Below are 56,106 nucleotides of genomic sequence, written 5' to 3' on the forward strand. Positions count from 1 at the left end.
CGATCTTCCTGGTCTGACAGAATCAGCACATGCTCATCGTCGGTCTCGTCCTCGCCGCAGCCGCCGCTGCGTTCCACGTCTTCATCTTCGCGCTCGAGTCGCTGCGGTGGACCGAGCCGGAGACGAGGAAGATCTTCGGCGTCGCCAGCGAGGCGGATGCCGTCACGATGAAGCAGCTGGCCTTCAACCAGGGCTTCTACAACCTCTTCCTCGCACTCACGACCCTGCTCGGTATCGGCCTCGTGATCGTCGGTTCGGCCACCGTCGGACTGACCCTGGTGTTCGCCGGCACCGCGATGATGCTCGCCGCCGCATTGGTGCTCATCCTCTCGGACCGCGCGAAGGCGCGTGCCGCACTGATGCAGGGGACGCTCCCCCTGCTCGCCGTGGTCGTCACCGCGATCGGCGTCGCGATCGGCTGATCGCCGACCGACCGGGAGCCCGGAGCGGGGTGACACGCGCGCTTCCAGCCGCCACACTCGTTGCATGGCCGACTGGGTGCTGCACGTGGACATGGATCAGTTCATCGCCGCGGTCGAGGTGCTGCGCAGACCGGAGCTCGCCGGGCTCCCGGTGATCGTGGGCGGACGCGGTGACCCCACGGAGCGCGCCGTCGTATCGACCGCATCCTACGAAGCGCGCGCGTACGGCATCGGTTCGGGGATGCCGCTCAAGATCGCGGCACGCAAAGCCCCGGAGAACGCCGTCTTCCTGCCCGTGGACCAGGAAACGTACGCGGTCGCCTCCGGCGAGGTGATGGCCGCGCTCCGGTCGTTGCCCGACGTGGTGCTCGAGGTCATCGGGTGGGATGAGTGCTTCCTCGGTGTGACGACGGAGGACCCGGAGCGGATCGCCACCGCTGCACAGGCGGCCGTGCTGGCCGCGACTGAGCTGCACTGCTCCGTCGGCATCGGGGACAACAAGGTGCGTGCCAAGATCGCGACCGAGTTCGGAAAGCCGCGCGGGATCTTCCGGCTGACGGCGGAGAACTGGTTCGAGGTGATGGGCGACAAGCCCACCCGTGACCTGTGGGGCGTCGGCTCCAAGGTGCAGAAGCGACTGGCCGCGCACGGGATCACGACGGTCCGAGAACTCGCGGACGCCGACGAGCAGGCGCTCGTCGCGGAGTTCGGTCCGCGGATGGGGGTCTGGTATCACGGGCTCGGCTCGGGGCTCGGGCCGAGCGTCGTCGACGACACGCCGTGGGTGGCACGCAGCCACAGTCGTGAGACGACCTACCAGCAGAACCTCACGACGACCGCGCAGGTCACCGCCGCCGTCCGGGAACTCGCCGTTCAGGCCTTCGACGACTGCGCCGCTGAAGGAAGACCCGTCGTCCGCGCGCATCTCAAAGTGCGGTACGCGCCGTTCGAGACGAAGACGCTCGGGCGCAAGCTCTCTGCACCGACGACCGATCCGGAGGAATTCGTGGCGGCCGCCCTCGCGCTTGCCAAGACCCTCGACACTGAGCGGGAGGTGCGTCTCCTGGGCGTGCGCGCGGAGATGACGATGCCCGACGAGGGCGACACCGCGGAGCGGACGCCGGTCCGAGGGAGGATCTGAGCCCGCAGTCGGGACGTGGCGCCCCCGGCCGCGGGGGGATCAGGCTCGGATGACGGCAGCCACCGCGCTCACTTCGATGAGCGCACCGGGAACCCCCAGGCCGGCGACGAGAGCCGCCGTGACCAGAGGCGGTGCGCCTTCTCGCGCGAGCCGGGAGGCGACCGCGCCGTACGCCGCGCGCAGGTCGGCGTCTTGATGGATCAGGACTGTCCAGCTGATCACGTCGTCGAGTCCGGCGCCGGCGGACTCCAGCGCGATGCGGGCGTTCTCGACGGCGCGCAGCGATTGGTCGGCGGCATCGGACGAGACGATCGCTCCGGTGGCATCGATGCCGTTCTGGCCGCCGACGTAGATCGTGGTCGCGCCCGGCGGCACGACGGCGACGTGGCTGAATGCGGGACTGACGACGAGCCCCTCGGGGCTGGCGAGTGTGATCTCCATGCCCACACTCTGCACCGGGGCTCCGACGTGCGGAACCCCGATGTCGAGGCGTGGATCAGAAGCGCAGCAGCACCTTTCCGATGCGTCCGGCGGTGTTGCTCGCCTGCACGGCCGCGCCGATGTCGGCGGCGTCGAAGATGCCGGCGACCGGAAGGGTCAGGGTGCCGTCGGTGACGCGCTGGACCAGTTCGCCGAACAGCTCGCCGCGTGTGCCGGGGTCGAGGCTGGGCATGACCTTGCTGCCCCAGAAGCCCTTCACCGTCGCCTGCTTGAAGATGACGTCGGACGAGGCGATCTCCATCGTGGGGGAGTCCATGGCTCCGAAAGCCACGAGCGTGCCGCCCTCGGCAAGGAGCGACAGCACGTCGCCCGCCGAAGACCCGCCGACGGAGTCGACGCCCGCGACGATCGGTGCGCCGCCGGTGATGTGCGCGACCTGATCCCGCCAGTCGTCCTGGTCCGTGGCGATGACACCTTCGATGCCCTGGGTCCGGAGCTCCTCGATGCCGGCGGTGCGACGGACGAGTCCGAGGACGTTGACGCCGCGGGCGGCGCCGAGCTGGGCGAGCATGCGGCCCACCGCGCCGTTGGCCGCATTCTGCACGATCCACTCGCCCGGCTGCACGTCGAGGAATCGCAGCAGGGTGATCGTGCTGAACGGCATGGAGATCAGCTGCGCTGCGTCCTCGTCCGAGAGGGCGTCGGGCACGGGGATCAGACCTGCGGCGTTCGCGAGGAAGTACTCCGACCATGCGCCGAACGTGCCGCCCGTCGCGACGCGCTGGCCGACGGCGAGGTGATCGACGCCCGCACCGAGAGCGTCGACGATGCCGACCGCCTCGGTGCCCGAAGCCGCGGGGAGGTCGGGCTTGAAGCCGTACGTGCCGCGGACGGTCCGCAGATCGTGGTTGTGGATGGGGGAGAGGACCGTCCGAAGACGAACCTGGCCGGCGCCGGGCTCGGGCAGGGGGCGGTCTTCGATTCGGAGGACCTGCTCGGGATCGCCGAACGTCGGGTGGATGAGTGCGCGCATGGGACTTCCTTTTCGGGTGGAGGGGTTCAGTGGGTGGCGTCCGCCGGGGCGGGCGCGGAGAGACTCGCGGTGAGGAGCTGGAGCCGCTCGGTGATGTCGTGCAGTTCGGCGATGAGCTCGCGCCGACGGTCGTCGTCGCTCAGCCCGGCAGCTTCGGCGACCGCACCGTGGATCGGGGCGACCTCGGTGCGAAGTGCCTGGCCGCGTTCGGTGAGCTGTACGGTCACGACCCGTTCGTCGGCCTCGCCTCGGACTCGGGTGACGAGTCCCGCCTGTTCCAGACGACGCACGAGGGGCGAGAGCGTGCCGGAGTCGAGTCGCATCACCGCCCCGAGCGAGCTGATGGTCTGCTCTCCTTCGAGCCACAGTGCGGCCAGCACGAGATACTGCGGATAGGTCAGCCCCCAGGGGGCGAGGAGTGTGCGGTACGCCTGCGTGGTCGCGCGTGATGCGGAGTACAGCGAGAAGCACACCATCTCGTCGGTCATGGCCATGCGATGAGTATTGCACGCAAGTAAGTTGTGCACAACTTAAAGCGGGTGGCCCGCCTTGGCGAAGGGCCACCCCTGCAGGGTGAGATGCGGTTCATGGTGAGTCCCGACCGCAGTACGCTCGGCCGGACGACCACACGGAGGCAGGAGGATGCAGTGACCAGACCGTCCTGGCTGTTCAGCACGCTGGCGGGTTACCAGACCAGATGGGTCGTCCGAGACGTGGTCGCCGGACTCTCGGCCGGTGCCGTGGTGATCCCGCAGGCGATGGCGTACGCGACGATCGCGAACCTTCCCGTCCAGGTGGGGCTGTACACGTGCATCGTGCCGATGGTGGTCTACGCCGCCCTCGGAGGCAGCCGGGCGATGAGCGTCTCGACGACCTCGACGATCGCGACGCTCACGGCGACGACCCTCGTCTCCGCCGGGGTCGCAGCCGGCGCGGAGGACGCGATCGGCTCCCTGATGATGCTCACGCTGCTGGTCGGAATCATCCTGCTTCTCGCCCGGGTCGGCCGACTCGGCTCCCTCGTCGAGAACATCAGCGGGGCCACCGTGCTCGGACTCAAGATCGGCGTCGGCGCCACGGTGGCCGTCGGTCAGCTGCCGAAGCTGCTGGGGGAGACCTACAACTTCTCGGGGCACGGGTTCTTCCGATCGTTGGCCGCCGTCGGAGAGGCGTTCGGCAGCGTCAACTGGCCGACGGTCGCGCTGTCGGCAGGCTCGGTGGTGCTGCTGGTGGTGCTGAAGCGCTGGGTGCCGAAGGTCCCGGGGACACTCGTCGTCGTGGTCGGCGGGATCCTCCTGGTCTGGCTCGGCGGGATCGACCGACTCGGAGTGAGTCTCATCGCCGCCGTGCCGAGCGGACTGCCCGTTCCCGGATTGCCCGACCTGGCGCAGGTCACCGCGCTCGTTCCCGGTGCCCTCGCGATCGCCGTCATGGCTTTTCTCGAGTCCGCAGCCGTCGCCCGAAGCCTGCGCACCGCGGACGAACCACAGATCGACAGCAACCAGGAACTCTTCGCCACCGGTGCGGCGAACACCGTCGGCTCGTTCTTCGGCACCATGCCCGCGGCGGGTGGTTTCTCGCAGAGCGCAGTGAACCAGAGCGCCGGGGCGCGATCCCAGCTGGCGACGGTCGTCACGGTCGTGCTCGCCGTCCTGGTCGCCCTGTTCCTCGGGCCTGTCCTCAGCCTCATGCCCGAGGCCACCCTGGCCGCCATGGTCTTCGTCGCGGTCGCGGGGCTCATCAACGTCCCGGAGCTGCTGCGATGGGCTCGGATCAGCCGCGTCGACTTCTGGATCGCGCTGTCGGTCGCGATCATCGGGCTCACCGCGGGATTGTTGTCGGCCGTCGCCGTCGGTGTCGTGGTGACGCTGATCCTCGTGCTGCGCGAAGTGAACGTCCCGAGGATCCGCGTGGTGGGAAGGATCGCCGGCGTGCTCGGCATCCACCTGGAGCGCGGGCTGTACACCGCGAATGCGCTGGTCAACGAGCGCAGGCTTCTCGAGATCGTCGACGGCGAGGAAGAGGAGGTCGCGGCTCTCGTGCTCGGGATGAGGCAGCAGGAGGTCATGACCATCACCGTGCTCGATGCGCTCGAGAACCTCGACCGGGAGCTCGCGCAGCGCGACACGGAGCTTCACCTGGCCGCGCTCCCTGAACCGGCCGCCGCTGTCGCCGGACGCACGCCGTGGTTCACGGCGCTGCGCGCGGCCGGTCGCGTGCACGACACCGTGCGGGAGGGGATGGAGGCGGCCGCCACCGCCCATCGCCCAGCGGCGGCGGGAGGCGGCGTTCACCCTGGTGAACTCGATGATGCACGCTGACGGCTGATCGAGCGGTGCCTAGGCTGAGCCGTGAGGGCGAATGGCGGGAGACCGCCGTCGGCGAACAAGGGGGACGGGCATGCGGAGAGGCATTCGGATCGCGTCGGCGAGGCGGTCGGGGTGGATGACCAGGCCGGCCTGACCTGGCAGTGGGCGAGGTTCGGTCTCGGTATCGCTTTCGCCCTGCCCGCGATGGTCGTCGCTCCCTTCAGCCCGACGCTCGGTCTCGCTCTCGCCGTCGGTGTTCTTCCCGCGGCGGCGTTCCGGCTTCCGCCTCGGCGACGCGGTCGCGCGGTCATCCTCCTCGTCGGAGGTCTCAGTGCGATCGGGCTGCTCGTGGGTTCGCTGCTCGCCACCGTGCCCGCCGTCGCCGTCGTCGCGGTTTTCGGCGCGGCCGTGCTCGCGTGCATCAATGCGGTGCATGGGCGCCTGGCGCAGCTCGTGCTGATCCTCGTCCTGCCGATGATCGGCATCGGTCTGAGCTTCCCCTGGTCATCGGCAGCCGTCGGGCTCGCGGGAAGTATGGTGGCGGGATCGCTGTACGCGTGGCTCGTCTCCCTGCTCTGGCCGGAGCGAGATGGCCCGCCGCCGCCCGCAGCTCCTGTGCCGCGAGGTCGGGCGATGCTGGTCTACGGGCTCCTTCTCGGTGCCGCGGCTGCGATCGCCGCCGCTGTGGGCTTCCTCCTCGATCTGCAGCACGTCGGCTGGGCGACGGCAGCGGTGCTGCTGGTGATGCGTCCTGTGCGCGGGCAGCTCATATCGCGCAGCATCGGCCGGGCGATCTCGGTGCTCGTCGGCGCTTTCGCCGCCGCCGCTTTCGCAGTCTTCGCGCCGGGAGATCTCGTCATCGGCCTCGTCGCCGGCGTCGTCGTCGGTGCCCTGTGTGCGACCCAGGGGAGCCGCTGGTATGTGGCCCCGGGCTTCACGACGTTCATCGCCCTGACCTTCATCCTGGTGAACTCCACGGAGCAGCCCGGAGCACGCTTCCTCGAGCGGGCACTGGAGACACTTCTCGGCGTCGGGCTGGCGCTCTTCTTCGGGGCAGCCGTGCCGTCTCTCCTCTCGTTGCTCGCTCTTCGACGGAGGTCGCCCTCGGTCTAGACCTTCGTCCTCTCGGAAGCGCTTGAGCCCTTATCTGCGCGGTGTCATACTGCGGATATCTACTGGCCTGGCGTCGAACGATGGACCGGGGGGTTCCCATGACGGAGAGCATCGGCGACGACGATGCACCGAGGACGTTCGTCCCCGAGGCGGGCGAGGATGACGTCGCGCGTCCACGACTGCTCGACCGGCTCACGGCCGCGATGGACGAGCCCTGGACCTTGACGCTCGTCACCGCCCCGGCCGGAGCCGGCAAGACCAGGCTCCTCGCCCGCTGGGCCCGGATGATCGACGCGGAACCGGACACCGCGGTGGTGTGGGTCTCGTTCCAGCGCGGTGACGTCGATCTCTCGCTTCTCCGATCGGCGCTCGAACGGATCGACGATGCGCGGTTCCAGGAGAGCCTGGCGAAGGTTCCCCGAGCGGTATCGAGCGACACGGGTCGGTCCCTCGCGCGCGTGCTGCGGGCGACCCCCCGCCGCATCGTGCTCGTCTTCGACGACGTCCACCTGATCGGCACACCGGACCTGGCCGACATGCTGTCGGCGTTCGTCCAGGCTGTCCCCGGCAACGCACACGTCGTCCTCTCCGGGCGCGGCACGCGGCTGATCCGCGTGGCGCGGCGTCGTATCGCCGGAATCGCTCTCGAGCTCGACAACGCCGATTTGGCGTTCACCCCCGCCGAGGTGCGGTCCTTCTTCCGCGCCAACGGGATCGCGGTTTCGCAGGGGGAGATCACGAAGATTCTGCAGCGGACCGAGGGCTGGGCCGCGGGACTTCGCCTCATGGCGCTCGCTGGAGCGGCGCACGCCGACATCACCGACAGCGCGCTCCGCGGGGATGCGCCGGCGCTGGTCGATTACTTCCTCGAGGAGGTCTTCGCCGACCTGGACGAGGAGCTGCGGGAGTTCCTCCTCATCACCTCCGTCCCGGAGGCGTTCTCGCTCGACCTCGCGTACCGACTCGCCCCCGGTGCTCCCGCCGCCGCGCTCGTCGAGAGACTCGTGCAGCTCAGCGTGCTGATGGGGAGGCGCGGCAGCGACCCCGTCTGGTACCACTATCACCCGCTGCTGCGGGAGTTCCTCGCTGCCCGCCTGCGGGACCGGGGGCGGGCGGTCGTCGATCGCCTCGAGAAGGAAACCGCCGAGTGGTTCGCCGAGCAGCAGGAGCATCTTCCTGCGCTGCGACACGCCACGCAGAGCTCGGATCCGGCGTGCATCTCCGTGGTTCTGCGTCGGTGCGGGATGCAACTGATCCTGACGGGGCACGCCTGCGCCGTGATCGAGGCGATCGGGACGATGCCCGCTCCGCTCCGGTCGGACCCCGCCGTGCAGATGCTGGTCGCTGCCGCGGAGCTCGCCCGCGGCGATGCCTCTGCGGCGGCAGCCGTCCTCGCGACGGTGCGCGACCAGGACGGGTCGGCGGCGACCCGTCAGTGGCTGACGGGTCTCGATCTGCACACCGCCGTGCGACGTGGGGGGATCGAGGAAGCCCTGGACCGGCTCGGACGCGCGTTCGACACGGTCACGGGAGAGAGCCAGCTCGACACCTACGCGTTCCTGCAGGCGGCGATGGGCGAGTTGTATGTCGGTCACCTGGACCGCGCCGAGCGCTATGCGCGCTCCGCTGCCGATCAGGCTCGAGCCGTCGGTGCGATCACGGCGGAGCTCCAGGCCTCCGCCGTCCTGAACACCAGTGCCCTCTTCCGGGGCAGAATGCGCGATGTCCTCGCCTCCGGGGCCCGACTGGATGCCAGATGGCGCGACCTCGGCATGCCAGACGACTCCTTCTACGAAGTGACCCGAGTGTGGCGGTACTGGGTTCCGTACGAGCGCCTGCAGGCGGTCGACGCGGAACAGACCTTCCGTGAAGCGGCCGCGATCATCGACTCGGGTTCGGAGCCGGCGATATCGAGGGGTCTGCAGGGGCTGATGGCGCTGCTGAACGCCGAAGGCGCTCCCGACCCGCGTGCGGCGGCGACCACGCTGCTCGAGACGCTGGTCCCTCGCGACGACATGCCGCTTCCTCCGCACTGGTACGCGATGCTGGGAGCCTTCGCCATGCACGCGTTCGACCGCCTGGGAGAGCCGAACCTGCGGGACCAGTTCGTCGCCGAGACCGAGCGCGCGCTCGGCACGAGTGGTGAGGTCGTGGTCCTCCGCGCGATCGCGGCTCTGCACGACCATCGGCACGCGATCGCGCGCGAGACGCTCGCCCCCGTTCTCGACGGCTCGATGACGTGTGCGCTGCCGGCCTCGATGGTGGACGCCTGGCTGGTCGCCGCTGCGCTCGATGTGCATGCCGGTGACTCCGAGCGGGCACAGGCCTCGCTCTCCCTGGCGCTCTCGCTGGCGGAGTCGGAGGAGCACGTCCGCCGTTTCGCCGCAGCCGATCCTGCCGTGATCCGTCTGCTGGGCGCGCGTGCGACCGCCGGAACCCGGACCCGCTTCGCCGACACCGTCCGTGATCGTCTCATCTCCGCGGGGTTGCTCGTGGACACGGAACTCACGCATCGCGAACGCATCGTGTTGCTGGCGTTGAGCCGCAACGCGACGCTGCGTCAGATCGCGCAGGAGGAGTTCATCTCCCCGAACACCGTCAAGACGCACGTGCGCAACATCTACCGCAAGCTCGGCGTCTCGGACCGGGACAGTGTGACGGCGGCCGCGCACGCCCTCGGGATCGAGTAGCGCACAGAGGAAGCCGGTCACTCAGAGCAACGCCGCGAGCGCCTTCTGCAGCTGGAGGGCGCCGATCACGAGGAGCAGAGCCGCGTTGAGCACGTGTGTGTTGCCGGCGATCCACGTGCGGACGCGGTCGAGCAGTGGCTGCGCGTCCCGTCCCCGCACGACGACGTACACGACGGGGAGAGCAATCGGGAGGGTGCCCACCACGACGAAGGCGGCTGCGACCCAGAGTCCCGCAGCCGGATCCACGTCGGACAGGGTGATGTCGAGCGCGGCGAGGATGGCGCAGGACGCGTCGACCGGGTTCAGGACGAAGAGCCCGATGCCGAGGAGGAGCGTGCGCCCGGGGCGGAAAGACTCCACCGAATGCAGCCAGCCAGGAAGCTGGGGCGACGCGGCCACGACGTCGCGCGGAGTCGAAGCCGCGGCCATCTGCAGGACGTGCACCCGGCCCTTCCGATAGACCCAGACGGCGGAGGCGACGAGGAAGAGACCGACGAGAAGGCGGACGAGTGGCACCCACAGGGGCGGTTCGCCGCGTTGATGCACCTGCAGCACCGGGAACAGCCACAGGAAGAGTGCCATGAGTCCGGCGAGGCCGAGGAACCATCCGAGAAGATACGCGATCCCATTGGCCCTCGCGTTCCGCGACAGCAGCACCGCGACGAGAGCCATGATCGCAAGCGGGCTCAACACCACGCCCAGAGCGACCGGGATGAGATCCAGGATCAGTTCGCCCATCTCCGTGCTCCTCTTCTCCGAGTTCGCCCGCGCCGGTCGGTGACGGGTCTAGAAGCTTCCGATGCCCTTGCCGATCATGGACACCCCGATCACGAGCAGCAGGACGGCCATGATGACGGCGTTCTCGGTGGCGAGCCAGCCGCGCAGGGCGTCGAGCGGGCCGCGGAGGCGATCGGCGGCGATGAGATAGCCGACCACCGGGACCAGGACGGTCGATGCGGCGATGAGGGTGTAGATGACGATCACCAGCACGATGGATCCGCTCGGAAGCGCCGCCGCGCCGATGTCGGTGCCGGCGCCCGCCGCCATGATCAGGTTCTTCGGGTTCACCGCCGACAGCAGGAAGCCGAGCCCGAGGGCGACCGGGAAGGTGATCGTGTCGATGGCCTTCATCCACTTCGGGAGGGCGGCCTCTTCACCGGCCTTCGGCCGCTTGCGCCACTGCCCGAAGGCCAGGACGAACAGGAGCAGACCGAGCACGAGCTGCACCGCACCGCGGATCGGATGGGAGACGTCGGGGTCGTCTGCGGGGAGTATCGAGGACAGCAGGGTGAACACCGTGACCGCGGCCACGATGCCGACGACCCAGCCGAGCAGGAACCCGACGCTGGTCACTCGCGCCTTCGGAGAGAGCAGCATCAGGATCGCGGCGATGATCGGTATGGGACTGATCGCGACGCCGAGTGCGAGCGGAAGCATGTCTCCGATGACGGTACCCATCACTGGTCTTCTTTCGGTAGGGATTCGCGTTCGGCCGATGACGGCACCAGACGCGTGATGGCTGAGCGGTTGGTCGAATAGACGTCCTCCGACGTCAGCAACCCGAGGCTGGTCAGTCGGTGCAGCGTGTTCGGGCGGACCCTGCTGAACGAGAGCGACACCGACCGAGCCGCGAGCCAGTCCTTGAGCGATGCGAACGATTCGGCGCCCGTGACATCGACATCGGTCACGGCCTCCATGTCGACGACGAGGTGCTGGACGGCCCCGTCGCCCGCCGAACGGATGGCGTCCTTCACCGCGGTGGAGAAGACTGCTCCGTTCGCGAAGAAGAGCGGGGCGGCCAGGCGGATGACGATCACCCCCGGAGCGGTCACGGTTCCGGCAGGAGCGTCCTCGAGCAGGGACTCGCCCGGATCACCGCTGGATTCCAGGACGTCGATCGCGGGATTCGAAGCGCGTCGCGCGATGTTGATGAGCGCGAGCACGAACGCGACGAGGATGCCCGGGATCGAGCCGATGAACAGGGTGACGAGGAAGCAGGTCGCGCCGATCAGGAACTCGAACCGGTCCTTGCGCCACAGATCGATGAAGTCGCGGATCCCGAGGAGCGGGATGATCGCGACCCCGACGATGGCACCGATGGCGGGCGAGGGGATGTCCGCCAACAGAGCGGTGCCGAAGAGGAGGAGCAGGAGCGTTCCGACGGCGAGGATCAGTGCGGGGAACTGTGTGCGCGATCCCGCCTGGTCCATGGCTGCCGTGCGCGAAGTCGACGATCCGACGGCGAAGCTGCCCTGAGCTCCCGCAGCGACGTTGGCGATGCCGAACGCGAACAGGTCCCGGTTCGCATGGAACGGATAGCCGTGCTTCTCGGAGTAGGAGCGCGAGACCAGGAGCCCCTCAGCGGTGGTGACCAGCGTCAGCGCGATCGCGGACGGAATCAGCGCGAGCCAGAGTGACCAATCGATCATCGGCCAGGTCAGCTCGGGCGGACCCGCGGGGACTTCACCCAGAACGGCGACACCGCGTTGATCGAGACCCGTGAGGACGACCACGAGCGTCGTCGCCACGAGGACGATCAGCGCCCAGGGGATGGCGCGCAGGTACCGGCGTCCCAGCAGCAGGACCGCCACCGAGCACACCGAGATCAGCACGGCCCAGAGATTGATGGTGGCGAGACCTCCGATGAGGTCGGCGACCTTACCCGTGAACTCCTTGCCGGAGTCGATCTTGACGCCAAGCATCTTCGCGACCTGACTGACCATGATGTCCAGTGCGAGGCCGCCGACGAATCCGACCAGGATCGGCTTCGAGAGGAAGTTCGCCAGGAATCCGAGCTTGAACACGGCGAGGAGCACGAACATGCCGCCGCAGATGATCGCCTGTGCGAGGGCGAGCGTCGCGTAATCGGCGCTGCCCGCCGCGGCAAGGCCACCGATCGACGAGGCGACGAGTGCGGCAGCTGCCGCATCAGGGGAGGCGACCAGCTGACGGGAGGAGACGACGAGGGCGTATACGATCGTCGGCACGATCAACGCGTACAGTCCCGCGGTCGGGGGGAGCCCGGCGATCTGCGCATATCCGATGTTCAAGGGGATGGCGATGGCGAGCAGCGTGACGCCGGCTGTCAGCTCCGTGAGGAAGTTGCGCCTCGTCAGCCCCGCGAGTGGACGTTGCACGTCGACTCCCTTCGGGAGCGCTCCGGACGAGCGCGTTCGCGTTCACGATCCCATCGTGGGGGTCGCGGCGACCATGCCCGGGTCGCAACCTCCTCCGGGTGATTTACCGAGACCATGGGTGCCCTTTCATCCGTTGCCACGCGCCCGGCGACGCCGATTCCGACCGCGCGCGACGGGACGCTGTTCCGGTTCGGGCTCCGGCGGCAGGGCCGTGTGGTCGCCGGAGAGCCAGCGCACCCACGTCGACTCAGGATCGCCTTCGAGGACCAGTGTGCGCACGAGCAGGGTGAGGGGGATGGAGAGGATCGCGCCGAGCGGTCCGATGATGAAGGTCCAGAAGATCACGGAGAAGAAGCTCAGCGTGAGGCTGAGGTCGACCGCATCGCTGACGAACTTCGGCTGCACGAGCACTTGGAGGACCACGTTGACGATGCTGTAGACCGCGATGACGCCGAGAAGCAGCGGCCAGCCCCCGACCACGAAGGCGAGGATCGCCGGGGGGATGAGCCCGACCACGAAGCCGACGTTGGGGATGAAGTTCGTGACGAACGCGAGGATCGCCCACACCACTGGCGCCGGGATGCCCATCCACCACAGGGCCAGCCCGTCGATGACAGCCACGATCGCGCCGAAGGTGGCATTGACGATGTAGTAGCGCCGGACGCCGGAGTTCAGGCGGGAGATCCGCGCGAGGGCGGCACCCTTCGTCGCGCCGAACAGAGCGGGCGCTCGACCGTAACGGGCTGCATCGATCGCCATGAAGATGATGTAGGCGCAGACGAAGAACAGCGCCGTCGCGACGCTGAGGACGGTGCCGCCGATGCTTCGTGCGACGCCGAGCAGCGTCTCGGGATCGAGGACCGAGGCTGCCGCGTCCGAGGCCTCCTCGTCGAGGCCGAGTGACTGCAGCCACCCCACCACCTCTGCGGCGGTGTTCTCGAGACCGCCCTGCGACACCAGGTCGCCGATGAGTCGCGCGAACTGCGTGCCGGCGAGCCAGAGCAGAGCGCCCATCGACAGCAGTATCAGGTAGGCGACGACGATGACCGCGGTCGTGCTCGCCCACTGCGGCCAACCGCGCCGATCGAGCGGGCGGCGAAGCGGCTCGCAGATGACGACGATCACGATGGCGAGTGCGATCGGCCCGAACAGATCACGCGCGAAGTACACGCCGGCCAGCGTCACCGCGCTCGCCGCGAGCAGAAGAAGCACGCGCAGACTGGGGGAGAGCATGCGATCGGTGGCGCGCTCGGGCGCAGGCGAGGGGTTCACGCGGCCAGCGTAGCCCGCGGTCGGACGGGAGCCCGGTCGCCTCGCGGACGGCGGACCGGCGGCCCGGGAGATCAGAACGGCTCCGGGGGCACGAGGGGCGGGGGCCCCTGCTGCGGCGTGACCACGGCTTGCAGCCCCGACGCCTCGAGAGCCTCCGCGACGCCGCGCACGGTGTCGGAGATCACGGCACTGCCGTGCAGTGGGTGGTGCCAGATCTGGAGGGTGAGCGTCCAGCGAGTGGGCGAGATCGCGGCGACGCGCACGGTCGGGTGCTCGCGGGCGTGCACGCCGTCGACACCGCTCGCCGCATCCGTGATGGTCGTGACCGCGTCGTCCAGGTCGAGCCCCGTTGACCGCGCGATGCGGATGTCGACGTCGCTTCGGCGAGCGCCGTGACGCGAGTCGTTCACCAGGACCCCGGTGAGCAGCGCGGCGTTCGGCACGTGCACCGTGCGGCCGTCGACCGTCGTGAGGATGACCGAGCGACCGTTGAGCTCCTGCACGGTGCCCCGGATCACCCCGTCGGGGCCGTCGATGCCGATCTCCTCGCCGATCTTCACCGACTGACGGGACTGGATCAGGACCCCGGCAGCGAAGTTGTCCGCGACACCGCGCAGCACCAGGACCAGGACGATCGCGGCGATGACCGTCATCGCGAGCAGAGGCTGCACGTTCGCCCCGAGGAACGCCAGCCCGACCCCGATCCCGACCAGGAGCAGCGCGTACTGCGTGAAGCGCGCAGCCAGCTGCGAGACGGAGTCGGAGATTCCCGGGGTCCGCGCCGCCAACTTCAGCACGCCCTTGCGAGCGAGCCGCGAGAGCAGCCAGCCGATCAGCACCGACAGCAGCGCGAGCACGATCTGCCACCCCGACAGGCCCTCCGGGAACAGGTCGCCCAGCGTCACGATCGCCGTCCGCTCGACGTCTGCCCCACGCTCCTCGACCTCATCCGACAAGCATGCGCGACGCGTCTCCCCGGTGCCCACGACACTCATCCTCAACGGGTGAGCACGGCGCGACACACGTGCGGCGGGGCCGGACGGCCTGCTCGGGGAGTCCATCGGCCGCGCTTCACGGCGCCGCATCGCCCCGAAGGGATGAGCCGCTCTCGCCGGTGGTGCAGCGGAGAAGGAGACTGAGCTCATGTCGTCGACGCCAGCAGGGCACGATCTCCTCACGGAAGCCCGCTCCCGCGGGGCCACACGAGAGCGCGCTCGGGAAGCCATCGGGCTCCAGATCTCGATCTTCGCGTTCGTCCTCGCCGCCCTCGTCGCACTGCCCGTGTTCCGGCTGCAGTCCGCGCCGATCGCGGGTCCCGACTCGCTCGGACAGTTCGCGGCGCTGATGTCGGCGGTGACGGCGATCGTCGTCTTCGTGCTCGGGCGTGTCATCGCGGCCGACCCGGCGCGGCGCGACCGACTCGGGGTGCTCGACATCGTCGACATCGCCGCGTTCGCCTTCGCGCACGCCATGATCGCGCTACTCGGGTGGACCCTGGCGGCGACGATCGTCGAGGCGGGACTCATCGGCGCTGTGGTGTTCCCGGTACCTGTGCTGATGCTGGCCGGTGCCGCGGCCGCATTGACCGCATACGTGACCTACTACTCCGCCACGCACCTCGACCTGCAGCTGCTGGCCACGGTTCTCGCCGTGTTCCTCGTGCTGGGAGTGCTCGCGAGCATGCTCACGGCGAGCGACCCGCAGTGGTGGAAGGAGAACCTGAGCGCTCTCGGCATGACGGACGACCTCTCCGCCCGGGCCTTCAACCTCACCCTGATCGTCGCCGGGATCCTGGTGACGACGCTGGCCCGCTACGCGACGAAGGGGATTCCGACGCCTCATCCGCGCGGGGCCGCCTCGGTGCGCACGTGCCTCGTGATCGTCGGCATCTTCCTCGGTCTGGTGGGGGTGTTCCCCGTGGATGAGCACTTCGCCCTGCACACCGGGGTGGCTTCGGGGATGGTGGTCGCCTACGCGGTGCTGATCATCGCCGTCCGGTGGTGGGTGCCGGGCGTCTCGCGCACGTTCCTGCTCGTCGGCTACGTCTTCACCCTTCTGATCCTGCTGCTCGCGGTGTTCTTCGCCGTCGGCTACTACACCCTGACCGCGGTCGAGCTGGTGGCGGGGACGGTCGTCTTCACGTGGATCATCCTGTTCATCCGCACCGCCGACGCACTCAAACGCGACGCCGGGAGAGGTCTCGCGGACTGAAAGATCACCCGGAGGATGCCCTTGAGGGCGGAGCGTCGACGCCACTAGCTTTGGTGCCATGTCGCCCCCCGTACGATCGACGATGCCGGGCCCCATGGTGCGCTTCCGCCCACCCGGACCCCAACCGGGTGCCATCCGCCGGGAAAGGGTGAGCACCGCGATCGCCGATGCAGCGGCGATCGACCCGCTGACGGTCGTCAGCGCGCCGAGTGGCTTCGGCAAGACGACCGCGGTCGCAGACTGGGCTTCCGGGCTCGAGCAGGTCGCCTGGCTCAGCCTCAGTTCCTTCGACTCCGACCCTTCGCGTCTGACGTACGGCGTCGTGCATGCTCTGCTCGTCGGCGCCGAGCGTGCGGGGCGTCCACTCGCACTCGCGCGGGACCTCGACGATCCCGAGCATGCCTATCAGGAGATCTGCGGCGCCCTCGAGGCGCTCGACACCCCCATGCACCTGATCGTCGACGACGCGCACCGCGCCGGTGAGAGCTGGCGCACCGGGCTCCTCGGCATGCTCGCGGAGCAGGCACCCGAGAATCTCCGGGTCGTGCTGGTCGGGACGACGCTGCTCGAGGTCACCCTCTCGCGGCATCGACTCACGCATCCTGCTTCCTTCGTCGGTGTGGACACGCTCAGCTTCACGGCCCCGGAGGTCAAGCTCCTGCGCACCGCAGACGGAGCCGGGCTCGCTGCCGAGACGATCTTCGCGGAGTCCAGAGGGTGGCCGATCGCCGTGCGGCTCATGATGATCGGCGGTGCCCGACCCGACGCCCGCGCACAGAGCGCGTCGAGCTTCCTCGGGACCTACGTCCGCGAACACGTGCTCGGGGCGCTGCCGGCCGAGATCGCCGACTTCGTGCTCGACGGCAGCGTCTGCGGCGAGCTGACTCCCGAGCTCGCCGCCGCCGTGACCGAACGTCCGGATGCGGCAGAGCTGCTGGAGACGTGCGTGCGGCTCGGTCTTTTCCTCGATCGTTTCGAGGGTCCGCACGGCGTCGTCTACCGGTGGCACACCTCGTTCGCCAAGCAGTGCGCCGACATCGTCGCGCTCGACACCGCTCGGGCTGCGGCCTGCCATCGCCGCGCCGCCATCGCGCTCGAGGCGACGGACCCCACCGCCTCGATCGCGCACTCGCTTCGTGCGGGAGATGCGGAGATCGCGAGGGAGACGCTGCTGCACCACTGGCTCGGCCTCGTGGTCGGTGCCCGCGCGGCGGAGATCGAGCAGACGGCGATCGACATGTTGCGCCGTACGCCCGACGACGCGCAGGTGCTCCTGGTGCGTGCGTGCGCAAGCGATGTGCTCGGCGACCATCGCGTCGCGCGCGAGCTCTTCCGGCGCGCAGAGGCGATGATCGCGCGCACCGGCGACGGGACGGAGCCCGCGGTCCTGCCGATCGCGCGTCTGTTCATCACCGACGAGCGGTCAGAGGTCGCTGAAGCGAGTGCGAAGGTGCGGCAGATGCTCCTCGACGCGGATTCGACCGAGCTCGGAGACCGCGCGGCACTCAACTATCTCCTCGGGTGGACCGAGATCCGGCACCGCGGTAACCCGATGATCCCGCTCGAGTACTTCTCGGCCGCGGCGAGGGAGGCGCAGAGCTCCGGCGATCGCGAACTCGCGAAGCGGTCCCTGGGGCATCTCGCCTTCGGCCAGACCTGGGCGGGTCGCCTCGTCGATGCGAGGTCATCGCTGGCCGCGGCACATCATGAGGATGACGTGAGTCTTCCCTGGAGCACCTACGCCGGAGGAAGCGCCGCCGCAGCCGCCGGGTACGTCGCGTACTGGTCGGGGGAGTTCGATGAAGCGATGCGGGCTTTCGGGACGGTGATCGCCAACGGGAGTTCCGACCGTTCCTTCACCGGCGTGGCGCGGATGATGATCGCGTACACGGCGGCCGAGACCGGTGATGTCCCGACATGCCGTCGCGCGGCGATCGGCGTGCAGGACATCCCGCTCGAGGTCGTCCACGGTATCTCCTGGCCGGCATTTCGGGAATCGTCCGTCGCGGTTCTCGAGGAGGCGGTCGGTCGACAGGACCGCGCGTTGCGGATCGCCAGGAAGTACCTCCACTGCCCGGACCTGCCGGTCGTGAACGTCACGCTCGCCGGTGTGCTGCGCCGTGCCGGTGACTACCCCGCAGCTCTGGAGATGCTGCGATCGCTGCGGGCGTTCAGCGAGGTGTCGTACGTGAAGACAGCGACCCTGATCACCGCCGCCGTGCTGCGCCGTCACACCGGGCACCACGACGAGGCGCACGAGTTGTGCGAAGCCGCGGTCGCGGTCGCCTCCGGGGAGAACATCCGGCTGCCGTTCGGACCCCGTGAGGCGGCGGTGCGCAAGCTGCTGGGCGAGCACGTGCATTTCGGCACGCAGTTCGAGGACTTCATCGGTCGATGCCTCGCCAACGATGCCGCCGGCTCGCTGGTGGAGACGCTCTCGGAGCGGGAGCGCGATGTGTTCCAGCAGTTGCAGACGGCGCGCACACTGCACGAGATCGCTCGGGAGCTGGCCGTGTCGATCAACACGGTGAAGACCCACCAGCGCGCCATCTACCGGAAGCTCGGGGTGTCCTCCCGCCGAGAGGCCGTGCGGACGACCGTCTGACCCCGCGCCGCGTTCCGCGCCCGCCGACGCGTCAGGGCTGGCGCAGCGCCGATGCGAGAACCGTGTTCGCGATCGAGGCGGGGATGGGTTGGGTCGCGAGGATCCGATCACCCCGACGGTCGACATCGTGGGAGAAGCGTTCACTCCAGGTCGGCTCGACGAGGATGAGTGCTGCGAGGGAGCCGATGGGGAGCCCGGATGCGAAGTGCCGGGCGTCGTCTTCGCAGACGAGACCAGGGGTGTCCAGACCGAGACCGGCGAGGGTGAACTCATCGGCGTCGATCTCGATGAGGTGCCAGTCCTCCGCGCCGAGCCGGCGGATGAGAAGGAAGTCCAGAAGGCGGATGGCGCCGCTCTCCACCTGTCGGAGCAGGGCTTCGAGGATGTCGGGGCTGAGGCGGTCGTCCTCCAGGCGCACGACGACGAATTCGACGTCGCCGAGCGCCTGCAGGGACATATCGACCACCTCAGCCACGATGTCAGCTCAGTGCGCGCGTCTTGATGGCGGCGAACTCGTCGGGAGTGATCGTTCCCGCCGCGAGGAGCTTCGACGCCTTGTCGATCTCATCGCTGGGACTGGATCCGGCGACGCTGCGGATGTAGGAGTCGGCAGCGTGCTGCTGCTCCCGGTACGCCGAGACGCTGCGTTCGCCCATTCCCTTGCCGCGTGCGATGAGGTAGACGAGCGCCGTGAGGAAGGGCACGAAGATGAGGAAGATGATCCACACGGCCTTCCACCACCCGTTGAGGGCGTGATCCCGGAACAGGTCGGCCACGATGTTGAAGAGCACCATCAGGTAGGAGATGAACACGAAGACCCAGAAGAACCACCAGATGATGTCCCAGAAGCTTTCCCAAATGGACACTTCGGACCCCTTTCGTTGAGTTACTGCGTACGGCGATAGTGACAGCGCCTCCACGGGCGCGGGAAAGCTGCTCACCCCTAGCGGGCGACCCCCGTGCCCGGCAGGTCGAGCCGCCGGACGGCGAAGTTCTCATCCGATCGGGGTGAGGGCGGCGATCACCCCGATCGCGGCAGTGCGAACATGGCCGCAGAGTCCCGGTACGTCGTCGCCGGGAGAAGGGATACTCCATGAATGACTTCCGATTCGGCCCCGCCGAGTTCTACCTCGTCGGGTTCGAGGGCGATCGTCCAGACCCGGCGACGTTCCGCGCGCTGACCGACCTCGTCGACAGCGGGGTCGTGCGATTGCTCGACTTCGTCCTGCTGTCGAAGTCGGCGGCAGGGGAAGTGGAGATCGTCGAGCTCGACACGGATGACGACTCCCTCGGACTCGACGACTTCGAGCCGATCGCCGCCGGGCTGGCCGGCGAAGAGGACGTGGAGGCCCTCGCGAGCGCTCTCGCCCCCGGTCAGTCCGCTGCCGTCGTCGTCCTGGAACTCGCTTTCGCCCGCACCCTCGCGCAGAACCTCGCCGCCGCCGGCGGTCAGGTGCTCCGTAGCGAGCGCGTGCCGGCACCCGTCGTGAACGCCATGATGGACATCCTCGATCAGGAAGGTGAATGACATGCCCTTGAGAAGATTCGGTCGCCCGGGACTGATCGGACTGGCCGCCAGGACCGCGGTGGTAGCGGGAACGGCGTCGGCGGTCGGCGGTGCGATGTCGCGGCATCAGCAGGAGCGTGCGCAGGGGCAGTACGAGCAGCAGCAGTACGAAGCCGCTCAGCAGCAGGCGCAGGTCGACGCCGCCGCGCAGAACGCGGCAGCCCAGTATGCGGCTCCGCCGGTACAGGCGGGTGCGCCGGCCGGGACGGATGATCTGATCGCGAAGCTGCAGCAGCTGGCGTCGCTGAAGGACGCCGGCGTGCTGTCCGAGACGGAGTTCGCTGCGGCAAAGCAGAAGCTCCTGAGTTGAGAGGTCTGGCCGTCGTCGGCACACGCGAGCGACGCGACCGCACGAGGAGGAGAGCGAATGAGTGAACTGGATGATCTGCGAGCCCGGGTGCTCCTCCTCGAACAGGAGAACCAGACACTCAAGAGCGAGACTCGAGAGAAGCCTCGTCGCCGACCGGTGGGCAGGAGCATCGTCGCCGGAATCGTGCTCGCCGTGGCGGTGCTGCTCGCGCCGATCGCGGCGATGGGAACGTGGGCGCGCCTGCAGCTGGTCGACGCCGATCGGTTCGTGGCGACGTTCGCGCCCCTGGCCGAGGATCCGGACGTGCAGGACTTCGTCGCCGCTCAGGCCAGCGCCGCCATCCAGGAGCAGGTCGACCTCACGGCTGTGGTCGGCGAGGTGTTCGACGGACTACGCGAGCTCGATCTGCCGCCGCGCGCGGCATCGGCGCTGACCCTCCTGGAGGCGCCGGCGGCGAGCGGACTGACATCCCTCGTCGACGGGGTGATCCACGACGTCGTCGCCTCGGACCAGTTCGCCGATATCTGGGCGCAGTCGCTGCGCTTCACCCACGAGCGCGCTGTCGCGATCATGCAGAACAGCCCGGACACCGCGCTGCAGCTGGCGGACGACGGGGTGCTCTCGATCGACCTCGGCCTCGTCGTCGAGCGGGTCAAGTCGGTGCTGGCCGAGCGCGGTGTCGGCTTCGCCGATCTGATCCCGGAGATCGACCGATCGATCCCGATCGCCCAGGCGGACGCTCTGGTGCTCGTGCGGACCGTCTACCAGATCGCCGTCGCCGCAGGGTTCTGGCTGCCCTGGGTCGTGCTCGGCCTCGTGGTCGCCGGCATCCTGATCGCCCGGAACCGCCCGCGCGCGCTCTTCTGGACCAGTGCCGCGTTCGCGGTCGCCTTCCTCCTGCTCTCCGCAGGCATGGGCATCGGGCGGACGTTCTTCATCGGGGCCGTGAGCCCGTCGATCATGACGTCGGCCGCCGCACAAGCCCTGTTCGACGAGGTCACCTCGCTGCTCAGCTCGACGATCGTCGCGCTGGCGATGGTCGGCGTGCTCATCGCGGTGTGGGCGTGGCTCGCCGGTTCGAGCCGCAGCGCCGGGGCCACTCGTGGTGTCCTCGAGAGCGGCTTCTCCGCGGTGCGCGGGACCTGGGAGCGACGGGGACTGTCCACCGGACGATTCGGTCTCGCGGTGGATAGGTTCCACGGACCCATCGTCATCGTCGGCATGGCTCTCGCACTGCTCATCCTGATCGTGACGCGACCCGTCTCGTTCGGGACGGTGGTCGGCGTGACGATCGGACTGATCGTCTTCATGATCCTGATCGAGCTGCTGCGGCGCCCGACCGCGGAGGCGGATCCCCTGGATGCCCCGGGGACGCCCGAGACGGATGGCATGGGGATCGAGACCGCCGACCCGGAATCTCCGGTGGTCACCGCCGCTTCGTGAGCCGCCACGCAGGAGGATGCCCGGAGAGCCGCGCTCCCCGGGCATCCTCTTGCGTCGTTCAGGCGCCGTCGACCTCGGAAGCGGCCTGGGGGAACACGGTCGCCCAGTCGTCCTTGACGCTCACGACGGTGTACCCGGCGTCATCGGCGGCAGCGAGCGCCTTCTCCGCGCCCGCGTCGTAGGGTGCGTCGCCGCGGTCGGGGTCGTCGTGGTGGATCAGGATCGCGAATCCGGGGCGGGGTCCCTTGCGGGCGAAGTCGAGCATGGCCGTGTCGCCGTTCGAGTTGCCGCCGGCGAACAGCGGCCGTCGGCCGATGCGGCTCCAGATGCGCACCGGCTTCTCGGGTCCGTCGTCGAAGAATGCGAGGGATGACGAGTACTTCACGGTCGCGTCGGCGTCGTCCCAGGTGAGACCGAAGGCCGAGCCCACGACGCGCTCCGGCGGGATGCCGTAGTTGGCCTGCGTCATCGGTCGCATGAAGTCGCGCTCGCCGCCCGACACGATGTAGCAGGTGAAGCCGTGGCTCTCCAGGTACCGAAGCAACTCGACCATCGGCTGGTAGACGGCGTCGGCGTACGGCCGCTTCAGGGCCGGATGCTGCGCCGTGCGATAGAACTCCCCGACAGAGAGCGCGTAGTCCTCCACGCTCATTCCATCGGTGAGGCCGACGAGCGCCTGGATGATGGTCTTCAGGTCGGAGTCGTCACCGCTGTAGTGCTTGTCGATCGCCGTGCTCAGCCAGCCGAAGTCGCCGCTCACCGCGGCGAGGTACGGTTGCCGCTCCGCGAGCTCCGGCGCACGTTCCGCAGCCGCGCGCCATTGCTCGACCACGTAGTGCAGTTGCGTGGGCATCGGCTTCTCGGACCACAGTGTGCCGTCGTTGTCGAACACGGCGATGCGCTCCTCGACCGGCACCGCATCCGGGCCCTCCGCGACGGAGGCGACGAAGGCCTCGATGTCTCTGCGCGTGCGGGTGTCGCGCCAAGAGGGGAGAGAGCTGTGATCGGTCATGTCGGGTCCTCGCGTCTCGATGAGTGGGCGGCAATCGCCTCCAGGGTCGCACCCGCGGTGTCGTCGCACAGTCATCGGTCACCCGGTGGGGGCGATGCCGTCGACCGTAGGGCCGCGATGTGTACGTCCAGCCGGGTCACCGTCGGTCGAGGATCCGTACTGAATCACCGCGAGGCCGAAATCGCAAGGGGGTCATGTGCGGGGATGGCTCCACCTAGTGTGAAAGCGCCGCCACGGACCCGGCGGCGAAGCATCCGGACGAGTCGAGGGAGTGACCATGAAGACACTCATCACCCAGGTCGGAAGCTATCTGACCGGCGACGCGACGGCCGATGCGGTGGTGCAGTACTGGCTGGCGTTGACGGAGGAGCGACGTACCGACGTCGTCGACATCCCCATCGTCGGGTCGGGCGGCGAGCGTTCGTACGTCCGTCTTGCGCTCGGAACGACGCTTCCCATCGCCGTGGTCGACGCCGGCCTGGCACCGGAGCTCGATGACGACGAAGGCGCAGCGAAACGACTGCTCGCGCGCGCACACGCGCTCACGCCGAAGGCCGGACCGGCGTTCGAGCCGGGCGACGAGCCGGAGTCGCCGGACGGGTACGACTCCGCCCTGATGTGACGAGGTGGGTGACGCGCGGGCGGTTCGGAAGATAGCCGCTTCGTCCGGTGCGCTCAACCCCCTGCTCCTCATCGTCCGGTCGGGTGAGACTGATCGTGGTCGCCGATTCGGCGACGAAGACGCCGAGACGAAGGAGGAGAGATGGAATCGACACCGGATGGCGTTTCGGAAGTCGGAGCGGATGCCGTGCAGCCGCTGCGCGATGCGGATGCCACAGCCGTCGGGGACGGCCGTGACCCGGCTCAGGCCGAGTGGGAGCAGACGACGGCGCTCGATGGAGGGGCGACCGACGATGTGCTCGACCCGGCGACCGCCACGGGCGCCGACCCGGATGAGCTCGCTGCTCCAGACGACGAGGTACCCGCGGATGACCTTCCCCGATCCGCGTTGCAGCCGGAGAGCCAGGGGGACGACCCCCTCCTTGCCGAAATCGGTGAGGACGGCGAGGGCGACCTCGGGACCGGAGACATCTGATGAACGCGCTGCGGATAGTCACGAGGTCGAAGAACGGCCAGTGGGTGAATGAGGTCGAGAGCGCTCCGGAACTCTCGCGCAGCTACAGCAGCCGCGACGAGGCGATCGAGGAGGGTGAGGCGCTCGCCGCGGAGCGCGGCGCGAAGCACGTGGTCGAAGACAGCGAGCCGACGGGAACGATCACCGACGGCGGTGCGCCGGAGGATGATGTGGCTGTCGTGGGGGAGAAGCCTTCCACCGGGGCGGGGACGGACACGACGGACGAGAACGGGTTCCCGCTGGAGAACCCGTCCGGCTGATCCGCGTGAGGGAGTGCGTCAGCCGTCGGCGTCGCCACGTGCACAACGACGAAACCCCGCCTGGATCAGGCGGGGTTTCGTCGTTGTGCAGTTGGTCTGTGTGCCCCCGACAGGAGTCGAACCTGCGACCTACGGTACCGGAAACCGGCGCTCTATCCACTGAGCTACGGAGGCGTACCGATCGACAATATCACTCGTCGGGGGTCGTCTCCGACCCACCCGCTTCGGTGACCGGCGCGGCGCGCAGCTCTTCGAGTGCTGCGGCGAGCTTCTCTGCCAGATACCGGTGGCCGTCGGTGGACGGATGCTTGCGCCCCACCTCGACGTCGATCACATCGAGGTAGTTCTGCTCGGTGATCCAGTTCCGGGCGATGGGGGAGAGGTACCACCAGCCGCGGGCCCCGGCGAGTTCGCCGAGATCCGTGTCGATGCGCGCGGTCGCAGCCCCGACCGGCAGCTCGTGCGGTGCCGGTCCCAGCACGACGATGACCGCGTCCGGATGCGTGGCGGCCAGGGCGTCCCACGCCGAGGTCACGGCCTCACGGTAACCCTCGACGCCCTGTGCCCGGTCGTTGATCGAGCCCTGGATGATCACGAGGTCGGGTGCGAGCGAGGGGTCGAGTGCCGCGATGCGCTCTCCGAAGGTCGGGCCGTCGAGGCCGGGCTTGAGGTAACCGCTGCCCCGGACGCCGTCCACGATCGTCTCGCCGCCGATCAGATCGGCCAAGAGGTACGCGTAGCCGAGCGTCGGGACGGTCGCCGCCGAGCCGTAGGTCCAGCTGTCTCCGAACACCAGAACGGTCGGGTGGTCCGGCAATGTGAGGGGAGCCGGCGCGATGGCTTCGGAGGCCGTGCCGGCGGCCGCGGCCGGGGCTCCCACGGGGGCGGCGGAGGGCGGTGGCGTCCATGGCCGCCACATGCCGACGACGCCTGCCGCGACGGCGAGGAGGAGGGCGATGGCGACCCCTGCGGTGCGCAGTCGACGACGGGTGGCGGGGGCCTTCATGGGATGAGAGTAGATCACTGCGCGCCGATTGCGAATTCCGCGCGCCCCGCGCCGTCGGACGGCCGGTCGCCGACCCGTAAACTGAGGGGGCTATGAACCCCGAATCCCTCGCCGCCGCTGTCCTCGCCGTCCTCGCTCCTATCGCCGAGGAACGACGTCCCGGCGAGCCGCTCGGGGTCTCCGTGAAGGACATCGTGCTGGAGCGTCCGCGCAACCGCGACCACGGCGACTGGGCATCGAACATCGCCATGCGGCTCGCGAAGCCTTTCGGCACGAACCCGCGCGAGCTCGCGCAGCAGATCGCCGACGGTCTCGCCGCTGTCGACGGCATCGCGAGCGCGGAGGTCGCCGGCCCCGGGTTCATCAACATCCGTCTCGATGCCGCCGCCGCGGGTGCGCTGGCCAAGGTCATCGTCGACGCCGGCACGGCCTACGGTACGAACATGTCGCAGGAGGGCGTCAGTGTGAACGTCGAGTTCGTCTCCGCGAACCCGACCGGGCCTCTCCACATCGCGCACACCCGTTGGGCGGCGCTCGGCGACTCGATCGTTCGTCTGCTGCTCGCAAGCGGCGCGCGTGCGGTGCGCGAGTACTACATCAACGACGCGGGAGCGCAGATGGACCGCTTCGCCGTCTCCATCCTCGCGGCCGCCAAGGGAGAGCCGACGCCCGAGGGGGGCTATCCCGGTGCGTACATCGTAACACTCGCCGGCCGGGTGCTCGAGGCACGTCCCGACTTGCTGCAGCTTCCCGAGAGCGAGCAGTCGTCGGTCGCGCTCGAGCTCGCCTACGAGTTCCAGCTCGCCGAGATCAAGAGCTCGCTCGATCGATTCAACGTGCCGTTCGATGTCTGGTTCTCCGAGCGCACGCTGCACGCGAAGGATGCATCGGGCACGAGCCTGATCGATCAGGCCGTCGACCGCCTGCGCGAGCAGGGACACGTCTTCGATGAGGATGGCGCCGTCTGGGTGCGCACGACCGACTTCGGCGATGACAAGGACCGCGTGATCCGTCGCTCGAACGGCGAGTACACCTACTTCGCCGCTGACGCCGCGTACTACCTGAACAAGGGCGACCGCGGCTTCCAGAACAAGATCTACCTTCTCGGCGCCGACCACCACGGCTACGTGCACCGTCTGAAGGCGGTCGCGGGAGCAGCGGGTGAAGACCCGGAGAAGAACGTCCAGGTACTGATCGGGCAGATGGTCTCGATCAACGGCGCCCGCCTCAGCAAGCGCGCGGGCAACATCATCGAGATGGACGACCTGCTCGACTGGCTGGGCACCGACGCGCTGCGGTACTCGCTGGAGCGCTCGCCCGCGGACTCGCCGCTGGATCTGGACCCCGAGCTGCTGCAGAAGCGCACGAACGACAATCCGGTCTTCTACGTGCAGTACGCCCACGCCCGCACGCACAACGTCGCGCGGAATGCGGCCGACTCGGGCGTGGATCGCTCGGAGTTCGCGCCGGAGACGCTGACGCACGAATCCGAGGCCGCTCTGCTGGGAGCGCTGCAGGAGTTCCCGCGCATCGTCGCATTCGCCGCCGAGGTCCGTGAGCCGCACCGCGTCGCCCGCTACCTCGAGGAGCTCGCAGGGCTCTACCACCGCTGGTACGACAACTGCCGTGTGATCCCGCAGGGTGACGATCCGGTCGAGACCGTGCACCGCACGCGTCTGTGGCTGAACGACGCCGCCGGACAGGTGTTCCGCAACGGTCTCGATCTCCTCGGAGTGAGCGCCCCCGAGCGCATGTGATGCGCGCGTCCGTCCGGTCGGGTACGGCAGGATGGCAGGCATGAGCGACGACAACCACACCCTGCCGTATCCGGACGCCTCGGCCGAGCATCCGACGCTCGTGATCCCGAGGGACGGCGCCGATCAGCAGGCCGATGCCGCTCCGCGCACACGCCGCCGCTGGCCGTGGGTGCTGCTGATCGTGGTGGTCGTGTTGGCGCTGCTCGTGGTCGCCGCCGAGTTCATCGCGCGCGCGGTGCTCCCGGGGATCGTGCGGTCGATCGTCATCGAGCAGCTGGATCTCCCCGCCGATCAGCAGCTCGACGTGGAGACGCAGGGCCTGTTGCTCCCGCAGCTCATCGGCGGTTCCCTCGACACCCTGCACCTGTCGACGGACTCGGTGACGCTGGAGGGCGTCACTGGCGCGGCCGAGGTCACCGCGACCGTAGTCCCGCTGCGCGGCGGCGACCTCGGCGGAGCCGCGGGAACGATCCGCATCGATCAGGCGGAGTTCACCTCCCTGCTCGCCGGCACCGAGCTGCCCGTCGAGTCGGTCGAGTTCGCGGCGCCGAACGCGACGGTGAGCGGCTCGATCAGCGTTTTCGGGGCCGCTGTGCCGCTCTCTCTGACCCTCACGCCCGGTGCCGTGGAGGGCGACCTGGAGCTCACGCCGGTCGCTGCGAGCATCGGTGGACTCGACATCGACCTCGACCAGGTCGGCTCGACGCTGGGGTCGCTCGGCGAGGGCCTGACACAACCGCAGCGGGTGTGCATCGCCGATCAGCTGCCGGCCGGACTCACCCTCACCGGGTTGGAGATCGTCGACGGTGCAGCAGTGATCGACATCGACGTCGACGGCGCGATCGTCACCGACACGTCGCTGCAGGAGAAGGGTGTCTGTCCGAGCTGAACCGCTCGGAGCAGCACGGTCATCCGCCGCGTGCCTCCGTGATGCGCCGCGCGAGCCATTCGGGTCTCTGCAGCGGGATGCCGTGTCCGCAGCCGTCGACGACCTCGATCGTGCTGTGGGGGAGTGCTGCGTGCAGCGCCGCGGCCGAGCGCCTCATGAGCTTCTTCTCCGCGGCTCCGACCAGGATCAGTGCCGACCCGGGGAATGTCGCCCAGTCCGCAGGCGGCACGAATCGCAGGTTCTCCTCGACCGAGGTGAGCAGCGTCTCCCGGGAAAGGGCCGACGATGTCTGCAGGTAGTCGGCCATGTGCGACTCCGGTACGAAGAGCTCCCGGGCCTGCAATCGCGCGAACTTCTCGTTCTTCGCGAGCCCTGCGGTCGCGCCGAGCAGTGCCAGAGTCGGTCCGGTCATGCGCAGGGGCACGGCCTGTGCGCTGATCACGACGACCCGTTCGACGAGGTCGGGTCGCAGAGCCGCGAGCAGCACGGCGAGCTGTGCACCGAGCGAGAAGCCCGCGACCGTGGCCGGGCGGCCCTCGCCCTCGAGGATCTGCGTGAGCAGTTCGACGGTGTCGTGGTGGGAGGCGTAGTCCTCCGCCGCGCTGCGCCCGTGACCCGGGAGGTCCGGCACCAGCACCCGCGCCTGCGGAGGCAGGTGGGCGCGCATCGGCTCCCACATCCATCCGGCGACGCCCCCGCCGTGCAGGAGCAGCAGCGGTGGTTCGCCCGCACGCCCGAAGGTCTCCAGGTGCATCATGTCTCCGTCTCGAAGGCCGCGGCCATCCGCCCGATGGTGTCGATCGTGCCCTCCAGCAGGGCGGGGCCGAGCGGACCGAGCAGTCGTGCCGCCGACAGCAGTCCGATCGTCGTGCTCGACAGCGCCAGAGCAAGTGTGCGTGGATCGACATCCGTGACGATCAGCCCGCGCTCCTGCAGCTCACGGAACCACTGCACGACCCGCTGATGACGCTCGCGGTAGCGACCATCGGTCTCCTCCATCACGTGGGAGCCGAGGATGCCCCGATCGTCGAGGAACGCAGCGGTCATCAGCGGGTCGTCGAGCAGCGCCCGAGCCGTCGCCCGACAGGCGTCGCTGAGACGAGGATGGTCACCCAGCTCGCTTCGGACCCGGTCGGCCATGCGCACGTTGCCCTGCAGCAGCAGGGCGTCGAGGATTTCACGCTTGCCGGCGAACTCCAGATACACGGCACCCTTGGCGATGCCGGCGCGCTCGGCGATGGCGGCGACGCTCATGGCATCGAAGCCGTGCGCGAGCACGAGTGTTCGGGCCGCATCGAGGATGCGCGCGCGTCGGTCAGGAACGCGTGGTCGGGGCATCGGCACTCCTCAGCTGTTCGAGCATCGCCGGGATGACGCTGTCGGGGCGGTCGCGCTGCACCCAGTGGCCGGCGCCGTGCGCGACCTCCAAGGTCGCCGATGGCAGCAGCGCGGCTGCCGTCTCGATGCGAGCGAGGGGGACTCCGGTGTCGCGATCGCCGTGCACCAGCAGCGTGGGCGTGCGGATGCTCGCGAGCTGATCCGTGTAGACCGTTCGCAGTCGATTCCAGAGCACCTGATCGCGCTGCCACTGGCCGAACGTCTCCAGGCTCGAGCCGCCGGCGGCTTCGGCGAGGACCGCATCGACGAGCTCGGGACTGCGCGCCTGCGGGTTGCGCACGAGGTCGCGGAGTCCGCGCTCCATTGCGGGGCGGTTCCGTGCGTACGAACGGGTCATCGCGCCCAGCAGCCCGGAGCGCAGTAGGAGGAAAGACATCAGATGGGTGATGCGACCGCGGAAACCGTCGGCGAGGCGGGGCATCAGACCGTAGCAGCCCAGGAGCACGGCGGTGCGAGCGCGGCCGGGCTGATCGAGCAGGTGCCCGACCGTCATCCCTCCGCCGAGGGAGAGCCCGGCGATCGCGTAGTCGCTGAGTGCGAGTGTGTCGACGAGCTCGCCGACGTGTCGGACGAGAAGCTCCTGCGTGAGCGGCCAGTCGGCCCGGGGGCTGTGTCCGAAGCCGGGATGGTCCGGCGCTATGACGCGGTGCCCCGCCTGCGTGAGGGCCGGTCCGACTTCGCCCCAGGAGAGCTCGGCGCTGTCGGCTCCGCCGCCGTGCAGGAGCAGCACCGGGATGCCGGTCTCCGCGACCGGCCGCCACTCCAGCGCTGACACCGTGGCGTGGGGGAGTTCGATGACTGTGCGGTGGGCGTCCATGTCGTCCTCTCGTTGTGACCAGAATAGCTGATCTGGTCACAACGAAGACGCGCGGGCTAGGCCGACTTCTCGGCGGACGCGGCCTCCTGCGCGGCGCGCAGTTCCGCGGTGGCGACCTTGACGTCGACCTCGGCGCGCTGCAGGCGTCGTTGGACGAAGGTCGTCGCTGCGAAGCGGGCGTGCACGCGATCGGACTTCTCCTCTTCGGCCGTCACGATGTACGCGCACGCGAACAGCATCACCTGCGCCGAGAAGTTCAACCAGATCAGCAGCGCGAGCAGCGAGGCGAAGGAGGCGAGAAGCGGGTTGCTCGTCGCGCCTCCCACGAACAGTCCGGACAGCTCCTGCAGGACCAGCAGTCCCACGGCGCCGAGCAGCGCTCCCGACCAGAGAGACCGCTTCGACGGTCGCACCCCGGAGAGGAGGAGGAACACGCCGATGATGATCGCCGTGTCGAGAGCGAACACGACGACGAGGGAGAGCAGGCGCACGGTCCAGGCCACGACCGGCGCATCCGCGGGTAGCCCGAGGAAGTCAGCGATCCACGACACACCCAGCTGTCCGACGAAGGTGACGGCGGCCGAGAGGATGAACGCCAGGCCGATGCCGATGGCCAGTGCGAGGTTGCGGAGGATCACCCAGATCCAGAGGATGTCGTCCTGCAGCGTGCCCGCGAGAACCCGCACGGCCGTGCGGAGCGAGCCGATGGCACCGAGTGCCGCGCCGACGAGAGCGATGAGCGAGATGATCCCGGCGAGCGACAGGGACGCGGGAGCCTGGAGGTCCTTCGTCTTGATCACACCGTCCTTGCCGATGAGCCCGGGCACGGCCGACTGCACGGCGTCGATGATCGCCTGCCATGCCACCGGGTTCCCGGCGAGCCACAGAGCCGCGATCGAGAAGCCCAGAAGCACCCCCGCGAACACGCTGAACAGCGCGCGATAGGTGACGCTGTCGGCGAGCATCGGGCCCCGGCGCTCGGTGTACAACAGCGCCGCGCGTACCGGCCGGCGCGCGAGAGCCCACGCGATGACCGGTCCGGTGATGCGGGGGATCAGCCCCGGACGCGCGGAGGAGTCTTTCGTCGTTTCAGTGTTCGCCACGCCCCCACCCTAGGAGGCGGAGACGGGCTGTTGCAGGGGCTTGACGCGGCGCGTCACCATGACCAGGGAGACGCGGCCGGTGCCCTAGAATCGGGTCAACCTCGATGTGTGCGACCCCGCCCGAGATCCTTCCCACGATTGGTGATCAGTGCTTCTCCCTGCCGATTCGCTCGCTCCGGAATGGCTCACCGTGCCCGATGACGCCAATGACCTCGCCGACGGCGTCTGGCCGGCATCCGCAGTGCGCGATGCCGATGGGGTACTCGACATCGCCGGTGTCAGCGCCACCGCCCTCGCCCGCACCTATGGCACGCCGCTGCTCGTGCTCGACGAAGACGAGGTGCGCGGGCGCGCACGGCGGTTCCGACTCGCATTCGATCGCGCCGCCGCCGCCAACTCCACCACCGCGCAGGTGTACTACGCGGGCAAGGCGTTCCTGTGCACGACGATCGCACGCTGGATGGTCGACGAGGGGCTGCGCGTCGACGTCTGCACGGGGGGAGAGCTGGCAGTCGCCCTCGCCGCCGGCGTCGCGCCGGCTTCGCTCGGTTTCCACGGCAACAACAAGTCGGTCGCCGAGCTCGAGCGTGCCGTCGAGGTCGGCGTCGGGACGATCATCGTCGACAGCGCCATCGAGATCGAACGGCTCGCAGCGATCACGGCGCGCACCGGTGCGAGCCAGCGCGTGCTGGTCCGCGTGATCAGCGGCGTGCACGCCGAGACCCACGACTTCCTCGCCACGGCCCACGAGGACCAGAAGTTCGGTTTCCCGCTCCCGGAGGCAGAGAAGGCGGTCGCGCGCATCCGCGAGATCCCCGGTCTGGTGTTCGCCGGGCTGCACTGTCACATCGGTTCGCAGATCTTCGGCGTCGCCGGCTTCCGCGAGTCCGCGTCCCGCGTGCTCGACCTGCACGCCACTCTGCTCGAAGGCGGTCCGGTCCCGCAGCTCAACCTCGGCGGCGGCTTCGGCATCGCCTACACGCGCGTCGACGACCCGACCCCGATCGAGGAACTCGCCGATGCGATCGTCGCCTCGGTCGCGGAGGGGTGCGCCGCACGCGGCATCCCCGTTCCCGCCCTGTCGTTCGAGCCCGGCCGTGCCATCGTCGGCACCGCGGGCGTCACCCTCTACGAGGTCGGCACCACCAAGGACGTGACCGTGGCGACGGGTGCCGTGCGCCGGTACGTGAGCGTCGACGGCGGCATGAGCGACAACGCGCGTCCTGCGCTGTACGGCGCCCAGTACTCGGCGCGCCTCGCTTCGCGCGCGGGGTCCGGCGAGCCTCGCCTCAGTCGGGTCGTCGGCAAGCACTGCGAATCCGGCGACATCGTGGTCGACCACGAGTACCTGCCAGACGATCTGGTGCCGGGCGATCTGCTCGCCGTGCCGGCCACCGGCGCATACTGCGTCCCGTTGGCGAGCAACTACAACCACGTGCCGCGTCCGCCGGTGATCGCCGTGCGCGACGGACACTCGACGGTCATCGTTCGCGGCGAGACCGTCGACGACGTGCTGGCCCGCGACGCGGGCATCGACGGGGCGAAAGCCCCCGAGGGAGACCAATGACCCACCTCCGAAGGAGCAACCATGACTGAATACCGACGACTTCGTGTGGCACTGCTGGGTGCCGGAGCGGTCGGCTCGCAGGTCGCGGCGCTCCTGCTGCGCCACGGTGACGAGCTGGCCGACCGTGCCGGTGCGGAACTGGAGCTCGCCGGCATCGCCGTGCGCGACGTGGACGCTCCGCGTGACGTCGACCTGCCCAAGGAGCTCTTCACCACCGACGCCGAGTCGCTGATCCTGGGCGCCGACATCGTGATCGAGCTGATCGGCGGCATCGAGCCGGCGCGCACCAGCATCCTGCAGGCGATCGGCTCCGGCGCCGACGTCGTCACGGCCAACAAGGCCCTGCTCGCCACGCACGGCCCCGAGCTGTTCGAGGCCGCCGACCGTGTGGGCGCGTCCGTCTACTACGAGGCCGCAGCCGCCGGAGCGATCCCGATCATCCGCCCGCTGCGCGACTCGCTCGCCGGTGACCGGGTGGTGCGCATCATGGGCATCGTGAACGGCACCACGAACTACATCCTGGACCGGATGGACTCCGAGGGTGCCGACTTCGCCGACGTGCTCGCCGACGCCCAGCGCCTGGGCTACGCCGAGGCCGACCCGACCGCTGATGTCGAGGGCTACGACGCTGCGCAGAAGGCCGCCATCCTGGCGAGCCTCGCGTTCCACACCGCCGTGCCACTCGAGGCCGTCTACCGTGAGGGCATCACCTCGATCACGCCGTCCATGATCGAGGAGGCCCGCGCTGCGGGCTTCGTCATCAAGCTGCTCGCGGTGTGCGAGCGCATCGAGGCCAACGGCGCCGAGTCGATCTCGGTGCGCGTCTACCCGGCGCTCGTGCCGAACTCGCACCCCCTCGCATCCGTGCACGGCGCCAACAACGCCGTCTTCGTCGAGGCCGAGGCCGCCGGCTCACTGATGTTCTACGGCGCAGGAGCGGGTGGTGTCCAGACCGCCTCCGCCGTGCTGGGTGACGTCGTCTCCGCCGCCCGCCGTCACATCGCCGGGGGTGTCGGGGTCGGCGAGTCGACCAGGGCCAACCTTCCGGTCGTCCCGATCGGACACGTGACCACCCGGTACCAGATCACCCTCGAGGTCGCGGATGCGCCGGGTGTGCTCGCCACGGTCGCCGGAATCCTCAGCGACGGTGGAGTCTCGGTCGCGACGGTCGTGCAGACCGTCGAGGGAGAAGACGAGCCGACCGCCCGCCTGATCATCGGCACGCACCGCGCGACGGAGCAGGCTCTCAGCGCCACGGTCGACGCTCTCGCCGACAGCGCGGTCGTCGCCCGGGTCGTCTCGGTGCTCCGGGTGGAAGGCGAGTGACGATGGCGTCAGCCCTCGCCCCCGCCGAGGGCAACCCCGTCGAAGGCCGCACCGTCGAGGTGCGGGTGCCTGCCACGAGCGCGAACCTCGGCCCCGGATTCGACACGCTCGGCCTGGCGCTCAGCATCTACGACACCCTGCAGGTCACGGCGCTGTCGGCCGGTGAACTCGAGATCGAGGTGACCGGTTCCGGTGCTGCCGAGATCCCGCGCGACGAGTCGAACCTCATCGTCCGCACGATCGCGTACGTGTTCGCCGACGCGGGCCGTCCGATGCCCGGCCTGCGCATCATCGCCGAGAACGGCGTGCCGCACGGTCGCGGACTCGGTTCTTCGGGTGCGGCCGTCGCTGCCGGCGTGCTCGCGGCGAAGGGACTGCTCCACGGCGACGTCGAGATCGACGATGCCGACCTCCTCCGTCTCGCCACCGAGCTCGAGGGGCATCCCGACAACGTCGCCCCGGCCCTGTTCGGCGGACTGACGATCGCGTGGATGGGGGAGCGCGGACCTCAGCACAAGAAGCTGCTCGTGCACCGCGGCGTCTCGCCCCTCGTGCTCGTCCCCGCCTACACGATGTCGACCTCGCAGGCGCGTTCGCTGCAGCCTCCGCACGTCTCCACGGCGGATGCGGTGTTCAATGTCTCGCGCTCTGCGCTGCTGATCGCGGCCCTGATGCAGAGTCCGGAGCTGTTGCTCGACGCGACGGCCGACCGACTCCACCAGGACTACCGCGCCGAGGCGATGCCCGAGACCCAGCGGCTCGTGCAGGCGCTGCGCAAGGCGGGCTTCGCGGCCGTCGTGTCCGGCGCCGGCCCCAGCGTGCTCGTGCTGGCCGACGGGCCGGGCAGCCGTCAAGACGCGGTGGAGTTGGCCGATCGAGTCACCGACACCCCGTGGGAGGCACTCCTGCTCGCCGTCGACGTGCGTGGTGGTACAGTGGGGACTCGAGCGGAGGGCTCCACGTAACTACGTGAATCTGGCCCCATTGCAACTCTTGCAAGACCCGCACGCAAATCCCTGTGGCACAAGTGCCGAGGCTGGCTGGCGCAGAGCGTCAGCCCGTGCGATCGCGCGCAGCACCCGTTGTGTGCGTTCAACGCTCATTCCCCATGACATATAAGGGAGTACTCGTGGAGAACCTCTCCGAGACCCAGAACGACCAGTCCGCTTCGGTGTCCGAAGCACCCGCGACCGAGGCCGCACCGGCACGCAAGCGGGCGCCGCGCCGCGCCAGCACCGCCACGGCAGCAGCGAAGGCCGAGAAGGCCGAGGCGGCGAAGGCCGAGAAGCCCGCGTCGAAGACCGAGGCTGCGCCGAAGGCCGAAGCCGCGCCCGCCGAGGCGTCGGCCGAGACCACGGAGGCCGCGCCCAAGGCGAAGGCACCGCGTCGCAGCCGTGCCAAGAAGGCAGACGCCGAGGCCCCGGCAGCAGACGCCGCTCCGGCAGAGGCACCGGCCGCGGATGCCGCTCCGGCAGAAGCGCCGGCGGAGTCGGCGCCCAAGTCGACCGGCCGAGGGCGCCGTGGCGCTCAGAAGACCGCAGCCCCCGAGGCCGAAGCTGCGGATGCAGCGCCTGCTACGGATGCCTCGTCTGACGCCGCCGCCGCTGAGCCCGCACAGAACGGCAACGCACGGGGCCGCAACGCGCAGAACAGCAACGCGCAGAAGAACAACGCGCAGAACAACGACGCGCAGAACAACGACGCGCAGAAGAACGACGCGCAGAACAACAACAGCGACGACGACTCCGACGGAGGCGAGGAGCAGGGTGGCCGCGGTCGCAACCGCAGCCGCAGCCGCAACCGTGGGCGTGGTCAGAACGGCGCAGCGCAGGAGCAGCAGGCACAGCCCGCCGCCGATGACGACCAGTCCGGCGGCAACAACCGCAACCGTCAGCGCAACAAGCGCCGCAGCGGTGTCCCGACCGATGAGTTCGACACCGAGATCGGCGAGGACGACGTCCTGATCCCGATCGCCGGCATCCTCGACGTGCTCGACAACTACGCCTTCGTGCGCACCACCGGCTACCTCGCCGGCCCCAGCGACGTGTACGTCTCGCTCGGCCAGGTGAAGAAGTACAACCTCCGCAAGGGCGACGCCGTCGTCGGCTCGATCAAGCAGCCCCGCGAGGGCGAGCAGCAGGGGCGCCAGAAGTACAACGCGCTGGTCAAGGTCGACTCGATCAACGGTCTGTCGGTCGACGACGCGGCCACGCGTGTGGAGTTCGGCAAGCTCACCCCGCTGTACCCGCAGGAGCGCCTCCGCATGGAGACGGCCCCCGAGAAGCTCACCCAGCGCATCATCGACCTGGTCGCCCCGGTCGGCAAGGGCCAGCGCGGTCTCATCGTCGCGCCGCCCAAGGCCGGCAAGACGATCGTCCTGCAGCAGATCGCGAACGCGATCGCGCAGAACAACCCCGAGGTCCACCTCATGGTCGTGCTCGTCGACGAGCGCCCCGAAGAGGTCACCGACATGGAGCGCTCGGTCAAGGGCGAGGTCATCGCCTCGACGTTCGATCGTCCGGCCGAAGACCACACCACGGTCGCCGAGCTCGCCATCGAGCGTGCGAAGCGCCTGGTCGAGCTCGGACGCGACGTCGTCGTGCTGCTCGACTCGATCACCCGCCTCGGACGTGCGTACAACCTGGCTGCACCGGCATCGGGCCGCGTGCTCTCCGGTGGCGTCGACGCGTCGGCGCTGTACCCGCCCAAGCGGTTCTTCGGCGCGGCGCGCAACATCGAGAACGGCGGATCCCTCACGATCCTCGCCACGGCGCTGGTCGAGACCGGCTCCAAGATGGACGAGGTCATCTTCGAGGAGTTCAAGGGCACCGGCAACAGCGAGCTGCGTCTCTCCCGCGCCCTCGCCGACAAGCGCATCTTCCCTGCGGTCGACGTGAACGCGTCGAGCACCCGTCGCGAAGAGATGCTGCTCTCGGCCGACGAGGTCAAGATCACGTGGAAGCTGCGTCGTGCCCTCGCCGGCCTCGACCAGCAGCAGGCTCTCGAGGTGGTCCTCGGCAAGCTCAAGGAGACCAACTCGAACGTCGAGTTCCTCGTGCAGATGCAGAAGTCGATCCCGACGCTTCCCTCGGGCGCGCACGGGCACGACAACAACATCCGCTGAGCGGCTGAGCCGTGTTCGAGTCCGTCCAGACTCTGATCGACGAGCATCGCCGGGTGCAGGAGGAACTCTCCGACCCGGCGGTGCACGCCGACGCTGCCCGTGCGAAGCGCGTGAACCGTCGCTATGCCGAGCTGTCTCGCATCGTCGCCGCGTATGAGGCCTGGATCGCGGCGACCGATGATCTGGAGACCGCGCGCGAGTTCGCGCGGGAGGACGAGTCGATCGCGGCCGAGATCCCGGCGATGGAAGAGGAGCTGCAGACCGCACAGGAACGCCTGCGGCGCCTGCTGATCCCGCGCGACCCGGACGATGCCCGCGACGTGATCATGGAGATCAAGGCGGGGGAGGGTGGCGCGGAGTCTGCGCTGTTCGCCGCCGACCTGTTGCGCATGTACATCCAGTACGCGGCGTCCAAGGGGTGGAAGACCGAGCTGCTCGAGCGCAACGAATCCGACCTCGGCGGCTACAAGGATGTTCAGGTCGCCATCAAGGGATCCTCGACCGACCCCGCCCAGGGCGTGTGGGCGCACCTGAAGTACGAGGGGGGCGTGCACCGCGTGCAGCGTGTGCCCGCGACGGAGTCGCAGGGGCGAATCCACACGTCGACGACCGGCGTGCTCGTCTTCCCCGAGGTTGACGAGCCCGAAGAGATCCACATCGACCAGAACGACCTCAAGATCGATGTGTTCCGTTCGTCCGGTCCGGGTGGGCAGTCGGTGAACACGACCGATTCTGCGGTACGCATCACTCACGTGCCGACCGGCATCGTCGTGTCGATGCAGAACGAGAAGTCCCAGCTGCAGAACCGCGAGGCGGGTATGCGCGTGCTGCGTGCCCGTCTGCTCGCGCGTCAGCAGGAGGAGCTGGACGCCGCGGCATCCGATGCCCGCCGATCGCAGATCCGAGGCATGGACCGCTCTGAGCGCATCCGCACCTACAACTTCCCCGAGAACCGCATCGCGGATCACCGCACGGGCTTCAAGGCGTACAACCTCGATCAGGTCATGGACGGAGCGCTCGATCCGCTGATCGAGAGTGCGATCACGGCAGACGAGGAAGCGCGGCTCGCCGCGGTCGGTTCCGACTCCTGACGCGCCGCTCGAGCGCTATGCTCGGGCCGTGATCACACTTCTGTTCCGCGGCCTCATGTACGTCGTGTCGGCCGGTCTCGGCCTGATCGCCGCCGACCTCGCCCTCGACGGGTTCCAGATCGAGTGGGACAAGTGGTGGGGCTTCGTCATCTGCATACTGATCTTCGCGATCCTGCAGAGCGTCCTCGCGCCGTGGGTGGGCAAGATGGCCACGCGCTACGCGCCCGTGCTCATGGGCGGCATCGGCATCTTCTCGACGCTGATCTCGCTCATCATCGTGGTGCTGCTGCCCATTGGAGGACTGCGCATCACCGACCTCACCGGCTGGCTTCTCGGCTCGGTGATCGTGTGGCTCATCACCGCTCTCGGCAGCGTCCTGCTTCCTCTCATCTTCCTTCGCAAGAAGGTGGAGGCCGTCAAGACCACACGCCGCTAGGCTGTCCGGGCCCGGCGCCGCTCAGATCGCGTAGTCCGGCGCGGTGAGCAGTGCCCTGGTGTCCTCGCCGGTATTGCGCTGGCGCGGCTTCGCCGGAACCCCGACGAGGATGCTGTCCGCTGGAGCATCACGGGTGACCACGGCGTTCGCACCGATGACGGAGCCGGGGCCGATCGTGATGGGGCCGAGGACCTTCGCACCGGCACCGACCGCCACTCCGTCGCCGAGCGTGGGGTGGCGTTTGCCGGAGGTGCGCGTCCGTCCGCCGAGAGTCACACCGTGGTAGAGCATCACGTCATCGCCGATCACACTGGTCTCGCCGATCACGACGCCCATGCCGTGATCGATGAAGAACCGACGGCCGATGCGCGCGCCGGGATGGATCTCGATCCCGGTCAGCCAGCGCGACAGCTGCGAGCCCGCGCGCGCGAGCAATCGCAGTCGGCGTCGCCAGAGCGCGTGCGAGACGCGGTGCGCCCAGATGGCGTGGAGCCCCGGGTACAGCAGAGCGACCTCGACGGAGCTGCGTGCGGCGGGGTCACGAAGGCGAGCCGCCGCGACGTCCTCGCGCATTCGTCCGATCATGCCCATCGACGTCTCAGTCTTCGCGCAGGTCCTCGAACAGCGCGGTGGAGAGGTAGCGCTCACCGGTGTCCGGGATCACGACGACGATGGTCTTGCCGTCGTTCTCGGGGCGCGCGGCGACCTTGAGCGCCGCGGCGACGGCCGCGCCGGACGACATGCCGACGAGCAGGCCCTCTTTCGCGGCGAGCTCCCGGGCGACCCGCAGCGACTCGTCGAACTCCGCGGTCATGATCTCATCGAGCACATCGCGGTCGAGCACGTCGGGGACGAAGTTCGGCCCGATGCCCTGGATCTTGTGCGGTCCGGGGTGGCCTTCGCTGAGCACAGGGGAGTCCTTGGGCTCGACGGCGATGACCTGGATGCCCGGCTTCGCGGCCTTGAGGGCCTGCCCGGTTCCCGTCACCGTCCCGCCGGTGCCGACTCCAGCGATGAAGATGTCGACCGCACCGTCGGTGTCGCGGAGGATCTCCTGCGCCGTGGTCTCGCGGTGGATCTGAGGGTTGGCGGGGTTCTCGAACTGACGGATCCAGATCGCGCCGGGCGTCTCCGAGACGATGCGCTTGGTCTCCTCGATCGCACCGCTCATGCCCTTGGTGGGATCGGTGAGCACGATCTCCGCGCCGAAGGCCTTGAGCAGCACGCGGCGCTCCTTCGACATGGAGGCAGGCATCGTCAGGATGACCCGGTAACCGCGGGCGGCGCCCACCATCGCGAGCGCGATGCCGGTGTTGCCGCTCGTCGACTCCACGATCGTGCCACCGGGCTTCAGCTCGCCCGATGCCTCTGCGGCGTTGATCATCGCGATGCCGATGCGATCCTTCACGCTCGATGCCGGGTTGTAGTACTCGAGCTTGGCGAGCACGGTGGCCCCGAGGCCCTCGGTCACGCGGTTCAGACGCACGAGCGGCGTGTTGCCGAAAGCGGTCGTGATGTCGGAGTGGATGCCGGGCATGAGGAGCCTTCCTGTGCGGGGGTCGCTGCCGGTCCAGCCTAGGGGAGGGCCCTGTGGGCGGGGGCATTGTGACGGCCGTGCGCGCTCTACGCTGGAACCCATGTCCGACACCTCTCTCGTGGCGCTCGTCCGTGCCGCTGCTCAGCGCCTGGCCGACGTCGGCGTCCCCGATCCTCTGGTCGACGCAGAGCTGCTCGCGGGCCACGTGCTCGGTCGGCGACGCGGCGAGGTGCAGGCCGCGGTCATCCGCGGCGACGACGTCGACGACGAGACGGCGGGCGCCCTGGAGGCTCTGGTGACGCGCCGAGTCGCGCGCGAGCCGCTGCAGCACATCACCGGGACCGCCCCCTTCCGCCACCTCGAGCTGGCGGTGGGGCCCGGTGTGTTCGTCCCGCGGCCGGAGACCGAGACGGTGGTGCAGTATGCGATCGATGCGCTGCTGAACTCCGCGGAGCCCGAGCCGATCGGCGTGGACCTCGGCACCGGCAGCGGTGCGATCGCTCTCGCGATGGCGACGGAGGTGCCGCACGCCCGTGTCTTCGCCGCCGAGCTGTCCGAGGAGGCGCACGCGTGGGCCAGCCGGAACGTCGCCGGCGTCGACAACCTGACGCTCGTGCTGTCCGATCTGGGGGAGGCTTTCCCCGAACTCGACGGCACGGCATCGGTCGTCATCTCGAACCCGCCCTATGTGCCGGACGCCGCGATCCCGCGGGATCCGGAGGTGCGACTCTTCGACCCCGCGATGGCGCTGTACGGGGGAGAGGACGGCCTGGACATCGTGCGAGTGCTCAGTTCTCGGGCGCTCGCACTCCTGCACTCCGGTGGTCTTCTCGTCATCGAGCACGGCGAGCTGCAGGGGGAATCGATCAGGGACATCCTCGCCGCGGACGGCTGGCGCGCACCGGCGACGCATCGCGACCTCACCCTGCGGGACCGCACCACCACGGCGCTCAGGCCCTGATCAGCTCCCTCTGAGCATCTGCAGCCCCCGCGCCGCATAGAATCGAACCGTCATGTCAACCATCTTCGACTGCCGCGATGACTCGCAGCTGCTCGCCGGCATGCGCCATGCGCGCCAGGCGATCGGCCGCGGCGAACTCATCGTGATGCCCACAGACACCGTGTACGGCGTCGCTGCCGACGCCTTCTCCCCGGCCGCCGTTCAGCGGCTGCTCGATGCGAAGGGGCGCGGCCGTGATCAGCCGCCGCCCGTTCTGATCGGCACGAAGGAGACGCTCGCAGCCCTGGCCGAGTCCGTCCCGGAGCCTGTCGAACGTCTCATCGAGGCGTTCTGGCCCGGCGGTCTCACGATCGTGCTCCCCGCCCAGCCCTCTCTGGTGTGGGATCTCGGGGAGACGCTCGGGACGGTCGCGGTGCGGATGCCGGAGGGGCGCGTGGCACTGGAGCTGCTGGCCGAGACCGGACCGCTCGCCGTGTCCAGCGCCAATCTCACCGGCCAGCCCGCCGCCATCTCGGCCTCGGACGCGGAGCAGATGCTGGGCGACAGCGTCGCCGTGTACCTCGCCGATGGTCTGAGCAAGGACGGCATCGCCTCCACCATCGTCGACGCCACGTCTCTGGTCCGTCGGAGTGCGGATGCCGAGCCCGGCACTGTTCGCATCCTCCGAGACGGTGCGGTGACGCGCGAGCAGCTGCAGGAGGTGCTCGGCGATCTGCTCGAACCGGAGGAGCCGCAGGACGCGGAGCATGTGCATGCGGAGGAGCCGCAGGACGCGGATTCGTGAAGCAGTATCTCGCCACGGTCATCCTCACGGCAGCGATCACGTTCGCGCTGACCTGGGCGGTCTGGCGACTCAGCCTCCGGTTCAAGCTGTACCCCGGCATCCGCGAGCGCGACGTGCACACCACGCCCACGCCCCGCCTCGGCGGTGTGGCGATCTTCCTCGGCATCGCCGCCGCCTTCGGGTTCTCGGCGGTCAACCCGTTCTTCCAGAGCATCTGGATCCCCCCGCAGACGATGTGGTCGATCCTGGGCGCCTCGCTGCTGATCGCGATCATCGGCGTGGTGGACGATCTCTGGGACATCGACTGGATGATCAAGCTCGGCGCGCAGTTCCTGGCCGCCGGGCTCATCACCGTGGGCGGCGGGCTGCAGATCCTGTCGCTGCCGTTCGGGGACCTCATCGTGGTCTCCAGCTGGCTGAGCATCACGATCACCATGTTCGCGATCGTCATCGTGATGAACGCGGTGAACTTCATCGACGGACTCGACGGGCTGGTCGCCGGGGTGTGTCTCATCTCGAACGGCGTGTTCTTCGCGTATTCCTACATCTTCACGCGTGACTCCGGAGCTTCGAGCTACTTCAACCTCTCCACGTTCCTCGCCGCGGTCCTGATCGGTGCCTGCCTCGGATTCCTGCCGCTGAACTGGAGCCCGGCGAAGCTGTTCATGGGGGATTCGGGCGCACTGGTCATCGGTCTGCTGATGGCGACGTCGGCGATCTCCATCACCGGTCAGATGGACCCGTCGGCATTGGACCCCGAGCGTCTCGGCCGCTCGCAGCTGATCGGTGCGTTCCTCCCGATCCTGCTGCCGCTGCTGGTGGTGCTGCTGCCGCTGCTCGACTTCGGTCTGGCGGTGCTCCGACGCATGAGCGCCGGCCGGTCGCCGTTCTCACCCGATCGCAAGCACCTGCATCACCGGATGCTGGACCTCGGCCACCGCGACCGCGACGCTGTCCTCATCTTCTACGCATGGACGGCCGTCATCTCGCTCGCCGTCCTGCTGATGTACGTCGGTGCACGGGAGGACTGGCCCGGCCAGTACCTTCCCGGCGTCGGCTTCGGCGTCGTGGGCATCGCCGCCTGCCTCGTCGTCACCCTGAGCCCCACCCGCCGCAGGAAGAGCGCAGCGGCCGCCGACACCGACCCGACACCCGTGGAGTCCTGATGAGCCCGAGCCCCGTTTCCAGCACGCCGATCCTGCGTCGCACCCTCATCTGGTCGGCGGTCGCCACCGCGGTACTCGCGATCGTCGCGGGCGGTGTCGGCTATGCCGTCGCCGGGGGAGAGGGACTCGTCAGCGGGCTGCTGGGCGTGCTGCTGGCCGCCGTGTTCCTGGCGATCACCGGCATCAGCATCCTCATCGCCAACCGTTGGTACGGCGACCCGATCTACGTGCAGCTGTTCTTCGCCATCGTCCTGGGCGGCTGGCTCCTCAAGCTCGGACTGTTCGTCGTCGCGATGATCCTGCTCGCGGGTCAGCCGTGGCTGGAGCCGATGGTGTTCTTCCTCTCGATCGTGGCCGGCGTGCTGATGTCGCTCGCGATCGATGTGATCGTGCTCACCCGTATGCGACTGCCGAACGTGAGCGACACCACGCTGCCGACCGAGGTGCCAGAGGACCGCGCACCCGGCAACGCGAATCACATCGACGAAGGACCCGTCGACGGCGGCCCGCGGTCTTAGGGGACCCTCAGATTCTGATACTGTTGAAACGTGCCCGCCGCTCGCCCGCGAGCGCTTGCGCTGATTGCACACCGACCATCGTCGCCCCGGTTTAGACCGGTGCCCCGAAGCTGGAGCCCGCGCTGTTTAATCTTGCTGCGACCCTGACCCCCCGACTTGCCTCCGACGGCGAGTTCCACGGCCCTTCGATCGACGATTTCTTTCCGGAGATCCTCTTCCACGTAGGCCCGATCCCCGTCAACCGGATCCACCTGGTCCAGTTGCTCGCGGTGATCGCCGTGGTTCTCATCCTCTGGCTCGGCACCCGCCGCATGAAGGTCGTCCCCGGACGCTTCCAGAGCCTGGTGGAGATGGGGCTCGGCTTCGTTCGAACCAACGTCGCCCACGACATGCTCGGTCGCAAGGACGGCGATCGCTTCCTGCCGATCCTCACCACCATCTTCTTCATGGTGCTGTTCATGAACATCACGGGAATCATCCCGTTCCTGAACATGCCGGGAACGGCGATCGTCGCGGTACCGCTGACGCTCGCCGTGGTCAGCTACGTGACCTTCATCTACGCGGGAATCAAGCGCCACGGCCTCAAATTCTTCAAGAACTCCCTGTTCCCGCAGGGCGTGCCGGTCGCCGCGATGCCGATCGTCGCGATCATCGAGCTCATCTCGACGTTCATCCTGCGTCCGGTCACGTTGACGCTGCGTCTTCTCATGAACCTCGTCGTGGGGCACATGATCCTGGTCCTCGCGTTCTCCGCGACCCAGTTCTTCTTCTTCACCGCAGGCGGCGGCTGGGCCGCGCTCGGTGTCGGAACCCTCGCCTTCGGCGGCGCCTTCACTCTCTTCGAGATCCTGGTCGCCGTCCTCCAGGCATACGTCTTCACCGTCCTCACCGCGGTCTACATCCAGCTCGCGGTCGCAGAAGAGCACTGAGCGGGCAGGCATCAGCCTTCCCACCCAACGAAAGGAAAACCCCGTGGACGCTACTACGGTTCTCGCTGAAATCAACGGTCACCTCGGAGCTGTCGGCTACGGCCTCGCAGCCATCGGCCCGGCCATCGGCGTCGGCATCGTCGTCGGCAAGACCATCGAGGGCGTCGCCCGTCAGCCCGAGCTGGCCGGTCGTCTCCAGGTCCTCATGTGGATCGGTATCGCCTTCACCGAGGCGCTTGCGTTCGTCGGCATCGCCGTCGCATTCATCCCCTTCCCGTAATCCTCACCGACTTCTGAAGGAGACAGGATGCTGAACGCTCTTGTCACGAACCTCGCAGCAGAGGGTGAGCCGAACAACCCCCTCATCCCTGCCTGGTACGACATCATCTGGTCGGGCCTCTGGTTCATCGTCATCCTCATCGTGGTCTGGAAGGTCGCCCTTCCCCGGCTCACGAAGATGCTCGACGAGCGGTCCGCCGCCATCGAGGGCAACATCGCCAAGGCCGACGAGGCGCAGAAGCAGGCGGAGGCGGCACTCGAGGAGTACACGCGTCAGCTCGCTGAGGCGCGTACCGAGGCCGGAGAGATCCGCGAGGCCGCCCGTGAGGACGGCAAGAAGATCGTCGCCGAGGCGAAGGATGCCGCGTCCACCGAGGCCGCACGCATCACCGCCACCGCGCACACGCAGATCGAGGCCGAGCGGCAGACCGCTCTCGTCTCGCTGCGCAGCGAGGTCGGAACGCTCGCCATCGACCTCGCCGGCGGCGTGGTCGGCGAGACGCTCTCCGACGACGCCCGTGCGACGGCTGTCGTCGACCGCTTCCTCGCCGACCTCGAGGCATCCGAGAAGGCGGCTCAGTAATGGGCAGCGCGACCACTCAGGCACTCGCGGCATCCATCCAGACGCTTGCCGCAGCGAAGGGCGTCACTCTCGACACCGCACGGGAGCTCCTCGCTGCCGCGCGTGCCGTGAGCGGGTCGTCTCAGCTGAGCGGCGCGCTTGCTGATCCCTCTGCTCCCGCCGCGGCACGACAGAACGTCGTCGCCGCGGTGTTCGGCGGGTTCTCCGCAGACGCTCAGAGCGTTCTGAAGACGGTCGTCGCGGAGCGCTGGTCCAACGCGGGTGAGCTCGTCGACGGTGTCGAGGAGCTCGCGATCCGCGCTGCTGCGATCGCCGAGCCGGGCGCGGACATCGAGGGGGAGCTCTTCAGCTTCTCCCGCGTGATCGCCGCCAACCCCGAGCTCGAACTCGCCCTGGGCAGCCGCCTCGGCGGAGAAGACGCCAAGGCTGCGCTCGTCGAGCGCCTCCTGGCCGAAGGCTCCACGAGCGCTGCGTCGACGCTGATCATCACGTCGCTCGTGCGTCAGCCGCGTGAGCGCCGCGTGCGGCGACTGCTGAACCGGGCGATGAGCATCGTCTCCAGCCAGCGCGGTCGCGTGGTCGCCACGGTGCACACCGCGGCTCCGCTCACGGATGCGCAGCGAGCACGTCTCAGTGACTCGCTGTCTCGTCGCTACGACGGCCAGGTGTCCCTCAACGTCGTCATCGACCCTGCCGTGGTCGGAGGTCTGCGTGTGCAGATCGCCGATGACGTCATCGACGGCAGCATCTCCGCACGACTCGCAGACCTTCGCCAGAAGCTCGCGGGCTAACACGACTTCGCGCGGGGAACCGCGCACCCAGATACAAAGGGAAGACAATGGCAGAACTATCGATCAGCCCCGACGTCATCCGTGACGCGCTGAAGGACTTCGCCGCAGCATACGAGCCCTCCGGGGCCGGGGCGACCGAGGTCGGCACCGTCATCGACGCCGCAGACGGCATCGCGCACGTCGAGGGACTTCCCGGCGTCATGGCGAACGAGCTCGTCATCTTCGCCGACGGCACCAAGGGACTCGCACAGAGCCTGAACGAGCACGAGATCGGTGTCGTCGTCCTCGGCGAGTTCACCGGTGTCGAGGCCGGCCAGGAAGTCACCCGCACGGGCGAGGTCCTCTCGGTCCCGGTCGGCGACGGCTACCTCGGCCGCGTGGTCGACCCGCTCGGTACCCCGATCGACGGCCTCGGCGCCATCGAGACGGAGAGCGTCCGCGCTCTCGAGCTGCAGGCGCCCGGCGTCATGCAGCGTAAGTCGGTGCACGAGCCGATGCAGACCGGGATCAAGGCGATCGACGCGATGATCCCCGTCGGCCGTGGCCAGCGTCAGCTGATCATCGGCGACCGCCAGACCGGCAAGACGGCCATCGCGATCGACACGATCATCAACCAGAAGGCCAACTGGGAGTCGGGCGACGTCAACAAGCAGGTCCGCTGCATCTACGTCGCCATCGGCCAGAAGGGCTCGACCATCGCTTCGGTGAAGGGCGCGCTCGAAGAGGCCGGAGCCCTGGAGTACACCACGATCGTCGCGGCTCCGGCATCCGACCCCGCCGGCTTCAAGTACCTCGCCCCCTACACGGGTTCGGCCATTGGTCAGCACTGGATGTACGGCGGCAAGCACGTCCTCATCATCTTCGATGACCTGTCGAAGCAGGCCGAGGCCTACCGTGCCGTGTCTCTGCTCCTTCGCCGTCCGCCGGGCCGCGAGGCATACCCGGGTGACGTCTTCTACCTGCACTCGCGCCTGCTCGAGCGTTGCGCGAAGCTGTCCGACGAGCTCGGCGCAGGTTCGATGACGGGTCTCCCGATCATCGAGACCAAGGCCAACGACGTCTCGGCATACATCCCGACCAACGTGATCTCGATCACCGACGGCCAGATCTTCCTCCAGTCCGACCTCTTCAACGCCAACCAGCGTCCGGCGGTCGACGTGGGTATCTCGGTCTCGCGAGTCGGTGGTGACGCGCAGGTCAAGTCGATCAAGAAGGTCTCCGGAACGCTGAAGCTGGAGCTCGCGCAGTACCGCTCCCTCGAGGCGTTCGCAATGTTCGCGTCCGACCTCGACGCGGCTTCGCGTCGTCAGCTCTCCCGTGGTGCGCGTCTGACCGAGCTGCTCAAGCAGCCGCAGTACTCCCCGTACCCCGTCGAGGAGCAGGTCGTCTCGATCTGGGCCGGAACGAACGGCAAGCTCGACACGATCGAGGTCTCGGATGTCCTGCGCTTCGAGCGCGAACTCCTGGACTACCTGCGTCGCAACACCAAGGTTCTCGAGACGCTCCGCGACACCAACGTCCTCGATGACGCCACGGTCGCCGAGCTCGAGAAGCAGACGGATGCCTTCATCCTGGAGTTCCAGGGTGGCAAGGGCGCCAGCATCGGCGCTCCCGGCCACGAGGAGCACGCTGCAGCCGAGGCTGAGGACGTCAACCAGGAGAAGATCGTCAAGGGTCGTCGCGCGTAACCGCGTGAGGTACTGACATATGGGCGCTCAACTCAGGGTCTACAAGCAGAAGATCTCTTCTGCTCAGACGACCAAGAAGATCACGAAGGCGATGGAACTCATCGCGGCTTCGCGCATCCAGAAGGCGATGGCACGCGTCAAAGCGTCCACACCCTTCGCGCGAGCCGTGACGAGGGCTGTTTCTGCCGTCGCGACGCACTCGAACGTGGATCACCCGCTGACCCGCGAGTCCGAGAACATCACCCGCTCCGCGGTCGTGATCTTCTCCTCGGACCGCGGTCTCGCCGGAGCCTTCAACTCGCAGATCCTCCGTGAGGGTCTCGAGGTGGCGGAGCTCCTGCGCGAGCAGGGCAAGGAGCCGGTCTTCTACCTCATCGGTCGCAAGGCCGTCGGATACTTCCAGTTCCGACGCCTCGCTGCCGCTGCGGAGTGGACCGGCGACACGGACACCCCGTCGTTCCACACCGCTGAGGAGATCTCCGCGACTCTGCTCGATTCCTTCGCCCGCGGGGGACAGGACGGCGGCGTCGACGAGATCCACCTCGTGTACAACCGTTTCGTCAGCATGATGACGCAGTCGCCCGAGTCCGTGCGTCTGCTCCCGCTGGAGATCACGGAAGCCGATGAGTCGGAAGCAGGTAACACCGTTTACCCGCTGTACGAGTTCGAGCCGGATGCCGAGACCGTTCTCGATGCGATCCTGCCGGTGTACATCCAGAGCCGCGTCTTCAACGCTCTCCTGCAGTCGTCTGCTGCCAAGCAGGCCGCGACGCAGAAGGCGATGAAGTCGGCCAGCGACAACGCCGACAAGCTCATCACCGACTACACCCGTCTGCGCAACAACGCGCGCCAGGCGGAGATCACGCAGCAGATCGCCGAGATCGTCGGCGGCGCCGACGCCCTCTCGAGCAAATAGACCATCAGGAAAGAGACGAAAATGACCCTCACCGCTCCGGCTGACCAGCCGGCGACCGCGGTCGTCGGGCGCGTCGCACGCGTCAACGGTCCGGTTGTCGACATCGAGTTCCCGCATGACTCGATCCCCGACATCTACAACGCGCTGAAGACCACGATCGCGATGGGCGAAGAGTCCACCGAGATCACGCTCGAGGTCGCACAGCACCTCGGCGACGACCTCGTCCGCGCCATCGCTCTGAACCCGACCGACGGCATCGTCCGCGGTCAGGAGGTGCGCGACACCGGTGAGGCCATCTCGGTCCCCGTCGGCGACGTGACCAAGGGCAAGGTCTTCAACGTCATCGGCGAGGTGCTCAACCTCGAGCCCGGTGAGACCATCGAGGTCACCGAGCGCTGGCCGATCCACCGCAAGGCGCCGAACTTCGACCAGCTCGAGTCCAAGACTCAGATGTTCGAGACCGGCATCAAGTCGATCGACCTCCTCACCCCGTACGTTCTGGGTGGAAAGATCGGTCTGTTCGGTGGTGCCGGTGTCGGCAAGACCGTCCTCATCCAGGAGATGATCCAGCGCGTCGCGCAGGACCACGGTGGTGTGTCGGTGTTCGCCGGTGTCGGTGAGCGCACCCGTGAGGGCAACGACCTCATCCACGAGATGGAAGAGGCGGGCGTCTTCGACAAGACCGCCCTGGTGTTCGGCCAGATGGACGAGCCGCCGGGAACGCGTCTGCGCGTCGCCCTGTCGGCCCTGACGATGGCGGAGTACTTCCGTGACGTGCAGAAGCAGGATGTGCTGCTGTTCATCGACAACATCTTCCGCTTCACGCAGGCCGGTTCCGAGGTCTCCACGCTGCTGGGCCGCATGCCCTCCGCCGTGGGTTACCAGCCGAACCTCGCCGACGAGATGGGTGTGCTCCAGGAGCGCATCACCTCGACGCGTGGTCACTCGATCACCTCGCTGCAGGCGATCTACGTGCCGGCCGATGACTACACCGACCCGGCTCCGGCGACGACGTTCGCCCACCTCGACGCGACGACCGAGCTCTCTCGTGAGATCGCCTCGAAGGGTCTGTACCCGGCCATCGACCCGCTGACCTCGACGTCGCGCATCATGGACCCCCGCTACTTGGGCGAGGACCACTACCGCGTCGCCACGACGGTCAAGCAGATCCTCCAGAAGAACAAGGAACTGCAGGAGATCATCGCCATCCTCGGTGTCGACGAGCTCTCCGAGGAAGACAAGATCGTCGTGTCGCGTGCACGTCGCATCCAGCAGTTCCTCTCGCAGAACACCTACATGGCGAAGAAGTTCACCGGTGTCGAGGGTTCGACCGTCCCGCTCAAGGAGACCATCGAGTCCTTCGATGCGATCACGCGCGGTGACTTCGACCACGTCGCCGAGCAGGCCTTCTTCAACGTCGGTGGCATCTCGGACGTCGAAGAGCAGTGGGCGAAGATCCAGAAGGAGAACGGCTGACCATGGCGCTCCACGTCAGCCTCGTCTCCGCGGATGCGGAGGTCTGGACGGGAGAGGCGAGCCTCGTGGTCGCCAAGACCGTCGAGGGCGAGATCGGCTTCATGACCGGTCATGAGCCGGTGCTGGCCATCCTCGCTGAGGGCCAGGTCCGCATCACGCAGTCGGATGGCACGAAGGTGCTGGCCAACGCGCAGGACGGGTTCCTCTCCATGGAGGGCGACACCCTGACGATCGTGGCCGGCAACGCGGCTCTCATCGCCTAGCATTTCCGTTTCGACGCGTCCGCCTCGGTGCCCCTCGGGTCCCGAGGCGGACGCGTCTGCATTCACCGAGGTTCCATGAAGATCCTGCTTCCGCCGTCGGAGACGAAGCGCGAGGGCGGTCATGATGTCCCGCTCGACATCGCCTCCCTCTCGCTGCCGTCGCTGAGTGCGCATCGATCCGCCGTGTTGGATGCCCTCGTCGACCTCGCAGCCGACGAAGAGGTCTCGCGACGCGTGCTCAAGTTGAGCGAGCGCCAGATGGGCGAGATCGCGCACAACCGGCGGCTGCGGACGGCGCCCACGATGCCCGCGATCGATCGATACACGGGCGTGCTCTTCGATGCGCTCGATGCACGCGGTCTCACCGCAGCGTCGCGTCGGTGGCTGGGGGAGCACGTCTGGATCCACAGTGCACCTCTCGGTCCCGTCGGTGCGCTGGACGCGGTGCCGACCTATCGCCTGGCCGCCGGGACTTCGCTGCCGCGCTTCCCTGCGTTGCGGAAGCACTGGGCGGAAGCCACGTCAGCGGCGATCGCGGAGGCGTCACCGTCCTTCGTGCTCGATCTGCGCAGTGAGGCGTATGTGGCGCTGGGGCCTGTGCCCGACACTGTGCCCTCCGCCTATGTCCGCGTCGTCACCGAGCACGGCCGGGCGTTGAACCACTTCAACAAGAAGTCCAAGGGGTTGCTCGTGCGTGCCCTCGCCGAAGATCGGCCCCGTGTGGCTTCCCTCCGCTCCCTCCGGCGCTGGGCCGAGAGCCGAGGCGTCGTGCTGCGTGACACGGAGCAACCGGGTGTTCTGGAGCTCGTCGTCCACGAGTGACCGCGCAAGTCCGCGCATGACCGCTTCCGCGTGGGTCTTTGCTCGCCTGTGGTCTCCCCGCTATGGTTGTCACGCGGCGCGACCCGTGCCGAATATTGGATCCGGAGGGGACCATGTACGACTATTACGACACAGGCTCGTTGGCCGTTTTCGGCATCCTGATCGTCTTCGGCTTCATCTTCGCGATAGCGGGGTACGTCCTCTCGTCGCTGTTCCTGATGAAGATCTTCGAGAAGGCCGGAGTCGAGGGTAAGTGGCGAGCATGGGTGCCCGTCTACAACGCCATGATCCTGGCGAAGCTCGGCGATGTGTCGCCGTGGGTGATGCTCGGTGCCATCGTGATCAACATCATTCCGATCCTGAACTACATCTCGTGGATCGCCTATGTCGCGGTCATCGTGATCGTCGCCTGGCGCGTGGGTCTCAAGCTGCAGAAGGATGCCGTCTGGATCCTCCTGGGCCTGATCCCCGGTATCGGTGCCTTGATCTGGCTCGGCATCAACGCTTTCGACAAGTCGCGCTGGAACCCGAACATCGTTCCCGCGCCCTGGGCGAACAACGGATTCCTCGGTGACAACACGGTGTGGCAGGGCATCCCGGTTCAGCCCAAGCCCGCCGCCGCTGCTCCCGGATACGGCGCACCGCAGGGGTACGCCCCTCCGGCACCGCAGGGCTACGCCCCGCCCGCTCAGCCCGGCTACGCTCCGCCTGCAGGGCCTGCTGCTCCGGCCACGGGTGCGCCCGTCCCGCCGGTGCCGCCCACCACCCCGCCGGCACCTCCGGCGGCACCGCCGACCACTCCGCCCGCGCCGCCCACTGCACCGCCTGCGGCTCCGCCGGCACCGCCCGCTGCTCCGCCGGCACCGCCGAGCGATCCCACTCAGCCTCCGGCGTGATCATCTGACACAGAGCCCTCGACTTCGGTCGGGGGCTCTGTGCTGTCCTGGCTGGTCACCGTTCCGACACGCCCGCTAACGTGGAGGGCATGGTCTTGTCTCAGCGCCGAGTGGGCGCTTCCGGTCTTCTCGTGTCATCCACCGGCCTCGGCTGCAACAACTTCGGTCGAGCGGGGACGGTGACCGAGACGCTCTCCGGCACGAGAGAGGTGATCGATGCGGCACTCGCCAACGGCATCACGTTCTTCGACACCGCTGACATGTACGGTGCCGTGGCCGGCGCGAGTGAGGCGCTGATGGGTGAAGCCCTCGAGGGGCGTCGAGACCGTGTGGTGCTGGCCACGAAGTTCGGCCAGGAACGGGACATGGGCTACGAGTTCCCCGCGGCCCGTGGTTCTCGCCGCTACGTCCGGCGGGCGGTGGAGGAGTCGCTGCGGCGGCTTCGAACCGACTGGATCGACCTGTACCAGCTGCATCTGCCGGACCCGGAGACGCCGATCGCCGAGACGACGGACGCCCTCGACGAGCTCGTGCGTGAAGGCAAGATCCGCTACTACGGGCACTCGAATTTCACCGGATGGCAGATCGCCGAAGCGGAGTTCACGTCCCGCGCGCGATCTTCGGGCAGATTCATCTCCGCACAGAACCACTACTCCCTGCTCGCGCGCGCGGCCGAACGCGAGGTGCTGCCGGCCGTGGAGAGATACGCCCTGGGCTTCTTCCCGTACTTCCCGCTGCACAACGGACTCCTCACGGGCAAGTTCACGCGCGACGGGGGACCGGCCTCGAGCCGCATCATGTCCACGCGACGCCATGTCTGGGAGAACGCGCCCTGGGATGCCATCGACACCTTCCGCGACTTCTGCGACGAGCGCGGCATAACGATGGTGGAGGCTTCCTTCGGTTGGCTTCTCTCGCGGCCGGCGGTTTCCAGCGTCATAGCCGGTGCGACGACACCCGAGCAGGTCGAAGCGAACGCGGCAGCGGGTGATTCGTGGCGTCCGAGCGTCGAAGACGAGAAGATCATCGACGAGCTGTTCCCTCTGCCGGCCGACCCGGGCGCCCGGGTGTGATCGCGGTGCGGGGGAGTTCTACTACGATGTGTGAGTATCCTGCGGACGCCCGACCCGTCGCAGATCCATCGGAGGCAGCACGTGGCTGAGACGAAGACGCATCGCGTCACGGTTGCGCAGCGCGCATTGCTGCTGTCCTGGGCAGGGGTCACCGATCTCGGTCGTCGTCGAGAGACGAATCAGGATGCGTTCCTGGCGGAGTTCCCCCTGTTCGTCGTCGCGGACGGCATGGGCGGCCACGCGGGTGGAGAGATCGCGAGCCGCAGCACGGTAGAGCGGCTTCAAGCCGTCGTCTCCGCGGGCGATGTCAACGGTCCTGCGATCGAGAAAGCGCTCGAACAGGCGGTGGGCGACATCGCCGACCACCCCGAGACGACCGACGAGGGCACCGGTACCACTCTCACCGGCGTCTTCTTCGCGATCACGGGCGATCAAGCCCAGTGGGTGGCCCTGAACATCGGGGATTCCCGTGTCTACCTTCTTCGCGATGACCGCCTCGTCCAGGTCACGACAGATCATTCGGTCGTGCAGGAGCTGATCACGGCGGGCAAGCTCAGTCCCGAGGAGGCCGAAGGGCACCCATACAGCAACGTGATCACGAGGGCGGTGGGTGCGAGCGAGCTCACGGCGCCGGACTACGTGACGATCGACGTGCGCGCCGGCGATCGATTCGTCATCTGCTCCGACGGGCTCACCAAGGAGCTCACCGATTACGGGATCCAGCACTTCCTCAGGGAGCACCGCGACCCGGGCCACAGTGTGGACGCCATGCTCGCCGCGGCGTTGGAGAATGGCGGGCGTGACAACGTGACACTCATCATCGTGCAGGTTGAAGACGAGGACGACTCGTCCTCCCCAATCGAAGACACGACGGAGTAGCCGCGGGGCGCTGTGGACAGCGCCGTTCTCCGGAAGGGCATGCGATCCACTGGACGCATGGAACCCCTCCCGATCGTGCTCCCGTCGGCCCCGGTGCCGTTGCGCCGTGCTCCACTCCCTTTCATGGCGGCGATCGTTCCGATAGCCGCAGGGGTCGTGCTCTGGCTGATCACCGGATCCGTGTTCGCGCTGTGCTTCGCCGCGCTGGGACCGTTGATGATCGTGGCATCGTTCGCGGACGCGGCGCGCAACCGGCGACGTGAACGTCGGCGCGGCGCTGCGCAGTCCGAGCAGGACTGGGCGGCGGCCGAGGCCGAACTCGTACTCCGCCACCGGGAGGAGCGTGAGACCCGGTGGCTCCGCCACCCCGATACCGCGGCGAGTCTCCTGCAGCCTCCTCTCCGTGGAGCGGAGTCGCCGGATAGCGCAACCGCCCTCGTGGTGGGGGCCGGGAGTGCGCCGAGCGGAATCCGGTGCAGCGGGGGCGAAGACGGTCGTGGTCGTGAGTTCCGCGACCGTTGCGGAGTGCTCGACGACGCCCCGATCGTCGTGCCGCTGGGCGGAGGAGTGTGTCTGCGCGGCGCGCGGCCGGTGATCGTCGCCGCGGCGCGCGCGCTCCTGCTGCAACTGAGTCTTCGCTTCAGCGCGGCGCAGCTGTCGCTCGTGGGCGCTGAACTCCGCGAGTGTGGGCTGGACGCGCTGCCGCATGCGCGGCGCGCGCGCAGGGGTGGCTTCCGGGTCGGGATCGGGTCGGGCGACGCGATCCGGATGGATGCCGATGCCGTGGTCTGGTTGGCGCCGGCCGACGCCGAGGTTCCGGCGGGGATCACGACGGTGATCGACATCATCGAACCAGGACGTGCCCGGCTGCGCACCCCTCAGGGCACCGCCGTCGTCTCCGTCGAGTGCGTCTCACGCGCACAAGCGGGGATCATCGCTCGCGAGCATGCGTCGGCGGCCGGCGAGATCGATGTGCTTCCCGACTCCGTCGTTCTGCACGAGCTGGAGCAGCCACGACCAGGCGGCGGTCTGGCCGCCGCCATCGGTCGGAACGAGCACGGACAGCTGGTCGTCGACATCGTCGAAGACGGTCCTCACGCCATCGTGACGGGAACGACGGGCACCGGCAAGAGCGAGCTTCTGGTCAGCTGGGTCACCGCCATCTCCGCGGTCTACGGGCCGGACCGAGTGACATTCGTGCTCGCGGACTTCAAAGGGGGGACAGCATTCGAGCCGTTGCGCGGGTTGCGGCAGGTCGCAGCGGTCATCACGGATCTCGATGAGGGCGGTGCCCGGCGAGGCGTCTCCAGTCTCACCGCCGAGCTTCGCCGCCGGGAAGGCGTTCTCGCCGAAGCCGGTGCTCGCGACGTTCGAGAGGTGGGGATGCCACGGTTGGTCATCGTCGTCGATGAATTCGCGGCGCTGCTGGCGGAGCATCCCGACCTGGGGGCTGTCTTCACCGACGTCGCCGCACGGGGGCGGGCGCTGGGCATGCACCTCATCCTCGGCACACAACGCGCTGCCGGAGTCGTGAGGGATGCGCTGGCGGCCAACTGTCCGCTGCGAGTCAGTCTGCGGGTCGGGGATGCCGCGGACAGCAGGCTCATGATCGGAACGGACGCCGCGGCGGAACTCCCCGGCGGCGCGGAAGCGCGGGGTCTCGCTCTCGTTCGCCGTCCGGCCGACCCCGAGCCGTCGGCGATCCGCATCGCGCTGACGAGTCCCGCGGATCTGCGAGCGGTGGGGCTGCAGTGGGCGGCGGCCGATCCGCCCCGCAGCCCGTGGCTCGCCGCGCTTCCCACACGGATCCCGCTCGCGGACCTCGTCGCTTCTGCCGCGCTGGGTCCGGATGCCATCGTGCTCGGGCGAGCCGACGAACCCGCCCGCCAAGCTCAGCCACTCGAGCTTTTGCACTGTGGGCAGGATCGAG

Annotated in this window: 57 protein-coding genes and 1 tRNA gene (2 of these 58 cut by a window edge); 39 read left to right on the forward strand and 19 right to left on the reverse strand. The window is 68.4% G+C overall.

From position 1 onward, the window contains the following. The 3 genes from CQ034_RS01600 to CQ034_RS01610 form a co-directional block, all read left to right on the forward strand. A protein-coding gene (locus CQ034_RS01600; RefSeq protein ID WP_029261907.1) for a CPBP family intramembrane glutamic endopeptidase crosses the window boundary here: on the forward strand, positions 1-17 show its 3' portion. It extends 874 nt beyond the left edge of the window; 17 of the gene's 891 nt are visible here — the last part of the coding sequence; the start codon falls outside the window, past its left edge; its stop codon occupies positions 15-17. A gap of 12 nt (positions 18-29) precedes the next feature. Next, positions 30-422, forward strand: a complete 393-nt coding sequence (locus CQ034_RS01605) for a DUF1304 domain-containing protein (protein WP_105709705.1) — start codon at positions 30-32, stop codon at positions 420-422. 64 nt (positions 423-486) lie between these two features. Then, positions 487-1,563, forward strand: coding sequence for a DNA polymerase IV (locus CQ034_RS01610; protein ID WP_105709706.1), 1,077 nt, complete (start codon positions 487-489; stop codon positions 1,561-1,563). Between the two features lie 39 nt (positions 1,564-1,602). Here CQ034_RS01610 and CQ034_RS01615 read toward each other — a convergent pair whose 3' ends face one another. The 3 genes from CQ034_RS01615 to CQ034_RS01625 are packed head-to-tail and all read right to left on the reverse strand — an operon-like array spanning position 1,603 to position 3,531. Continuing rightward, a complete protein-coding gene (locus tag CQ034_RS01615) occupies positions 1,603-2,004 on the reverse strand; it encodes a RidA family protein (RefSeq protein WP_105709707.1) in 402 nt (133 codons plus the stop codon). A 55-nt stretch (positions 2,005-2,059) separates the two neighbouring features. Next, positions 2,060-3,037 (reverse strand): zinc-binding dehydrogenase, encoded by a 978-nt coding sequence (locus tag CQ034_RS01620; protein WP_105709708.1) that lies wholly within the window; start codon positions 3,035-3,037, stop codon positions 2,060-2,062. A 26-nt stretch (positions 3,038-3,063) separates the two neighbouring features. Continuing rightward, a complete protein-coding gene (locus CQ034_RS01625; RefSeq protein WP_181156182.1) occupies positions 3,064-3,531 on the reverse strand; it encodes a MarR family winged helix-turn-helix transcriptional regulator in 468 nt (155 codons plus the stop codon). 153 nt (positions 3,532-3,684) lie between these two features. Here CQ034_RS01625 and CQ034_RS01630 point away from each other — a divergent pair, with 153 nt between their 5' ends. From CQ034_RS01630 to CQ034_RS01640, 3 genes are all read left to right on the forward strand, one after another. Continuing rightward, positions 3,685-5,358: a SulP family inorganic anion transporter gene (locus CQ034_RS01630; RefSeq protein ID WP_258133940.1), complete on the forward strand. Its 1,674-nt coding sequence runs from the start codon at positions 3,685-3,687 to the stop codon at positions 5,356-5,358. A gap of 120 nt (positions 5,359-5,478) precedes the next feature. Further along, a complete protein-coding gene (locus CQ034_RS01635) occupies positions 5,479-6,459 on the forward strand; it encodes an FUSC family protein (RefSeq protein ID WP_258133942.1) in 981 nt (326 codons plus the stop codon). Positions 6,460-6,557: 98 nt separating this feature from the next. Next, on the forward strand, positions 6,558-9,149 hold the full coding sequence (locus tag CQ034_RS01640; RefSeq protein WP_181156183.1) for a LuxR C-terminal-related transcriptional regulator: 2,592 nt from the start codon (positions 6,558-6,560) through the stop codon (positions 9,147-9,149). Between the two features lie 21 nt (positions 9,150-9,170). On the opposite strand, the gene CQ034_RS01645 is transcribed toward CQ034_RS01640, so the two are convergent. The 5 genes from CQ034_RS01645 to CQ034_RS19505 all read right to left on the reverse strand — a co-directional run bounded on the left by CQ034_RS01645 (position 9,171) and on the right by CQ034_RS19505 (position 14,544). Next, positions 9,171-9,887 (reverse strand): GAP family protein, encoded by a 717-nt coding sequence (locus CQ034_RS01645; RefSeq protein ID WP_105709710.1) that lies wholly within the window; start codon positions 9,885-9,887, stop codon positions 9,171-9,173. Positions 9,888-9,935: 48 nt separating this feature from the next. Further along, positions 9,936-10,607, reverse strand: coding sequence for a GAP family protein (locus tag CQ034_RS01650; RefSeq protein WP_105709711.1), 672 nt, complete (start codon positions 10,605-10,607; stop codon positions 9,936-9,938). Then, the gene (locus tag CQ034_RS01655; protein WP_105709712.1) at positions 10,607-12,286 is read right to left on the reverse strand and encodes a SulP family inorganic anion transporter; all 1,680 of its coding nucleotides are present in this window, start codon (positions 12,284-12,286) and stop codon (positions 10,607-10,609) included. Before CQ034_RS01655 ends, CQ034_RS01650 begins: the two co-directional genes overlap by 1 nt. A 126-nt stretch (positions 12,287-12,412) precedes the next feature. Next, positions 12,413-13,558, reverse strand: a complete 1,146-nt coding sequence (locus tag CQ034_RS01660; protein ID WP_258133946.1) for an AI-2E family transporter — start codon at positions 13,556-13,558, stop codon at positions 12,413-12,415. 71 nt (positions 13,559-13,629) lie between these two features. Then, entirely contained in the window at positions 13,630-14,544 is a 915-nt protein-coding gene (locus CQ034_RS19505) for a mechanosensitive ion channel family protein (protein WP_029261895.1), read from the reverse strand. A 157-nt stretch (positions 14,545-14,701) separates the two neighbouring features. On the opposite strand from CQ034_RS19505, the gene CQ034_RS01670 reads away from it, so the two are divergent. Together CQ034_RS01670 and CQ034_RS01675 are read left to right on the forward strand one after the other, a co-directional pair. After that, entirely contained in the window at positions 14,702-15,769 is a 1,068-nt protein-coding gene (locus CQ034_RS01670) for a DUF998 domain-containing protein (protein ID WP_105709713.1), read from the forward strand. A gap of 148 nt (positions 15,770-15,917) precedes the next feature. Beyond that, a complete protein-coding gene (locus tag CQ034_RS01675) occupies positions 15,918-18,374 on the forward strand; it encodes a LuxR C-terminal-related transcriptional regulator (protein WP_105709714.1) in 2,457 nt (818 codons plus the stop codon). 31 nt (positions 18,375-18,405) lie between these two features. On the opposite strand, the gene CQ034_RS01680 is transcribed toward CQ034_RS01675, so the two are convergent. Together CQ034_RS01680 and CQ034_RS01685 are read right to left on the reverse strand one after the other, a co-directional pair. Further along, positions 18,406-18,831, reverse strand: coding sequence for a DUF6325 family protein (locus tag CQ034_RS01680; protein WP_029261892.1), 426 nt, complete (start codon positions 18,829-18,831; stop codon positions 18,406-18,408). A gap of 22 nt (positions 18,832-18,853) precedes the next feature. Beyond that, the gene (locus CQ034_RS01685; RefSeq protein ID WP_029261891.1) at positions 18,854-19,240 is read right to left on the reverse strand and encodes an SHOCT domain-containing protein; all 387 of its coding nucleotides are present in this window, start codon (positions 19,238-19,240) and stop codon (positions 18,854-18,856) included. 227 nt (positions 19,241-19,467) lie between these two features. Here CQ034_RS01685 and CQ034_RS01690 point away from each other — a divergent pair, with 227 nt between their 5' ends. The 3 genes from CQ034_RS01690 to CQ034_RS01700 are packed head-to-tail and all read left to right on the forward strand — an operon-like array spanning position 19,468 to position 21,694. After that, positions 19,468-19,902, forward strand: a complete 435-nt coding sequence (locus tag CQ034_RS01690) for a DUF6325 family protein (protein ID WP_105709715.1) — start codon at positions 19,468-19,470, stop codon at positions 19,900-19,902. 1 nt (position 19,903) lies between these two features. Beyond that, a complete protein-coding gene (locus CQ034_RS01695) occupies positions 19,904-20,251 on the forward strand; it encodes an SHOCT domain-containing protein (RefSeq protein ID WP_029261889.1) in 348 nt (115 codons plus the stop codon). 57 nt (positions 20,252-20,308) lie between these two features. Beyond that, positions 20,309-21,694, forward strand: coding sequence for a hypothetical protein (locus tag CQ034_RS01700; protein WP_105709716.1), 1,386 nt, complete (start codon positions 20,309-20,311; stop codon positions 21,692-21,694). Positions 21,695-21,752: 58 nt separating this feature from the next. On the opposite strand, the gene CQ034_RS01705 is transcribed toward CQ034_RS01700, so the two are convergent. Further along, on the reverse strand, positions 21,753-22,706 hold the full coding sequence (locus CQ034_RS01705; protein WP_105709717.1) for an HAD family phosphatase: 954 nt from the start codon (positions 22,704-22,706) through the stop codon (positions 21,753-21,755). A 277-nt stretch (positions 22,707-22,983) separates the two neighbouring features. Here CQ034_RS01705 and CQ034_RS01710 point away from each other — a divergent pair, with 277 nt between their 5' ends. From CQ034_RS01710 to CQ034_RS01720, 3 genes are all read left to right on the forward strand, one after another. After that, positions 22,984-23,328 carry a hypothetical protein gene (locus tag CQ034_RS01710; RefSeq protein WP_146114785.1) on the forward strand — a complete coding sequence of 115 codons (345 nt, stop codon included), beginning with the start codon at positions 22,984-22,986 and terminating at the stop codon, positions 23,326-23,328. A 141-nt stretch (positions 23,329-23,469) separates the two neighbouring features. Beyond that, positions 23,470-23,802, forward strand: coding sequence for a sugar ABC transporter ATPase (locus CQ034_RS01715; protein ID WP_105709719.1), 333 nt, complete (start codon positions 23,470-23,472; stop codon positions 23,800-23,802). Beyond that, the gene (locus tag CQ034_RS01720) at positions 23,802-24,101 is read left to right on the forward strand and encodes a DUF2188 domain-containing protein (RefSeq protein WP_081860039.1); all 300 of its coding nucleotides are present in this window, start codon (positions 23,802-23,804) and stop codon (positions 24,099-24,101) included. Before CQ034_RS01715 ends, CQ034_RS01720 begins: the two co-directional genes overlap by 1 nt. Positions 24,102-24,202: 101 nt before the next feature. Here CQ034_RS01720 and CQ034_RS01725 read toward each other — a convergent pair. Continuing rightward, a tRNA-Arg gene (locus CQ034_RS01725) sits at positions 24,203-24,275 on the reverse strand. 16 nt (positions 24,276-24,291) lie between these two features. Beyond that, on the reverse strand, positions 24,292-25,107 hold the full coding sequence (locus tag CQ034_RS01730) for an SGNH/GDSL hydrolase family protein (RefSeq protein ID WP_258133953.1): 816 nt from the start codon (positions 25,105-25,107) through the stop codon (positions 24,292-24,294). Positions 25,108-25,199: 92 nt separating this feature from the next. Here CQ034_RS01730 and argS point away from each other — a divergent pair, with 92 nt between their 5' ends. Together argS and CQ034_RS01740 are read left to right on the forward strand one after the other, a co-directional pair. Continuing rightward, a complete protein-coding gene (gene argS / locus CQ034_RS01735) occupies positions 25,200-26,864 on the forward strand; it encodes an arginine--tRNA ligase (protein WP_105709720.1) in 1,665 nt (554 codons plus the stop codon). A gap of 40 nt (positions 26,865-26,904) precedes the next feature. Beyond that, positions 26,905-27,753, forward strand: a complete 849-nt coding sequence (locus CQ034_RS01740; RefSeq protein WP_105709721.1) for a DUF2993 domain-containing protein — start codon at positions 26,905-26,907, stop codon at positions 27,751-27,753. Positions 27,754-27,772: 19 nt separating this feature from the next. On the opposite strand, the gene CQ034_RS01745 is transcribed toward CQ034_RS01740, so the two are convergent. From CQ034_RS01745 to CQ034_RS01760, 4 genes are read right to left on the reverse strand one after another with little or no spacing between them, the layout of a single operon-like run. Continuing rightward, complete coding sequence (locus CQ034_RS01745; protein WP_258133954.1) at positions 27,773-28,510, reverse strand: alpha/beta fold hydrolase; 738 nt, start codon at positions 28,508-28,510, stop codon at positions 27,773-27,775. Then, entirely contained in the window at positions 28,507-29,091 is a 585-nt protein-coding gene (locus CQ034_RS01750) for a TetR/AcrR family transcriptional regulator (RefSeq protein WP_105709722.1), read from the reverse strand. Before CQ034_RS01750 ends, CQ034_RS01745 begins: the two co-directional genes overlap by 4 nt. Continuing rightward, the gene (locus CQ034_RS01755) at positions 29,069-29,968 is read right to left on the reverse strand and encodes an alpha/beta fold hydrolase (protein ID WP_105709723.1); all 900 of its coding nucleotides are present in this window, start codon (positions 29,966-29,968) and stop codon (positions 29,069-29,071) included. The genes CQ034_RS01750 and CQ034_RS01755 overlap by 23 nt, the downstream gene beginning before the upstream one ends. A gap of 56 nt (positions 29,969-30,024) precedes the next feature. Beyond that, complete coding sequence (locus CQ034_RS01760; RefSeq protein WP_105709724.1) at positions 30,025-31,071, reverse strand: YihY/virulence factor BrkB family protein; 1,047 nt, start codon at positions 31,069-31,071, stop codon at positions 30,025-30,027. Positions 31,072-31,219: 148 nt separating this feature from the next. On the opposite strand from CQ034_RS01760, the gene lysA reads away from it, so the two are divergent. The 6 genes from lysA to CQ034_RS01790 all read left to right on the forward strand — a co-directional run bounded on the left by lysA (position 31,220) and on the right by CQ034_RS01790 (position 38,615). Then, positions 31,220-32,638, forward strand: a complete 1,419-nt coding sequence (gene lysA / locus CQ034_RS01765; RefSeq protein ID WP_105709725.1) for a diaminopimelate decarboxylase — start codon at positions 31,220-31,222, stop codon at positions 32,636-32,638. Between the two features lie 21 nt (positions 32,639-32,659). Next, positions 32,660-33,964 (forward strand): homoserine dehydrogenase, encoded by a 1,305-nt coding sequence (locus CQ034_RS01770; protein ID WP_105709726.1) that lies wholly within the window; start codon positions 32,660-32,662, stop codon positions 33,962-33,964. Positions 33,965-33,966: 2 nt separating this feature from the next. Continuing rightward, complete coding sequence (thrB, locus tag CQ034_RS01775; RefSeq protein WP_105709727.1) at positions 33,967-34,929, forward strand: homoserine kinase; 963 nt, start codon at positions 33,967-33,969, stop codon at positions 34,927-34,929. 164 nt (positions 34,930-35,093) lie between these two features. Beyond that, entirely contained in the window at positions 35,094-37,088 is a 1,995-nt protein-coding gene (gene rho / locus CQ034_RS01780; RefSeq protein WP_105709728.1) for a transcription termination factor Rho, read from the forward strand. 11 nt (positions 37,089-37,099) lie between these two features. Then, positions 37,100-38,179, forward strand: a complete 1,080-nt coding sequence (prfA, locus tag CQ034_RS01785; RefSeq protein ID WP_029261872.1) for a peptide chain release factor 1 — start codon at positions 37,100-37,102, stop codon at positions 38,177-38,179. A gap of 28 nt (positions 38,180-38,207) precedes the next feature. Continuing rightward, positions 38,208-38,615 (forward strand): phage holin family protein, encoded by a 408-nt coding sequence (locus tag CQ034_RS01790; RefSeq protein WP_029261871.1) that lies wholly within the window; start codon positions 38,208-38,210, stop codon positions 38,613-38,615. Between the two features lie 21 nt (positions 38,616-38,636). Here the strand turns inward: CQ034_RS01790 and epsC are convergent, their stop codons facing one another. Then, on the reverse strand, positions 38,637-39,206 hold the full coding sequence (gene epsC, locus CQ034_RS01795; RefSeq protein ID WP_029261870.1) for a serine O-acetyltransferase EpsC: 570 nt from the start codon (positions 39,204-39,206) through the stop codon (positions 38,637-38,639). A 7-nt stretch (positions 39,207-39,213) separates the two neighbouring features. Beyond that, on the reverse strand, positions 39,214-40,152 hold the full coding sequence (cysK, locus tag CQ034_RS01800) for a cysteine synthase A (protein WP_029261869.1): 939 nt from the start codon (positions 40,150-40,152) through the stop codon (positions 39,214-39,216). Positions 40,153-40,252: 100 nt separating this feature from the next. On the opposite strand from cysK, the gene prmC reads away from it, so the two are divergent. From prmC to CQ034_RS01885, 17 genes are all read left to right on the forward strand, one after another. After that, on the forward strand, positions 40,253-41,113 hold the full coding sequence (gene prmC / locus CQ034_RS01805; protein WP_105709729.1) for a peptide chain release factor N(5)-glutamine methyltransferase: 861 nt from the start codon (positions 40,253-40,255) through the stop codon (positions 41,111-41,113). A 52-nt stretch (positions 41,114-41,165) separates the two neighbouring features. Further along, entirely contained in the window at positions 41,166-41,897 is a 732-nt protein-coding gene (locus CQ034_RS01810; protein ID WP_029261867.1) for an L-threonylcarbamoyladenylate synthase, read from the forward strand. After that, the gene (locus CQ034_RS01815; RefSeq protein WP_105709730.1) at positions 41,894-43,063 is read left to right on the forward strand and encodes an MraY family glycosyltransferase; all 1,170 of its coding nucleotides are present in this window, start codon (positions 41,894-41,896) and stop codon (positions 43,061-43,063) included. Before CQ034_RS01810 ends, CQ034_RS01815 begins: the two co-directional genes overlap by 4 nt. Beyond that, positions 43,063-43,581 carry a hypothetical protein gene (locus CQ034_RS01820; protein ID WP_029261865.1) on the forward strand — a complete coding sequence of 173 codons (519 nt, stop codon included), beginning with the start codon at positions 43,063-43,065 and terminating at the stop codon, positions 43,579-43,581. Before CQ034_RS01815 ends, CQ034_RS01820 begins: the two co-directional genes overlap by 1 nt. A 209-nt stretch (positions 43,582-43,790) precedes the next feature. Next, positions 43,791-44,510: a F0F1 ATP synthase subunit A gene (gene atpB, locus CQ034_RS01825; RefSeq protein ID WP_258134098.1), complete on the forward strand. Its 720-nt coding sequence runs from the start codon at positions 43,791-43,793 to the stop codon at positions 44,508-44,510. A 43-nt stretch (positions 44,511-44,553) separates the two neighbouring features. After that, positions 44,554-44,790, forward strand: coding sequence for an ATP synthase F0 subunit C (gene atpE / locus CQ034_RS01830; protein ID WP_017830994.1), 237 nt, complete (start codon positions 44,554-44,556; stop codon positions 44,788-44,790). A gap of 27 nt (positions 44,791-44,817) precedes the next feature. After that, positions 44,818-45,372, forward strand: a complete 555-nt coding sequence (locus CQ034_RS01835) for a F0F1 ATP synthase subunit B (RefSeq protein ID WP_029261863.1) — start codon at positions 44,818-44,820, stop codon at positions 45,370-45,372. Continuing rightward, positions 45,372-46,163, forward strand: a complete 792-nt coding sequence (locus CQ034_RS01840; RefSeq protein ID WP_029261862.1) for a F0F1 ATP synthase subunit delta — start codon at positions 45,372-45,374, stop codon at positions 46,161-46,163. The genes CQ034_RS01835 and CQ034_RS01840 overlap by 1 nt, the downstream gene beginning before the upstream one ends. A 47-nt stretch (positions 46,164-46,210) precedes the next feature. Beyond that, positions 46,211-47,851, forward strand: a complete 1,641-nt coding sequence (gene atpA, locus CQ034_RS01845) for a F0F1 ATP synthase subunit alpha (protein WP_029261861.1) — start codon at positions 46,211-46,213, stop codon at positions 47,849-47,851. A 19-nt stretch (positions 47,852-47,870) separates the two neighbouring features. Further along, positions 47,871-48,767, forward strand: coding sequence for a F0F1 ATP synthase subunit gamma (locus tag CQ034_RS01850; protein WP_105709731.1), 897 nt, complete (start codon positions 47,871-47,873; stop codon positions 48,765-48,767). Positions 48,768-48,788: 21 nt separating this feature from the next. Then, on the forward strand, positions 48,789-50,243 hold the full coding sequence (gene atpD / locus CQ034_RS01855; RefSeq protein ID WP_017830989.1) for a F0F1 ATP synthase subunit beta: 1,455 nt from the start codon (positions 48,789-48,791) through the stop codon (positions 50,241-50,243). Positions 50,244-50,245: 2 nt separating this feature from the next. Next, entirely contained in the window at positions 50,246-50,506 is a 261-nt protein-coding gene (locus CQ034_RS01860; RefSeq protein WP_017830988.1) for a F0F1 ATP synthase subunit epsilon, read from the forward strand. A 75-nt stretch (positions 50,507-50,581) separates the two neighbouring features. Further along, a complete protein-coding gene (locus tag CQ034_RS01865; protein ID WP_105709732.1) occupies positions 50,582-51,328 on the forward strand; it encodes a YaaA family protein in 747 nt (248 codons plus the stop codon). 113 nt (positions 51,329-51,441) lie between these two features. After that, positions 51,442-52,224 (forward strand): large exoprotein, encoded by a 783-nt coding sequence (locus CQ034_RS01870; RefSeq protein WP_105709733.1) that lies wholly within the window; start codon positions 51,442-51,444, stop codon positions 52,222-52,224. Between the two features lie 89 nt (positions 52,225-52,313). Next, positions 52,314-53,297: an aldo/keto reductase gene (locus tag CQ034_RS01875; RefSeq protein WP_105709734.1), complete on the forward strand. Its 984-nt coding sequence runs from the start codon at positions 52,314-52,316 to the stop codon at positions 53,295-53,297. A gap of 81 nt (positions 53,298-53,378) precedes the next feature. Next, positions 53,379-54,176: a PP2C family serine/threonine-protein phosphatase gene (locus CQ034_RS01880; RefSeq protein ID WP_105709735.1), complete on the forward strand. Its 798-nt coding sequence runs from the start codon at positions 53,379-53,381 to the stop codon at positions 54,174-54,176. Between the two features lie 57 nt (positions 54,177-54,233). After that, positions 54,234-56,106, forward strand: partial view of an FtsK/SpoIIIE domain-containing protein gene (locus CQ034_RS01885; RefSeq protein ID WP_181156185.1) — the 5' portion only. 866 nt of this gene lie beyond the right edge of the window; only the first 1,873 of its 2,739 coding nucleotides appear in the window; its start codon is at positions 54,234-54,236; its stop codon lies beyond the right edge, outside the window.

Origin of the sequence: Microbacterium sp. MYb45 (assembly GCF_002979655.1) — a bacterium.
GTDB lineage: Bacteria > Actinomycetota > Actinomycetes > Actinomycetales > Microbacteriaceae > Microbacterium.

Excerpts from the sequence above, each read along its gene's own strand:
- CQ034_RS01605 (WP_105709705.1), top strand. The coding sequence starts at position 30 with ATGCTCATCGTCGGTCTCGTCCTCGCCGCAGCCGCCGCTGCGTTCCAC.
- CQ034_RS01610 (WP_105709706.1), top strand. The coding sequence starts at position 487 with ATGGCCGACTGGGTGCTGCACGTGGACATGGATCAGTTCATCGCCGCG.
- CQ034_RS01615 (WP_105709707.1), bottom strand. The coding sequence starts at position 2,004 with ATGGAGATCACACTCGCCAGCCCCGAGGGGCTCGTCGTCAGTCCCGCA.
- CQ034_RS01620 (WP_105709708.1), bottom strand. The coding sequence starts at position 3,037 with ATGCGCGCACTCATCCACCCGACGTTCGGCGATCCCGAGCAGGTCCTC.
- CQ034_RS01625 (WP_181156182.1), bottom strand. The coding sequence starts at position 3,531 with ATGGCCATGACCGACGAGATGGTGTGCTTCTCGCTGTACTCCGCATCA.
- CQ034_RS01640 (WP_181156183.1), top strand. The coding sequence starts at position 6,558 with ATGACGGAGAGCATCGGCGACGACGATGCACCGAGGACGTTCGTCCCC.
- CQ034_RS01645 (WP_105709710.1), bottom strand. The coding sequence starts at position 9,887 with ATGGGCGAACTGATCCTGGATCTCATCCCGGTCGCTCTGGGCGTGGTG.
- CQ034_RS01650 (WP_105709711.1), bottom strand. The coding sequence starts at position 10,607 with ATGGGTACCGTCATCGGAGACATGCTTCCGCTCGCACTCGGCGTCGCG.
- CQ034_RS01670 (WP_105709713.1), top strand. The coding sequence starts at position 14,702 with ATGTCGTCGACGCCAGCAGGGCACGATCTCCTCACGGAAGCCCGCTCC.
- CQ034_RS01680 (WP_029261892.1), bottom strand. The coding sequence starts at position 18,831 with ATGTCCCTGCAGGCGCTCGGCGACGTCGAATTCGTCGTCGTGCGCCTG.
- CQ034_RS01690 (WP_105709715.1), top strand. The coding sequence starts at position 19,468 with ATGAATGACTTCCGATTCGGCCCCGCCGAGTTCTACCTCGTCGGGTTC.
- CQ034_RS01695 (WP_029261889.1), top strand. The coding sequence starts at position 19,904 with ATGCCCTTGAGAAGATTCGGTCGCCCGGGACTGATCGGACTGGCCGCC.
- CQ034_RS01700 (WP_105709716.1), top strand. The coding sequence starts at position 20,309 with ATGAGTGAACTGGATGATCTGCGAGCCCGGGTGCTCCTCCTCGAACAG.
- CQ034_RS01705 (WP_105709717.1), bottom strand. The coding sequence starts at position 22,706 with ATGACCGATCACAGCTCTCTCCCCTCTTGGCGCGACACCCGCACGCGC.
- CQ034_RS01710 (WP_146114785.1), top strand. The coding sequence starts at position 22,984 with ATGAAGACACTCATCACCCAGGTCGGAAGCTATCTGACCGGCGACGCG.
- CQ034_RS01715 (WP_105709719.1), top strand. The coding sequence starts at position 23,470 with ATGGAATCGACACCGGATGGCGTTTCGGAAGTCGGAGCGGATGCCGTG.
- CQ034_RS01720 (WP_081860039.1), top strand. The coding sequence starts at position 23,802 with ATGAACGCGCTGCGGATAGTCACGAGGTCGAAGAACGGCCAGTGGGTG.
- CQ034_RS01730 (WP_258133953.1), bottom strand. The coding sequence starts at position 25,107 with ATGAAGGCCCCCGCCACCCGTCGTCGACTGCGCACCGCAGGGGTCGCC.
- argS (WP_105709720.1), top strand. The coding sequence starts at position 25,200 with ATGAACCCCGAATCCCTCGCCGCCGCTGTCCTCGCCGTCCTCGCTCCT.
- CQ034_RS01740 (WP_105709721.1), top strand. The coding sequence starts at position 26,905 with ATGAGCGACGACAACCACACCCTGCCGTATCCGGACGCCTCGGCCGAG.
- CQ034_RS01745 (WP_258133954.1), bottom strand. The coding sequence starts at position 28,510 with ATGATGCACCTGGAGACCTTCGGGCGTGCGGGCGAACCACCGCTGCTG.
- CQ034_RS01750 (WP_105709722.1), bottom strand. The coding sequence starts at position 29,091 with ATGCCCCGACCACGCGTTCCTGACCGACGCGCGCGCATCCTCGATGCG.
- CQ034_RS01755 (WP_105709723.1), bottom strand. The coding sequence starts at position 29,968 with ATGGACGCCCACCGCACAGTCATCGAACTCCCCCACGCCACGGTGTCA.
- CQ034_RS01770 (WP_105709726.1), top strand. The coding sequence starts at position 32,660 with ATGACTGAATACCGACGACTTCGTGTGGCACTGCTGGGTGCCGGAGCG.
- thrB (WP_105709727.1), top strand. The coding sequence starts at position 33,967 with ATGGCGTCAGCCCTCGCCCCCGCCGAGGGCAACCCCGTCGAAGGCCGC.
- epsC (WP_029261870.1), bottom strand. The coding sequence starts at position 39,206 with ATGGGCATGATCGGACGAATGCGCGAGGACGTCGCGGCGGCTCGCCTT.
- cysK (WP_029261869.1), bottom strand. The coding sequence starts at position 40,152 with ATGCCCGGCATCCACTCCGACATCACGACCGCTTTCGGCAACACGCCG.
- prmC (WP_105709729.1), top strand. The coding sequence starts at position 40,253 with ATGTCCGACACCTCTCTCGTGGCGCTCGTCCGTGCCGCTGCTCAGCGC.
- CQ034_RS01810 (WP_029261867.1), top strand. The coding sequence starts at position 41,166 with ATGTCAACCATCTTCGACTGCCGCGATGACTCGCAGCTGCTCGCCGGC.
- CQ034_RS01820 (WP_029261865.1), top strand. The coding sequence starts at position 43,063 with ATGAGCCCGAGCCCCGTTTCCAGCACGCCGATCCTGCGTCGCACCCTC.
- CQ034_RS01835 (WP_029261863.1), top strand. The coding sequence starts at position 44,818 with ATGCTGAACGCTCTTGTCACGAACCTCGCAGCAGAGGGTGAGCCGAAC.
- CQ034_RS01840 (WP_029261862.1), top strand. The coding sequence starts at position 45,372 with ATGGGCAGCGCGACCACTCAGGCACTCGCGGCATCCATCCAGACGCTT.
- atpA (WP_029261861.1), top strand. The coding sequence starts at position 46,211 with ATGGCAGAACTATCGATCAGCCCCGACGTCATCCGTGACGCGCTGAAG.
- CQ034_RS01850 (WP_105709731.1), top strand. The coding sequence starts at position 47,871 with ATGGGCGCTCAACTCAGGGTCTACAAGCAGAAGATCTCTTCTGCTCAG.
- atpD (WP_017830989.1), top strand. The coding sequence starts at position 48,789 with ATGACCCTCACCGCTCCGGCTGACCAGCCGGCGACCGCGGTCGTCGGG.
- CQ034_RS01860 (WP_017830988.1), top strand. The coding sequence starts at position 50,246 with ATGGCGCTCCACGTCAGCCTCGTCTCCGCGGATGCGGAGGTCTGGACG.
- CQ034_RS01865 (WP_105709732.1), top strand. The coding sequence starts at position 50,582 with ATGAAGATCCTGCTTCCGCCGTCGGAGACGAAGCGCGAGGGCGGTCAT.
- CQ034_RS01870 (WP_105709733.1), top strand. The coding sequence starts at position 51,442 with ATGTACGACTATTACGACACAGGCTCGTTGGCCGTTTTCGGCATCCTG.
- CQ034_RS01875 (WP_105709734.1), top strand. The coding sequence starts at position 52,314 with ATGGTCTTGTCTCAGCGCCGAGTGGGCGCTTCCGGTCTTCTCGTGTCA.